The 56,979-nt window shown below is 73.4% G+C and carries 45 protein-coding genes, 2 tRNA genes and 2 rRNA genes; 15 read left to right on the top strand and 34 right to left on the bottom strand.

Features of this window, described 5'->3' with window-relative positions:
• Positions 1-109 precede the first annotated feature (109 nt).
• The 3 genes from ACIPYS_RS00245 to ACIPYS_RS00235 all read left to right on the top strand — a co-directional run bounded on the left by ACIPYS_RS00245 (position 110) and on the right by ACIPYS_RS00235 (position 4,444).
• The gene (locus ACIPYS_RS00245) at positions 110-1,453 is read left to right on the top strand and encodes a glycosyltransferase (protein WP_093865128.1); all 1,344 of its coding nucleotides are present in this window, start codon (positions 110-112) and stop codon (positions 1,451-1,453) included.
• A 107-nt stretch (positions 1,454-1,560) separates the two neighbouring features.
• Complete coding sequence (gene wecB / locus ACIPYS_RS00240) at positions 1,561-2,727, top strand: non-hydrolyzing UDP-N-acetylglucosamine 2-epimerase (protein WP_400741355.1); 1,167 nt, start codon at positions 1,561-1,563, stop codon at positions 2,725-2,727.
• A gap of 184 nt (positions 2,728-2,911) precedes the next feature.
• Positions 2,912-4,444 carry a chitinase gene (locus tag ACIPYS_RS00235; protein WP_400741352.1) on the top strand — a complete coding sequence of 511 codons (1,533 nt, stop codon included), beginning with the start codon at positions 2,912-2,914 and terminating at the stop codon, positions 4,442-4,444.
• A gap of 45 nt (positions 4,445-4,489) precedes the next feature.
• Here ACIPYS_RS00235 and ACIPYS_RS00230 read toward each other — a convergent pair whose 3' ends face one another.
• The 7 genes from ACIPYS_RS00230 to ACIPYS_RS00200 form a co-directional block, all read right to left on the bottom strand.
• A complete protein-coding gene (locus ACIPYS_RS00230; RefSeq protein ID WP_159424995.1) occupies positions 4,490-5,065 on the bottom strand; it encodes a hypothetical protein in 576 nt (191 codons plus the stop codon).
• Positions 5,066-5,302: 237 nt separating this feature from the next.
• Positions 5,303-7,942, bottom strand: coding sequence for a valine--tRNA ligase (locus ACIPYS_RS00225; protein WP_093862058.1), 2,640 nt, complete (start codon positions 7,940-7,942; stop codon positions 5,303-5,305).
• A gap of 172 nt (positions 7,943-8,114) precedes the next feature.
• On the bottom strand, positions 8,115-9,404 hold the full coding sequence (gene clpX / locus ACIPYS_RS00220) for an ATP-dependent Clp protease ATP-binding subunit ClpX (protein ID WP_030397392.1): 1,290 nt from the start codon (positions 9,402-9,404) through the stop codon (positions 8,115-8,117).
• Between the two features lie 366 nt (positions 9,405-9,770).
• On the bottom strand, positions 9,771-10,433 hold the full coding sequence (locus ACIPYS_RS00215) for an ATP-dependent Clp protease proteolytic subunit (RefSeq protein WP_045941984.1): 663 nt from the start codon (positions 10,431-10,433) through the stop codon (positions 9,771-9,773).
• A gap of 57 nt (positions 10,434-10,490) precedes the next feature.
• Complete coding sequence (locus ACIPYS_RS00210; protein ID WP_376096046.1) at positions 10,491-11,108, bottom strand: ATP-dependent Clp protease proteolytic subunit; 618 nt, start codon at positions 11,106-11,108, stop codon at positions 10,491-10,493.
• A gap of 268 nt (positions 11,109-11,376) precedes the next feature.
• The gene (tig, locus tag ACIPYS_RS00205; protein ID WP_093862057.1) at positions 11,377-12,774 is read right to left on the bottom strand and encodes a trigger factor; all 1,398 of its coding nucleotides are present in this window, start codon (positions 12,772-12,774) and stop codon (positions 11,377-11,379) included.
• Positions 12,775-13,251: 477 nt separating this feature from the next.
• Positions 13,252-13,325, bottom strand: a tRNA-Pro gene (locus ACIPYS_RS00200).
• Between the two features lie 144 nt (positions 13,326-13,469).
• On the opposite strand from ACIPYS_RS00200, the gene ACIPYS_RS00195 reads away from it, so the two are divergent.
• Positions 13,470-13,543: transfer RNA gene (locus tag ACIPYS_RS00195), tRNA-Gly, on the top strand.
• Positions 13,544-13,707: 164 nt separating this feature from the next.
• On the opposite strand, the gene ACIPYS_RS00190 is transcribed toward ACIPYS_RS00195, so the two are convergent.
• Entirely contained in the window at positions 13,708-14,271 is a 564-nt protein-coding gene (locus ACIPYS_RS00190) for a hypothetical protein (protein WP_093862056.1), read from the bottom strand.
• A 244-nt stretch (positions 14,272-14,515) separates the two neighbouring features.
• On the opposite strand from ACIPYS_RS00190, the gene ACIPYS_RS00185 reads away from it, so the two are divergent.
• A complete protein-coding gene (locus ACIPYS_RS00185) occupies positions 14,516-15,310 on the top strand; it encodes a DUF6348 family protein (protein ID WP_400741343.1) in 795 nt (264 codons plus the stop codon).
• A gap of 36 nt (positions 15,311-15,346) precedes the next feature.
• On the opposite strand, the gene ACIPYS_RS00180 is transcribed toward ACIPYS_RS00185, so the two are convergent.
• The 4 genes from ACIPYS_RS00180 to ACIPYS_RS00165 all read right to left on the bottom strand — a co-directional run bounded on the left by ACIPYS_RS00180 (position 15,347) and on the right by ACIPYS_RS00165 (position 18,850).
• On the bottom strand, positions 15,347-15,541 hold the full coding sequence (locus ACIPYS_RS00180) for a hypothetical protein (RefSeq protein ID WP_030397386.1): 195 nt from the start codon (positions 15,539-15,541) through the stop codon (positions 15,347-15,349).
• A gap of 520 nt (positions 15,542-16,061) precedes the next feature.
• Entirely contained in the window at positions 16,062-17,204 is a 1,143-nt protein-coding gene (locus tag ACIPYS_RS00175; protein WP_093865126.1) for a PP2C family protein-serine/threonine phosphatase, read from the bottom strand.
• 490 nt (positions 17,205-17,694) lie between these two features.
• Positions 17,695-18,186 carry a ribose-5-phosphate isomerase gene (locus ACIPYS_RS00170; protein WP_093865125.1) on the bottom strand — a complete coding sequence of 164 codons (492 nt, stop codon included), beginning with the start codon at positions 18,184-18,186 and terminating at the stop codon, positions 17,695-17,697.
• Positions 18,187-18,244: 58 nt separating this feature from the next.
• Positions 18,245-18,850, bottom strand: a complete 606-nt coding sequence (locus ACIPYS_RS00165) for a biotin transporter BioY (RefSeq protein ID WP_400741338.1) — start codon at positions 18,848-18,850, stop codon at positions 18,245-18,247.
• Positions 18,851-19,186: 336 nt separating this feature from the next.
• Between ACIPYS_RS00165 and ACIPYS_RS00160 the strand changes: the two genes are divergently transcribed.
• The gene (locus ACIPYS_RS00160) at positions 19,187-20,608 is read left to right on the top strand and encodes an amino acid permease (protein WP_400741335.1); all 1,422 of its coding nucleotides are present in this window, start codon (positions 19,187-19,189) and stop codon (positions 20,606-20,608) included.
• A gap of 150 nt (positions 20,609-20,758) precedes the next feature.
• Here the strand turns inward: ACIPYS_RS00160 and ACIPYS_RS00155 are convergent, their stop codons facing one another.
• Positions 20,759-21,418, bottom strand: coding sequence for a disulfide bond formation protein DsbA (locus ACIPYS_RS00155; protein ID WP_400741333.1), 660 nt, complete (start codon positions 21,416-21,418; stop codon positions 20,759-20,761).
• A gap of 267 nt (positions 21,419-21,685) precedes the next feature.
• Here ACIPYS_RS00155 and pepN point away from each other — a divergent pair, with 267 nt between their 5' ends.
• Complete coding sequence (gene pepN, locus ACIPYS_RS00150) at positions 21,686-24,250, top strand: aminopeptidase N (protein ID WP_400741330.1); 2,565 nt, start codon at positions 21,686-21,688, stop codon at positions 24,248-24,250.
• A gap of 107 nt (positions 24,251-24,357) precedes the next feature.
• On the opposite strand, the gene ACIPYS_RS00145 is transcribed toward pepN, so the two are convergent.
• Complete coding sequence (locus ACIPYS_RS00145) at positions 24,358-25,668, bottom strand: glycoside hydrolase family 18 protein (RefSeq protein WP_400741327.1); 1,311 nt, start codon at positions 25,666-25,668, stop codon at positions 24,358-24,360.
• Positions 25,669-25,874: 206 nt separating this feature from the next.
• Positions 25,875-28,523, bottom strand: coding sequence for an aconitate hydratase AcnA (acnA, locus tag ACIPYS_RS00140; RefSeq protein WP_400741324.1), 2,649 nt, complete (start codon positions 28,521-28,523; stop codon positions 25,875-25,877).
• Positions 28,524-28,977: 454 nt separating this feature from the next.
• On the opposite strand from acnA, the gene ACIPYS_RS00135 reads away from it, so the two are divergent.
• Together ACIPYS_RS00135 and ACIPYS_RS00130 are read left to right on the top strand one after the other, a co-directional pair.
• Positions 28,978-29,385: a type II toxin-antitoxin system VapC family toxin gene (locus ACIPYS_RS00135; RefSeq protein WP_400741321.1), complete on the top strand. Its 408-nt coding sequence runs from the start codon at positions 28,978-28,980 to the stop codon at positions 29,383-29,385.
• A gap of 162 nt (positions 29,386-29,547) precedes the next feature.
• A complete protein-coding gene (locus ACIPYS_RS00130; RefSeq protein WP_400741318.1) occupies positions 29,548-30,099 on the top strand; it encodes a superoxide dismutase family protein in 552 nt (183 codons plus the stop codon).
• Between the two features lie 95 nt (positions 30,100-30,194).
• Here ACIPYS_RS00130 and argF read toward each other — a convergent pair whose 3' ends face one another.
• From argF to ACIPYS_RS00115, 3 genes are all read right to left on the bottom strand, one after another.
• Positions 30,195-31,196, bottom strand: coding sequence for an ornithine carbamoyltransferase (gene argF / locus ACIPYS_RS00125; protein ID WP_093862046.1), 1,002 nt, complete (start codon positions 31,194-31,196; stop codon positions 30,195-30,197).
• A gap of 123 nt (positions 31,197-31,319) precedes the next feature.
• A complete protein-coding gene (locus ACIPYS_RS00120; RefSeq protein WP_400741314.1) occupies positions 31,320-34,085 on the bottom strand; it encodes a polynucleotide kinase-phosphatase in 2,766 nt (921 codons plus the stop codon).
• A complete protein-coding gene (locus ACIPYS_RS00115) occupies positions 34,082-35,581 on the bottom strand; it encodes a hypothetical protein (protein ID WP_400741312.1) in 1,500 nt (499 codons plus the stop codon). Before ACIPYS_RS00115 ends, ACIPYS_RS00120 begins: the two co-directional genes overlap by 4 nt.
• Positions 35,582-35,715: 134 nt before the next feature.
• Here ACIPYS_RS00115 and dapD point away from each other — a divergent pair, with 134 nt between their 5' ends.
• Both dapD and ACIPYS_RS00105 read left to right on the top strand, forming a co-directional pair.
• Positions 35,716-36,705: a 2,3,4,5-tetrahydropyridine-2,6-dicarboxylate N-succinyltransferase gene (gene dapD, locus ACIPYS_RS00110; RefSeq protein ID WP_093862043.1), complete on the top strand. Its 990-nt coding sequence runs from the start codon at positions 35,716-35,718 to the stop codon at positions 36,703-36,705.
• Between the two features lie 856 nt (positions 36,706-37,561).
• Positions 37,562-37,786 (top strand): hypothetical protein, encoded by a 225-nt coding sequence (locus ACIPYS_RS00105; protein WP_159424994.1) that lies wholly within the window; start codon positions 37,562-37,564, stop codon positions 37,784-37,786.
• On the opposite strand, the gene ACIPYS_RS00100 is transcribed toward ACIPYS_RS00105, so the two are convergent.
• The 6 genes from ACIPYS_RS00100 to ACIPYS_RS00075 all read right to left on the bottom strand — a co-directional run bounded on the left by ACIPYS_RS00100 (position 37,702) and on the right by ACIPYS_RS00075 (position 43,514).
• On the bottom strand, positions 37,702-38,400 hold the full coding sequence (locus ACIPYS_RS00100; protein ID WP_400741307.1) for a DUF6099 family protein: 699 nt from the start codon (positions 38,398-38,400) through the stop codon (positions 37,702-37,704). The two genes, ACIPYS_RS00105 and ACIPYS_RS00100, sit on opposite strands and share 85 nt — an antisense overlap.
• Positions 38,401-38,559: 159 nt before the next feature.
• Entirely contained in the window at positions 38,560-38,937 is a 378-nt protein-coding gene (locus tag ACIPYS_RS00095) for a nucleotide pyrophosphohydrolase (protein ID WP_173862117.1), read from the bottom strand.
• The gene (locus tag ACIPYS_RS00090; RefSeq protein WP_400741303.1) at positions 38,934-40,424 is read right to left on the bottom strand and encodes an AAA family ATPase; all 1,491 of its coding nucleotides are present in this window, start codon (positions 40,422-40,424) and stop codon (positions 38,934-38,936) included. The genes ACIPYS_RS00095 and ACIPYS_RS00090 overlap by 4 nt, the downstream gene beginning before the upstream one ends.
• Positions 40,425-40,568: 144 nt before the next feature.
• Complete coding sequence (locus ACIPYS_RS00085) at positions 40,569-41,465, bottom strand: putative RNA methyltransferase (protein WP_400741300.1); 897 nt, start codon at positions 41,463-41,465, stop codon at positions 40,569-40,571.
• A 64-nt stretch (positions 41,466-41,529) separates the two neighbouring features.
• Positions 41,530-42,450, bottom strand: a complete 921-nt coding sequence (locus ACIPYS_RS00080; protein WP_400741297.1) for a RimK family alpha-L-glutamate ligase — start codon at positions 42,448-42,450, stop codon at positions 41,530-41,532.
• Positions 42,447-43,514 (bottom strand): RimK family alpha-L-glutamate ligase, encoded by a 1,068-nt coding sequence (locus tag ACIPYS_RS00075; RefSeq protein ID WP_093862038.1) that lies wholly within the window; start codon positions 43,512-43,514, stop codon positions 42,447-42,449. The genes ACIPYS_RS00080 and ACIPYS_RS00075 overlap by 4 nt, the downstream gene beginning before the upstream one ends.
• A 324-nt stretch (positions 43,515-43,838) precedes the next feature.
• On the opposite strand from ACIPYS_RS00075, the gene ACIPYS_RS00070 reads away from it, so the two are divergent.
• Complete coding sequence (locus ACIPYS_RS00070; protein WP_400741293.1) at positions 43,839-44,855, top strand: GNAT family N-acetyltransferase; 1,017 nt, start codon at positions 43,839-43,841, stop codon at positions 44,853-44,855.
• Between the two features lie 40 nt (positions 44,856-44,895).
• Here the strand turns inward: ACIPYS_RS00070 and ACIPYS_RS00065 are convergent, their stop codons facing one another.
• Both ACIPYS_RS00065 and ACIPYS_RS00060 read right to left on the bottom strand, forming a co-directional pair.
• Positions 44,896-45,318, bottom strand: a complete 423-nt coding sequence (locus ACIPYS_RS00065; protein WP_093862036.1) for a fic family toxin-antitoxin system, toxin component — start codon at positions 45,316-45,318, stop codon at positions 44,896-44,898.
• Positions 45,315-45,560 carry a toxin-antitoxin system HicB family antitoxin gene (locus ACIPYS_RS00060; protein ID WP_030397363.1) on the bottom strand — a complete coding sequence of 82 codons (246 nt, stop codon included), beginning with the start codon at positions 45,558-45,560 and terminating at the stop codon, positions 45,315-45,317. The genes ACIPYS_RS00065 and ACIPYS_RS00060 overlap by 4 nt, the downstream gene beginning before the upstream one ends.
• Positions 45,561-45,806: 246 nt before the next feature.
• On the opposite strand from ACIPYS_RS00060, the gene ACIPYS_RS00055 reads away from it, so the two are divergent.
• A complete protein-coding gene (locus ACIPYS_RS00055; RefSeq protein WP_149030414.1) occupies positions 45,807-46,004 on the top strand; it encodes a hypothetical protein in 198 nt (65 codons plus the stop codon).
• Positions 46,005-46,137: 133 nt separating this feature from the next.
• Here ACIPYS_RS00055 and ACIPYS_RS00050 read toward each other — a convergent pair whose 3' ends face one another.
• Positions 46,138-47,436 (bottom strand): class I SAM-dependent RNA methyltransferase, encoded by a 1,299-nt coding sequence (locus ACIPYS_RS00050; RefSeq protein WP_231978843.1) that lies wholly within the window; start codon positions 47,434-47,436, stop codon positions 46,138-46,140.
• 485 nt (positions 47,437-47,921) lie between these two features.
• Entirely contained in the window at positions 47,922-49,994 is a 2,073-nt protein-coding gene (locus tag ACIPYS_RS00045; protein ID WP_093862035.1) for an APC family permease, read from the bottom strand.
• A gap of 251 nt (positions 49,995-50,245) precedes the next feature.
• Between ACIPYS_RS00045 and ACIPYS_RS00040 the strand changes: the two genes are divergently transcribed.
• Both ACIPYS_RS00040 and ACIPYS_RS00035 read left to right on the top strand, forming a co-directional pair.
• On the top strand, positions 50,246-50,914 hold the full coding sequence (locus ACIPYS_RS00040; protein ID WP_093862034.1) for a TrkA family potassium uptake protein: 669 nt from the start codon (positions 50,246-50,248) through the stop codon (positions 50,912-50,914).
• Positions 50,914-51,585 (top strand): TrkA family potassium uptake protein, encoded by a 672-nt coding sequence (locus tag ACIPYS_RS00035; RefSeq protein ID WP_093862033.1) that lies wholly within the window; start codon positions 50,914-50,916, stop codon positions 51,583-51,585. The genes ACIPYS_RS00040 and ACIPYS_RS00035 overlap by 1 nt, the downstream gene beginning before the upstream one ends.
• A gap of 77 nt (positions 51,586-51,662) precedes the next feature.
• On the opposite strand, the gene ACIPYS_RS00030 is transcribed toward ACIPYS_RS00035, so the two are convergent.
• From ACIPYS_RS00030 to ACIPYS_RS00005, 6 genes are all read right to left on the bottom strand, one after another.
• Complete coding sequence (locus tag ACIPYS_RS00030) at positions 51,663-52,436, bottom strand: DUF3159 domain-containing protein (protein WP_231977782.1); 774 nt, start codon at positions 52,434-52,436, stop codon at positions 51,663-51,665.
• A 2-nt stretch (positions 52,437-52,438) separates the two neighbouring features.
• The gene (locus ACIPYS_RS00025; protein WP_030397356.1) at positions 52,439-52,846 is read right to left on the bottom strand and encodes an OB-fold nucleic acid binding domain-containing protein; all 408 of its coding nucleotides are present in this window, start codon (positions 52,844-52,846) and stop codon (positions 52,439-52,441) included.
• Between the two features lie 120 nt (positions 52,847-52,966).
• Positions 52,967-53,647: a response regulator gene (locus ACIPYS_RS00020; protein WP_030397355.1), complete on the bottom strand. Its 681-nt coding sequence runs from the start codon at positions 53,645-53,647 to the stop codon at positions 52,967-52,969.
• A gap of 178 nt (positions 53,648-53,825) precedes the next feature.
• Positions 53,826-56,411 carry an ATP-binding protein gene (locus tag ACIPYS_RS00015; protein ID WP_400741283.1) on the bottom strand — a complete coding sequence of 862 codons (2,586 nt, stop codon included), beginning with the start codon at positions 56,409-56,411 and terminating at the stop codon, positions 53,826-53,828.
• A gap of 272 nt (positions 56,412-56,683) precedes the next feature.
• Positions 56,684-56,800: ribosomal RNA gene (rrf, locus tag ACIPYS_RS00010) — 5S ribosomal RNA — on the bottom strand.
• A gap of 86 nt (positions 56,801-56,886) precedes the next feature.
• Positions 56,887-56,979, bottom strand: a 23S ribosomal RNA gene (locus ACIPYS_RS00005); the annotation flags it as partial.

Genomic DNA, 56,979 nt, shown 5'->3' with positions numbered 1-56,979 from the left:
TCATGAGGAGCACCGCGCCATGCCCGACGCCCTGCGCCAATTCTTCGAGCTGCGCCGGGACGGCTTCGTCCAGCTTGCCGGGCTGATCTCGCTGGCCCTCGTGCTCTACATGGCCCTGGTGTTCGGCCGCTTCCTGGTCTACTGGGCCGGCTCCCGGCACGCCTTCCGGCGCAACCGCCCGGCCCGCCCCGGCGACCCCGCCGCGTTCCAGTGGCACCTGATGGTCCCCTGCCGGGACGAGGAGGCGGTGATCGCCCAGACCCTGGCCGGACTGCGCGCCGTCGCCCCCGCCGCCCACCTCTGGGTGATCGACGACGACAGCGAGGACGCCACCCGCGACCTGGTGCTCGCCGCCGCCGGGCACGACCCCCGGATCCACCTCGTCCAGCGCCGCCGCCCGCACGCCCGGATCGGCAAGGGCGCCGCCCTGAACGCCGCCTACCGGGAGATCTCCGCCTCGCTGCCGCCCGGCACCGACCGCTCCCGGGTCGTCCTCGGCGTCGTCGACGCCGACGGGCAGCTCGACCCCGGCACCCTCGAACAGGTCGGCAACGAGCACGCGATGGGCCGCCCCGACACCGGCGCCGTGCAGATCGGCGTGCGGATGCGCAACGCCGAGGACCCGCGCCCGCTGGCCGGCCGGGGCCGGCTCGCCAACGCCCTCGCCCGCGCCCTGGTCCGGATGCAGGACGTCGAGTTCCAGGCCAACAACGCCGGCATGCAGCTGCTGCGCCGCCGCACCGGCAGCGTCGGCCTCGGCGGCAACGGCCAGTTCGTCCGGCTCACCGCCCTCGACTCGCTCACCGCCGAGGAGGGCCGCGACGGCCGCCCCTGGCCCGAGCGCGCCCTGCTGGAGGACTACGAGTCCGGGCTCGACCTGCGGCTGGCCGGCTGGCGGCTCACCCACGTCACCGAGACCAACGTCTCCCAGGAGGCCCTGGTCTCCTGGCGCCGCTTCCTCACCCAGCGCACCCGCTGGGCCCAGGGCAACATGCAGTGCCTGCGCTACACCGGCCGGGTGCTGCGCTCGCCGCACTACCGGCCCGCCGGCAAGGCCGAGGTGCTGTACACCTTCCTCCAGCCGGTGGTCTGCGTCCTGCTCGTCGTCCTCACCCCGCTGTCGCTCGCCATCACCGGGGCCGGGCTGGTGCTCTTCCCCGAGGAGACCGCCGAGTTCCAGCTGACCTACGGCCCCTGGATGGCGGTCGCCTTCGTGCTCGCCACCCTGCCGATGGTCTTCTGGGGCCCCACCTACCGCCGGCTCGTCCGCCCCGACCGGAGCCGGCTCACCGGCCTGCTCTGGGGCCTGCTGGTCTGGCTCTACGCCTACCACCTGTTCGTGGTCGCCACCCGGGCCGCCGTCCGGATGCTGCTCGGCCGCAACGGCTGGGCCAAGACCCGGCGCAACGCCGAGAAGGTCGCCGTCGGCGCCCCCACCGCCCTGGAGTCCTGACCGGGGGCGCCGCCGACGCCCTCCCTCCCCCGCCGCCCGGCAGCCAGGCAGCCCGCTGCCCCGCACCCAGCCCCGCACCCGCACCCAGCCCCCGGAGCCGTACCGCCATGAGCCTGTGCCCCGCCCCCCGGTCCGCCGCCCGCCCGCTCGCCCCCGGCAGCGTCGCCGTCGTCCTCGGCACCCGCCCGGAGCTGGTCAAGCTCGCCCCGCTGATCCACGAACTCGGCCCCGCCACCCGACTGGTCCACACCGGCCAGCACTGGGACGAGGCGATGTCCGGCCGCTTCCTGCGCGACCTCGGCCTGCCCCGCCCCGAACTGCTCACCGGTGTCGGCGGCCGCCCCCGGGCCGGCCAGATCGCGCAGTCCCTCGGCCAGCTCGACGCCGCGTTCGCCGAGGACCGCCCGGCCGCCGTGGTCGTCCAGGGCGACACCAACGCCACCCTGGCCGGCGCCCTCGCCGCCAACGCCCGGGAGATCCCGCTCGTCCACGTCGAGGCCGGACTGCGCAGCTTCGACCGGGCGATGCCCGAGGAGCACAACCGGGTGATGGTCGACCACGTCTCCGACCTGCTGTGCGCGGCCACCCCCGACAACGCCGCCAACCTGCGCGCCGAGGCCCTCGACGAGGAGCGGATCGCGCTCACCGGCAACACCGTCGTCGAGGTGGTCCGCCGCTCGCTGCCCGACGCCGGGGAGCGGGCCGGCCTGCTCGCCCGGCACGGCCTCGCCGAGGACGGCTACGTCCTCGCCACCGTGCACCGGCCGGAGAACACCGACACCGCCGAGGCGCTCGGCGCCGTCCTCGCCGAACTCGACCGGATCGCCCGGGCCGGCACACCGGTGCTGTTCCCGATGCACCCCCGCACCCGGGCCGCCGTCGAGCGCTTCGCCCTGGACGGCCTGCTGGCCCGGCTCACGGTGACCGGACCGGTCGGCTACGCCGACTTCCTGGGCCTCGCCCGGCACGCCGCGCTGCTGGTCTCCGACTCCGGCGGGGTGCAGGAGGAGTGCACCGTGCTCGGCCGCCCGCTGCTGGTCGTGCGCCGCTCCACCGAACGGCCCGAGGCCGTCGAGACCGGCTTCGCCGCGCTGGTGGAGCCCGGGGCCGAACTCGGCGCACTCGCCCGCGCCTGGCTCGCCGACGCCCCGGAGCGGCTCGCCCGGCTCGCCGGCACCCCCAGCCCTTACGGGGACGGCCTGGCCTCCGCCCGGATCGCCGACCTGACCGCCCGGCTCGCCCACGGGCCCGCAGCACTGCCGCAGGCCGCCTGACCCGGCGGGGCCGCCCGGCCGGAGGCCCTCTTGACAGCGGAATTGGTCTACTCCACCTTGTGAAGGCAAGTCTCCTCCCCCGACAGGGACTTGTGTTGTCGGTAGCTCCCGCACACAGATCCGTCGACACCCGGACGGCCCTCCCCCACGAGGACCGCCGGCCTCCCCCACCGGAGATGGAGCCATGCCACCTGCCTCACACCGGCGCCCGCGCGCCGTCCACTCGCTGCTCGCCGGCGCCACCGCCGTCGCCCTCGGCCTCGGCGGCCTGGTCCTCGCCGGCGGCGCCGGCGCCCAGGCCGCCCCCAGCGACGTCGAACTCGTCACCAACGGCGGCTTCGAGGACGCGAACCGCCTCAACGGCTGGACCTGCGCGGCCGGCGCGCCGGAGACCGCCACCGTCCACTCCGGCACCGGCGCGCTGCGCTCCACCCCGAGCGGCAGCGCCACCGGCGAGTGCACCCAGACCGTCACCGTCAGACCCTCCTCGACGTACACGCTGAGCAGCTGGGTCCAGGGCTCGTACGTCTACCTCGGCGCCCGCGGCACCGGCGGCACCGACCCGAGCACCTGGACCCCCGGCGGCACCGGCTGGTCCAGGCTCAGCACCACGTTCACCACCGGGGCCTCGACCACCAGCGTCACCGTCTACCTGCACGGCTGGTACGGGCAGCCGGCCTTCCTGGCCGACGACGTGTCCCTGCTCGGCCCGGGCGACCCCAAGCCCTCCCCGACCGCGACCAGCCCCACCCCGACCGGCACGGCCAGCCCGACGCCGACCGGCACCACCACCCCCTCCCCCACCGCCACCACGCCCCGGCCGCCGACGAAGCACCTGCTCACCGGCTACTGGCAGAACTTCGACAACGGCGCCACCGTGCAGCGGATCAGCGACGTCCCGGCCGCGTACGACATCATCGCGGTCTCCTTCGCCGAGGCCACCGGCACGCCCGGGGGTCTGGGCTTCGCCCTGGACCCGACGCTCTCCTCCCGGCTCGGCGGCTACACCGAGGCGCAGTTCAAGGCCGACATCGCGGCCAAGAAGGCGGCCGGCAAGAAGGTGATCCTGTCGGTCGGCGGCGAGAAGGGCACGGTGTCCGTCAACAGCTCCGCCTCCGCCACCAACTTCGCCAACAGCGCCTGGTCGCTGATGCAGACCTACGGCTTCGACGGCGTCGACATCGATCTGGAGAACGGCGTCAGCTCCACCTGGATGGGCCAGGCCCTGCACACCCTGGCGGCGAAGGCCGGCTCCGGCTTCACGCTCACCATGGCGCCGCAGACCATCGACATGCAGTCGACCGGCGCGGAGTACTTCAAGCTGGCGCTGAACGTGAAGGACATCCTCACCATCGTCAATATGCAGTACTACAACTCCGGCGCGATGCTGGGCTGCGACGGGCAGGTCTACTCCCAGGGCACCGTCAACTTCCTGACCGGCCTGGCCTGCATCCAGCTCAAGGGCGGGCTGCGGCCCGACCAGGTCGGACTCGGCGTGCCGGCCTCCACCAGCGCGGCCGGCGGCGGCTACGTCAGCCCGAGCGTGGTCAACAACGCGCTGGACTGCCTGGCCGCCGGCACCAACTGCGGCAGCTTCAAGCCCGACACCAAGTGGCCCGGCATCGGCGGGGCCATGACCTGGTCGACCAACTGGGACGCCAAGGCCGGCGGCGGCATCGCCTCGACCGTCGGCTCGCACCTGCACGCGATGCCGTAACCCGCGCGCGGACCCGCCCCCGACGGGGCCGGAGGCCCGAGCCGGTCAGACCCCGGCCCGGGCCTCCGGCACGCCCGCGGGCACTCCGCCGTGGCGGCGGCGCAGCTCGGCGGTGATCTCGGCCAGCTCGCCGTCCGGCAGCAGCGGCAGCATCATCGCCACGCCCTGGAGCAGCCCGCCGAGCAGGAAGGTGGTGTCGGGGGTGGCCGCGACCAGGTCCCGGACCTCCGTCACCTCGCCGGCCGCGACCGCCTCGATCAGCCGGGCCGCGTCCACGCCGTCCTCGTCGACGAGGACGGCGCCGGTGTCGCGCGGGGCCCGCCGGGCCATCGACCGCAGCACCCGGTCGCCCACCTCGGGCGCGTAGGCCTTGCGGACCGCCTCGGCGGCGATCCAGGTGAGCAGCGTGGTCACCTCGCGCTCGACGTGCTCGTCCAGCAGCCGGTCCAGCGCGTGGTCGAACGCGAGCTGGTTGCCGTGCCGGAAGGCGAGCAGCAGGGTCGCCGCGCGCGCCTTGGCCTCCTCGACCGCCTCGGCAGGCAGCTCGTCGGCCGACACCTCGGTCACCACCACCACGCCCATGCCCTCCCGTCGTCCCTCACTGTCCGGAACTCGAAGCACACCGTACACATCCGACCTGCGAAATTCCGCGAAACCGCGCGGGCAAGACAGGAATCGATTCGGGCGGAATAGGGCCTCACCCGGTCCAGGATGAATATTCGCCGGAAGGGAGCAACGAATTGGGCTATTGGGACTCCCGATCAGCCGACATCCGGAAAAGCGGAGGAGCCGCACCCCGCGTCGGCGGGGTGCGGCTCCTGGTGGACCGGGCGACGGCTCCGGGGAGCCGTCGGCGCGTCAGCCCTGCGGCAGTGCCGCGAGCTGGGCGGTGATCCGGGCGATGTCGGCCTCGGCGGCCTCCTGGCGGGTCCGGATCTTGGCGACCACGTCGTCCGGCGCCTTGGCGAGGAACGCCTCGTTGCCGAGCTTGCCGGCGGTCTGGGCCTTCTCCTTCTCGGCCGCCGCGAGGTCCTTGGCGAGGCGCTTGCGCTCCGCCGCGACGTCGATGGTGCCGGACAGGTCCAGCGCCACCGTGGCACCGGCGACCGGCAGCGAGGCGGTGGCCGCGAAGCCGTCCTCCGGCACGGTCAGGCGCAGCAGCGAGCGGATCGCGTCCTCGTGGACGGCCAGCACGGTGCCGTCCAGGTCCAGCCGGGCCGGGACCCGCTGGCCCGGCTTGAGGCCCTGGTCGGTGCGGAACCGGCGCACCTCGGTGACCACCCGCTGCAGGGTGGCGATCTCCGCCTCGGCGCCGGCGTCGCGGAACCCGCTGTCCTGCGGCCAGTCGGCGACGACCAGCGACTCGGCCCCGGTGAGCGTGGTCCACAGCGTCTCGGTGACGAAGGGCACGATCGGGTGGAGCAGCCGCAGCGTGATGTCGAGGACCTCGCCGAGGACCCGGCGCGCGGCGTCGGCCTGCGGGCCGCCCTTGGCCAGGGTGGTCTTGGAGAGCTCCACGTACCAGTCGAAGACCTCGTCCCAGGCGAAGTGGTACAGCGCCTCGGAGAGCTTCGAGAACTGGTAGTCGTCGTACAGCGCGTCCACCTCGGCGACGGTGCTGTTCAGCCGCGACAGGATCCACCGGTCCGCCGCCGTCAGCTCCTCCGCCGCGGGCAGCGGGCCCTCGACGGTGGCGCCGTTCATCAGCGCGAACCGGGTCGCGTTCCAGATCTTGTTGGCGAAGTTGCGGGCCGCCTGGACCCAGTCCTCGCCGATCGGGACGTCAACACCCGGGTTGGCGCCGCGGGCCAGCGTGAACCGCAGCGCGTCCGAGCCGTACTTGTCCATCCAGTCCAGCGGGTTGACCACGTTGCCGAAGGACTTCGACATCTTCTTGCCGTTCTGGTCACGGACCATGCCGTGCAGCGCGATGGTGTGGAACGGCGGGGTGCCGTCCATCGCGTAGAGCCCGAACATCATCATCCGGGCGACCCAGAAGAACAGGATGTCGTAGCCGGTGACCAGGACGGAGTTCGGGTAGAACTTCGCCAGGCTCTCGGTCCGCTCCGGCCAGCCGAGCGTGGAGAACGGCCACAGGCCCGAGGAGAACCAGGTGTCGAGGACGTCGGTGTCCTGGTGCCAGCCCTCGCCGGTCGGCGGCTGCTCGTCCGGGCCGACGCAGACGATCTCGCCGTTCGGGCCGTACCAGACCGGGATCCGGTGGCCCCACCACAGCTGGCGCGAGATGCACCAGTCGTGCAGGTTGTCCACCCAGTCGAAGTAGCGCTTCTCCATCTCCTGCGGGTGGATCTTGACCCGGCCGTCCCGGACCGCGTCGCCGGCCGCCTGGGCCAGCGGGCCGACCTTGACCCACCACTGCATCGACAGCCGCGGCTCGATGGTGGTCTTGCAGCGCGAGCAGTGGCCCACCGAGTGGACGTACGGGCGCTTCTCGGCGACGATCCGGCCCTCGGCCCGCAGCGCGGCGACGATCGCCGAGCGGGCCTCCAGCCGGTCCAGGCCCAGGAACGGGCCGTGCGCGGTGATCACCGCGTGCTCGTCCATCACCGCGATGTTCGGCAGGCCGTGGCGCTGGCCGATCTCGAAGTCGTTCGGGTCGTGGGCCGGGGTCACCTTGACGGCGCCGGTGCCGAACTCCGGGTCGACGTGCTCGTCGGCGACGATCGGGATCCGGCGGCCGGTGAGCGGCAGCTCGATCTCGGTGCCGACCAGGTGCCGGTAGCGCTCGTCCTCCGGGTGGACGGCGACCGCGGTGTCACCGAGCATCGTCTCGGCCCGGGTGGTGGCGACGACGATGGAGTCCTCGCCCTCGCCGTAGCGGATCGAGACCAGCTCGCCGTCGTCGTCCTGGTACTCCACCTCGATGTCCGAGATGGCGGTCAGACAGCGCGGGCACCAGTTGATGATGCGCTCGGCCCGGTAGATCAGCTCGTCGTCGAAGAGCTTCTTGAAGATGGTCTGGACGGCCTGCGACAGGCCCTCGTCCATGGTGAAGCGCTCGCGCGACCAGTCGACGCCGTCGCCGAGCCGGCGCATCTGGCCGGAGATCTGGCCGCCGGACTCCGCCTTCCACTTCCAGACCCGCTCGACGAACTCCTCGCGGCCCAGGTCGTGGCGGGACTTGCCCTCCTTGGCCAGCTCGCGCTCGACCACGTTCTGGGTGGCGATGCCGGCGTGGTCCATACCGGGCTGCCACAGCGCCTCGAACCCCTGCATCCGCTTGCGGCGGACCAGGGCGTCGATCAGCGTGTGCTCGAAGGCGTGGCCCAGGTGCAGCGAGCCGGTGACGTTCGGCGGGGGGATGACGATGGTGAACGGGGGCTTGTCGCTCGTGGCGTCGGCGGTGAAGTAACCGCGCTCTACCCAGCGCTCGTACAGCTCGCCCTCTACGTCCGCCGGAGCGTAGGTCGTCGGGAGGGTGGCTGCGTCGTCCCCTGCGGGCGTGCTCGCGGGGCGCTGGTTCGTGGTGTCGGTCACGACGGACAGTTTACGTAACCCGGGAACCCGGTTACGAACGCCTTTCACTCCCCGGACTCCCGGACCGGCCCGGAAGGGCGCGCACGCCAGGGCCCCGGCGCCGCCGCGGGGCGGCACCGGGGCCCTGGTCCCGGCCCGGGTCCGCAGGACGGACCGGCGGGCCGGAGAGGTCTCAGGCGCTCTTGTCGCGCCGTTCCCGCTTGATCATGTCGCGCGGCACCAGGGTCGGGATGGCGTGCTTGGAGACGACGTCCCCGGTCACCACCACCCGGGCGACGTCCTGACGCGAGGGGACCTCGTACATCACGGACATCAGCACCTCCTCCATGATGGCCCGCAGACCGCGCGCGCCGGTGCCGCGCAGGATCGCCTGGTCCGCGATGGCCTCCAGCGCGTCCCGGGAGAACTCCAGCTCCACACCGTCGAGTTCGAAGAGCTTGCGGTACTGCTTGACCAGCGCGTTCTTCGGCTCGGTGAGGATCTGCAGCAGCGCCTCGCGGTCGAGGTTGTGCACGCTGGTGATCACCGGGAGACGGCCGATGAACTCGGGGATCATGCCGAACTTGACCAGGTCCTCCGGCATCACCTGACGGAAGTGGTCGCTGGCGTCCTGCTCCCGCTTCGAGCGGATGTTCGCCCCGAAGCCGATGCCCTTGGCGCCCGCGCGGCCCTCGATGATCCGCTCCAGGCCCGCGAACGCGCCACCCACGATGAACAGCACGTTGGTGGTGTCGATCTGGATGAACTCCTGGTGCGGGTGCTTGCGCCCGCCCTGCGGCGGCACCGAGGCGGTGGTGCCCTCCAGGATCTTCAGCAGCGCCTGCTGCACGCCCTCGCCGGAGACGTCCCGGGTGATCGACGGGTTCTCGCTCTTCCGGGCGACCTTGTCGATCTCGTCGATGTAGATGATCCCGGTCTCGGCCTTCTTGACGTCGTAGTCCGCCGCCTGGATCAGCTTGAGCAGGATGTTCTCGACGTCCTCGCCGACGTAGCCGGCCTCCGTCAGCGCGGTGGCGTCCGCGATCGCGAACGGCACGTTCAGCATCCGGGCCAGGGTCTGCGCCAGCAGCGTCTTGCCGGAACCGGTCGGACCGAGCAGCAGGATGTTGGACTTCGCCAGCTCGATGGCGTCCTCGCGGCCGTTCCCGCCGCTGCGCCCGGCCTCACCGGCCTGGACCCGCTTGTAGTGGTTGTAGACCGCCACCGACAGCGCCTTCTTGGCGAGGTCCTGGCCGACCACGTACTGGTCGAGGAACTCGTAGATCTCGCGGGGCTTCGGCAGCTCCTCGAAGCGCACCTCGGAGGTCTCGGCGAGCTCCTCCTCGATGATCTCGTTGCACAGGTCGATGCACTCGTCGCAGATGTACACGCCTGGGCCGGCGATCAGCTTCTTCACCTGCTTCTGCGACTTGCCGCAGAACGAGCACTTGAGCAGGTCGCCACCGTCTCCGATGCGTGCCACGAGGTGCTTCCCCTTCGCCAGGGGCCCCGCGGGGTTTCCGGGGCCTGGTGCTGTGGACCGACGACGCCGACGGCGATCGGTCTCGCTGTCCGACGGTACTCTGCCGAGCCGTCGATTCCGCCCTCTTCGCCGGGTCTGCCCTACGCCCTGGGCGAATTGATACCGAACAGATGCCGTCGGAGCAGTCACCGGTGTGCCGGGGGGGGGGGGGGGGGCGGGCCCCGCCCCCCCCCCCCCCCCCCCCCCCCCCCCCCCCCCCCCCCCCCCCCCCCCCGGGGGGGGGGGGGGGGGGGGCCCCCCCCCGGGCCCCCCCCCCCCCCCCCCGGCCCCCGCGGCCCGGGAACGGCGCCGCGGGGGGTGCTGGCCTCAGGAGGTCAGCGAGGCCTTGCGGGTCGAGATGACCAGGTCCACCAGACCGTACTCGACGGCCTCCTCGGCGGTGAGGATCTTGTCGCGCTCGATGTCGTCGCGAACCTCCTCGACCGACTTGTTGGAGTGCTTCGACAGCATCTCCTCCAGCTGCTCGCGCATCCGGAAGATCTCCCGGGCCTGGATCTCCAGGTCCGAGACCTGGCCGCGGCCGGTCTCGGTGTAGGGCTGGTGGATCAGGATGCGGGCGTTCGGCAGCGCCATCCGCTTGCCGGGGGTGCCCGCCGCCAGCAGCACGGCCGCCGCCGAGGCCGCCTGGCCCATGCAGACGGTGGTGATGTCGGGCTTGACGTACTGCATGGTGTCGTAGATGGCCGTCAGGGCCGTGAACGAGCCGCCGGGCGAGTTGATGTACATCTGGATCTCGCGGTCCGGGTCCATCGACTCCAGGCACAGCAGCTGCGCCATGATGTCGTTGGCCGAGACGTCGTCCACCTGGGAGCCGAGGAAGATGATGCGCTCCTCGAACAGCTTGGCGTACGGGTCGTACTCGCGGATGCCCTGGGAGGTGCGCTCGACGAAGCGGGGGACGATGTAGCGGCCCTCCGCTCGCATGTCCTCGACGCGGGCCTTGGCGGCCGACAGGCTGGGGATGTTCATGGGTGTTCTGGTCCTCCGGAGCGTTGTGGCTGTGGTCTCGTGGGCCCGGGGCGGGGCTCAGGCGCCGGTGCCGCCGCCGCCGGGGACGTCCGCGGCACTGTGCATGATCGCGTCGATCAGGCCGTACTCCAGGGCCTCCTCCGGGGTGAACCAGCGGTCACGGTCGGAGTCCTGGGTGATCTGCTCGAAGGACTGGCCGCTGTGGAAGGCGATCAGCTCGGACATCCGCTTCTTGGTGCGCAGCAGCTGCTCGGCCTGGATCCGGATGTCCGTGGCCGAACCGCCGAGACCGGCCGACGGCTGGTGCATCAGGATGTTGGCGTTCGGCAGCGAGAAGCGCTTGCCCTTGGCACCCGCGGTCAGCAGGAACTGACCCATCGAGGCCGCCATGCCCATCGCGATCGTGACGACGTCGTTCTTGATGTACTGCATGGTGTCGTAGATCGCCATGCCGGCCGAGATCGAGCCGCCCGGGGAGTTGATGTAGAGGAAGATGTCCTTGTCCGGGTCCGCGGCCAGCAGCAGCAGCTGAGCGGTGATCTTGTTGGCGATGTCGTCGTCGACCTGCTGACCGAGGAAGATGATCCGCTCGTTGAGCAGCCGGTTGTAGACCTGGTCGCCGAGGCCGCCGAGCACGTCACCAGCGGCGGCGTGCGGCGCCATCGGGCCGGGCATCTGCATCTGCGGGTACGTCACTTAGCCACCTGCTCAGTCGATTTGGACGGTCGCTCCACGGCCGTCACGGTGTCGCACAGCTTCCGGGTATCACGTCGTGATTGTTGCTGTCCATGGACCCTAACGCGCAGGCCGGGCCGCAGAATCCCTCACGCAGAACTGTTCGCTGTGAGCGCAGGGTTCGCGGCCGCAACGCAGCGGGCCCGGACGCCGTGCGGCGTCCGGGCCCGCTGTCGCGGCTCGGGTCGAGCGGGGACTACCGGGGCGATCAGGCCTCGGTCTTCTCCTCGGCCTCGGCCTCGGCGGCCGGGGCCTCGACGGTCTCGGCCGACTCGTCGGCCTCGTCGTCGTCGAAGTTGACCTCGTTGCCCTCGGTGTCGACGACCTTGGCGGCCTCGACCACGGTGGCCAGCGCCTTGCCGCGGGCGACCTCGCCGACCAGCAGCGGAACCTGGCCGCCCTGGACGACCTGCTGCGCGAACTGGTCCGGGGTGAGGCCCGAGCCGGCGGCACGACGGATGAGGTGCTCGGTCAGCTCCTCCTGGGAGACGTTGAGCTCCTCGTCGGCGACGATCTGGTCCAGGACGAACTGGGTCTTGATGCCCTTCTTCGCCTGCTCCTCGGTCTCCGCCAGGAACTCCTCCTCCGACTTGCCCTGGGTCTCCAGGTAGCTCGCCAGGGTGAGGCCCATCGGCTCCAGCTGGTGGTGCTCGAGGTTGTGCTTGCGGGTCTCGATCTCGTCCTTGAGGAGCTTCTCCGGGAACTCGATCTCGACCAGGCCGAGCAGCGCGTCCAGCACCTTCTCCTGGGCCTGGGTGGCCTGGTCGTACTCCTTCATGCGCTCGAGGCGCTTGCGGGAGTCGGCCTTCAGGTCCTCCAGGGTGTCGAACTCGCTCGCCAGCTGGGCGAACTCGTCGTCCAGCTCCGGCAGCTCCTTCTCCTGGACCGCGGTGACCTTGACGGTGACCTCGGAGGTCTGGCCGGCCTGGGTGCCGCCCTTGAGCTCGGTGGTGAAGGTCGCGGTGCCACCGGCCTCCAGGCCGACGACGGCCTCGTCGATGCCGTCGATCAGACGGCCCGAGCCGATCTCGTAGCTGACGCCGGACGCGGTGCCGTCCTCCGGCACCTCGCCGTCGACCTTGGCCTCGAGGTCGAGGACCACGGTGTCACCGGCGGCCGCGGCGCGCTCGACGTCCTTGACCGAGGAGAAGCGCTCGCGCAGCTGCTCCAGGGACTTGTCGATGTCCTCGTCCGAGACCACGATCGGGTCGACGGTGACCTCGATGGCCGAGAAGTCCGGGAGGGTGATCTCCGGACGGATGTCCACCTCGGCGGTGAACTTCAGGTCGCCGCCATCGGCGAGCTTCTCGACACCCTCGATGTTGGTGATGTCGGGCTGTCCGAGGACCTCGATCTTGCCCTCGTCGACGGCCTGCGTGTAGAAGCGCGGCAGGGCGTCGTTGACGGCCTCCTCCAGCACGGCACCACGGCCGAAGCGCTGGTCGATGACCCGGTTCGGGATCTTGCCCTTGCGGAAGCCCGGGACCGAGACCTGCTGGTTGATCTTCTTGTACGCCGCGTCGAGGCTGGGCTTGAGCTCCTCGAAGGGCACCTCGACGGTGAGTCGAACCCGGGTCGGGTTCAGAGTCTCGACGGCGCTCTTCACGGTTGGGTCTCCTATGGGGCTTGCGGTCGGGTTGCCTGCGCCCTCCCCGGACGGCCGGCCGGGGCCGGTTCGGTCGAGTCGGGCGAGACGGGCGATGGGCGGTTGGAGCTGCATCTCCCGTGGGGGGTGGACGGTGAGCGTGACTCCTCGCCCTCGTGCGGTCGGCCTGGGTTGACGCCACAGGGACTACCGCCAGCGCCCCATCCTACCGGTACCACGAAAGGCGGACGCCAGGGCGCCGCCGTCACCGCCCCCTCGGGGCCGTTCCGGGGCCTTTCCGGCCTGTTCGCGGGCGATCGGGGAGGCGGCGGCGCCCGGGAGCGGACGCCCGGAGTGTGGCGTGCGGCACTCTTTCCGGCGAACGCCGCGGAACAGCGCGGAACGCCGCGCCGCGGGAGGAGCGGGAGGACGGGAAGGGGCCGGCCCGGGCGCCAACGACAACAGGGCCCCGCCGTGGGCGAGACCCTGCGCACTCAGTCGGGGTGGCCGGATTCGAACCGACGGCCTTCCGCTCCCAAAGCGGACGCGCTACCAAACTGCGCCACACCCCGTGGTGCCGAGAGGAAGCGTACACGCCGGGCCCTGCCCGGTCGGCGAGATATTCCGGGGCTCTCACGGGAATGGGGTGTGCGCGCAGCCGACCGGACCAGGTACGCTGTTCCCGACCTTCCGTCCGGTGACGGCCGGGGGATCGCGCGGGCGTAGCTCAATGGTAGAGCCCTAGTCTTCCAAACTAGTCACGCGAGTTCGATTCTCGTCGCCCGCTCCACAGAACGGCCCCGAGGGATGCTGAGCATCCGTCGGGGCCGTTCGCGTGCCCGGGGCCGTGCGCCGGCGCTCCGGCTCCGTGCGGTGCGGGACCGGGCGGTGCGGGACCGGGCGCGACCGCACGGTGCGGTGCGGTGCGGTCCGGTGGGGGACGGCGCGGGACGCTCAGAGGCCGAGCCGGGCGGCGCGGGCGGCGGCCCGCTCCAGCAGCCGGTGCACGTCGGACTGGCGGGTGGAGGGCCGGTCGTTGAACTCGTCCGGGGAGCCGACCCGGCGGCCGGTGGCGTGCAGCACCTCCATCAGCTGGACCCGGGCGGTGCGGACGGTGGCCGGGGTGCCGTAGCCGTGCGCGAGCACCGCGGCCTGGGCGCCGAGCAGGCAGACCCGGCCGGCCCCGTCCCACATCGCGCCCTGCAGCCATCCGTGTGCCGTGATGTAGCGGGAGGCGAGGGCGAGGTGCTCGGCGGCGGTCACCGGTACGGGTCGGGCCGGGCGGCGCAGCACCCGGTCGAGCAGGGTGGCGCGGGGCGGGGCGTGGTCGGCGTACCAGGGCCGGAGCACCGAGCCGAACGGGCAGACGTACGACCCGCCGCGCGGCGGGAGGTAGGGCGCCGGGGTGCGCGCCGGGGCGGGCAGCGAGGCCAGGTACGCCTCGATCTCGGCGACCAGGCCGGAGGCGTCCGGGGTGAGCAGCGGCGCCGGCGGGGGTTTCGGGGCGGTGCGGGGCATGCGGCGTTCTCCAGGCGGTGCCAGTGGTGTCCGCTACCCAAAGTGGGGCATCAGTGACATTCCCGCGACCGGAGCGAGCGGTCCCCCGCCGCGGGCACCGCCGGGCCGGTCCGGCCCCGGCCGCGGCGTGCCCGGGCGGTTTCCCGGGGGGCCTCCGGGCCGATAGCCTCGGCGGCGTTCGAGAGCAGTTCGACGGGCAGACGACAGTTCGAGACGATTCGAAGCCCCGAGCCTAGGAGTCCCCGTGCGCCCGCAGGACCGACTGGCCGTCATACAGCGCTGCGTCGTCCGGGAGATGGCACGGCTCGGGCAGGTGTTCACCGCCGACGGGGAGGTGGTGCGCGGTCCCGGCACCACGGCGGTGGCGGTGCGCGAGCACCAGGACGGCGAGGGCCCCGGTCACGTCGACCTCGGCTGGGTGCTGGAGCTGGGCCGTGCGGACGCGCCGGTGGTGTGGGACTGCACGGCGGGCCTCGGCAAGACCGAGGAGGAGAAGCTCGTCAACGCGGTGCGGATGTGGGCGACCACCACGGCGAGCGCGCTGGTCGAGCTGCGGGAGGGCCGCGGCGCGCACGGCGACCACGCGGACCACCCCGAACTGCCGGGCTGGCACGCCGTCCAGGGCCCGGCGGCGGTGTTCGGGTTCGGGAACGAGCGGCTGGCCGCCTGGCTGGCCGGGAACCGGGTGGTGCCGGCGCTGGCGCCCGCGCTGCTGGCGGAGCTGTCCGGGCCGGGCGGGCGGCGGCCGCACGGGGTGAAGCTGTTCCTCGGCGGCCGCGCGGGGGACGACGTGGCCGAGGTCCGGGTCGACGGCGAGGTCAGCGAGGCGGCCTCGGCGGCGCTGCGCGCGCTGGACTGGCCGCGCGGCGAACGGCTCTGCTGGGCGCGGCTGTTCGTGCTGCTGACGGCCCACGCGGAGCCGTCGGCCCCGTCGGCGGCCGCCGGTGGGGCCGACCCGGCCCGGCCGGCGGCCGTGGCGGCGGCACGCCCGCAGGGCCTGTTCGCCCGGTGGCGGCAGGCGAGACGCGCGGACCGGTGAACGGTTCGCCGGCCGCGGAGGGCCGGCGGCCGCGGATCAGCTGGCGATGCCGGAGATGGACTTGGCGACCTGGCTCAGGAAGTCCTGGATCGGCTTGGCGGCCGTGCTCTGGTTGAGCATGAAGCCGAACAGGGCGGCCAGGATGAAGTGCCCGGTCTTGAGCTGCTTCTGGCGGATGAAGATGAAGCAGACGATGCCGAACAGGACCAGCGCGGAGACGGAGAGTGCCACCCGGACTCACTTCCTCGTTTCATAGCGGGGCGCCACCGGCTGACGACCCCTGTGAAGCCGGACCCCGGCCTGTCCGACGGTCCCGAGGCGGAACAGCAGTTCGTCCGGCACGTCGAAGCCGGAGGGAGGGCCGCCCGACACGGCCGCACGGTGTCCGTCGTGCCGCATGTGACGCCCCCCATCCCCCGAATCCTGAACAGTCCCGCCCGGACTCAGTGTGGTCGACCATGCCGATTGCGTAAAGGTCTGACTGTCTGTCGAACGCCGACATCCTGCGATGCGAGACGAGTTTCCGCCGACCGGGACGATAGTCGAGACATCCTGACGATTCGTCGGCGGGGTGCCGCTGAGCGGCCGGGAAACGTTCGGCGGACCTGACCGGAACCGGCAGGTCCGCTCCGCCTCCGGAGCGGAGGAATTGGCCGAAGATCAGCTCCGGGGCTTGACAGCAGCTGCCCTTGGCACGTGCCACCGGCCGGGGGTCCGGGGCCGCCGGTCCGGGCCGGGTCCGGTGCGCCGCTCAGTCGCGCCAGAGCAGCAGCACGGCGCGGTCGTCGTTGATGTCCCGGGCCACCGTCTCGATCAGCCGGGACGCCGAGCCACCGCCGGCTCCCGGCCCGCCGCCCGGCACCAGCCGGTCCGCCTCGCCCATCAGCCGGTCCATGCCCTCGGAGAGGTCCCGGCCGGGCGCCTCCACCATGCCGTCGGTGCACAGCATCAGGACGTCGCCGCGGTTCAGCCGGCCCCGCACGCCCTCGAACTTGGCGCCGTCGTAGATGCCCAGCGCCGGGCCCTCCAGGGCCTCCTTGGTCTCCCAGCGGCCCGCGCCCGCCAGCCGCTGCATCCCGGGCAGGTGCCCGGCCGAGAGCAGTTCGTACTCGCCGGTGTCCAGGTCCAGCACCAGGTGCACGGCCGTCGCGAAGCCCTCCTCCCAGGACTGCCGCAGCAGATAGCCGTTGGCGGCCGGGAGGAAGTCGTGCGCGGGCAGCGAGCCGAGCAGGCCGCCGAACGCGCCGGAGAGCAGCAGCGCCCGGGAGCCCGCGTCCATGCCCTTGCCGGACACGTCCGCGAGGACCACCTCCAGCACCCGCCGGCCCGGGCCGGTGCGGTCGGCGACCACGAAGTCGCCGGAGAAGGACTGCCCGCCGGCCGGGCGCAGCGCCATGTCGGCGTGCCATCCCTCCGGCAGCCGGGGCACCCGGCTCTGCACCCGCAGCCGCTCACGCAGGTCGAAGAGCATCGTCGAACCGCCCCACCAGGGCACGCCGACCCGGCTGCGGAACTGGGCCAGCAGCAGGCCGCCGACCCCGGCCGCGCCGACCACCAGGGCGGCGCCGGGGGTGACCCCGTAGGTGTAGGCCTCGGGATGGTCGCTGGCGACCCGCTGGCCGGTGTGGATGACCGACTCGGCGGACAGTCCGAGCGCGGCGAGCGCGTACAGCACCACCAGTGAGCCGGGGCGCAGCAGCAGGGCGGCCGCCAGGATCGGCAGGACCAGCGCGGTGGGCGGGGCCCAGGCGGGCCAGCGGACGTTGAGCACGATCAGCAGCGGCACCAGCAGGGACAGCGCGCAGAGCACCGGCCAGTCGGCGGCGCCGCCGCGGAACCAGTCGACGGCGGCGGTGCGCAGCCTTCGGCGGACCCGGCGGAGCCTCTTGCGCAACCGGGCCGTCACGGGGTCGGACGCCGGTGCGGCGCCGGGCCTCGTCGCAGTCGTCTGGGGCGGTGTGCCCGGCGGTCTGCCAGCCATGGGGACCGACCATATCCAGCGCTCCCGGTCGGCGTCGACGGCCGGGGCGGTGGCGGTGTCCGACCGGCGCGGGCCTGTCAGCGGGTTTCGGCCGATTGCGGCGGGCGCCGTCCGGAGCGTCAGGATGCGTACGGGCGCAGGGCGTACGAACCGCCCGGGCGGCGCACGCGGCCCGCGCGCGGGCGGTCGGACGGGGCGCGCGCCGCGGTACGCGCTGTGGCCGATCACACAGCGATCACACGGTGATCACACAGCTGCCGTCCAGCCGGCGTCCGGCCGGTTCCGGGCGCTCCGCGGGCCCCGCGAGTCCCCGCGGGCGGCCGGTACCGGGCCCCGGGAACGCGACGACCGGCCGCGCCGTCGGGGCGCGGCCGGTCGTGGGAGGCCGGTGCGGGCGGGAGGGTCAGCCCTCCTGCTGCGGGTGGTGGGCCGGGATCGGCGGGAGCTCGCCGGTGCTCTCGTACACGCTCAGCATGTCGATCCGGCGGGTGTGCCGCTCGTCGCCGCTGTACGGGGTGTTGAGGAAGATCTCGACGAACTTGGTCGCCTCCTCCTCGGTGTGCATCCGGCCGCCGATGGAGATCACGTTGGCGTTGTTGTGCTCGCGGCCGAGGGCGGCGGTCTGCTCGCTCCAGGCCAGCGCCGCACGAACGCCCTTGACCTTGTTGGCGGCGATCGCCTCGCCGTTGCCCGAGCCGCCGATCACGATGCCCAGCGACTGCGGGTCCGAGGCGGTGCGCTCGGCGGCCCGCAGGCAGAACGGCGGATAGTCGTCGAGGGCGTCGTAGATGTGCGGCCCGCAGTCGACCGGCTCGTGGCCGGCCTCCTTCAGCCACTCCACGAGGTGGTTCTTCAGTTCGTATCCGGCATGGTCGGAGCCCAGGTACACGCGCATGCCCATGAGTGTGGCATGCGCCCGGACCCGGGCTCCGCAGGGGGCCGGTGAGCCCCGGTCACGAGTCCCGGCGGCCGAGCAGCTTCCAGGCGAGCGGCAGGGCGCCGGCCGCGAGCGCGGCCTTCAGGGCGTCGCCGACCAGGTACGGGTAGAGGCCGAGCTCGGCGGCGCGGGACAGCGGCACGTCGAGCGCGAACGCCAGGTAGGGCACCCCCACCGCGTAGATGGCGAGGCTGCCGAGGACCACGGCGGCGGCGGTGCGCAGCGGCGAACGGTCGGCGCCGCGCCGGGCCAGGGCGCCGACCAGGCCGGCCGCCAGCACGAAGCCGATCACATAGCCGAACGAGGCCATCGCCCAGCCGGAGGCGGCCTCGGCGAACCACGGCAGGCCGGCCGCGCCGGCCAGCAGGTAGAGGCCGAGCGAGGCGACGCCGCGCCGGGCACCGAGCGCGGTGCCGACCAGCAGGGCGGCGAAGGTCTGGCCGGTCACCGGCACCGGCGAGCCGGGCACGTTCACCGACAGCTGGGCGGCGAGGCCGGTGAGCGCGGCGCCCCCGGCGACCAGGGCGAGGTCCCGGGCCTGGGCGCCGAGCCGGGTGCCGGCGGCGGGCAGCAGGTCGGCCAGGACGGCGCGACTGGGGACGGGGGTGCTGGCGGTGGCCATCGGGCTGCTCCTCGGCACGGTGCGGATCCGGACGGCCGCGGGGGCCGGCGAACGGAGTGAGTGATCACTCCGAACCTACGCGTCGATCACCCGGGGGACCGCCATGGATCCGGACAAACCCCCGGGGCCCGTCCTTGTCGGGTCCCGCCCCCGCCCGCCGCCCGCTCCAGGCCCGCCCGTGCCCACCTTTCGCCACCGAGTGCGACCGGGCGGGCGAGTAGAGTCATTGCAGGGTCCGCATTCTGGGCCCGAACCGGACATTCTTGGCACCGAAGGCCTCGTCCCCGGATATTGGGCAACTCGCACCGCATGTCGAACAGTCTGGATCCCACCCCCATGGCCCCCACCTCCGCGCCCCCGGCGCCCGGGACCACCACGCCCGCTCCCCCGGGCGGCGGCCAGCAGCTCTCCCACGGGCTCAAGCAGCGCCACCTCTCGATGATCGCGCTCGGCGGCGTCATCGGCGCCGGCCTCTTCGTCGGCTCCGGCGCGGGCATCGCGGCGGCCGGACCCGCCATCATCCTGGCCTTCGTGCTCTCCGGCCTGCTGGTCATGCTGATCATGCGGATGCTCGGCGAGATGTCTGCGGCCCGCCCCGCCTCCGGCTCCTTCTCCGTGCACGCCGAGAAGGAGATCGGCCCCTGGGCCGGCATCACCGCCGGCTGGATGTACTGGGTGATGCTCTGCTGCGGCGTCGCCGCCGAGGCCACCGCCGCCGGGAAGATCGTCAACGGCTGGGTCCCCGGGGTCTCCGCCTGGGTCTGGGTCGCCCTGTTCATGGTGTTCTTCTGCGCCAGCAACCTCACCGCGGTGAAGAACTTCGGCGAGTTCGAGTTCTGGTTCGCCACCGTCAAGGTCGCCGCGATCGTCGCCTTCCTGGTGCTCGGCGGACTCGGCCTGGCCGGGGTGCTCGGCCCCGGCGCCCCCGGCACCGCCAACCTCACCGGCCAGGGCGGCTTCCTGCCCAACGGCACCAGCGGACTGATCGTCGGCCTGCTCGCCTCCGTGTTCGCCTACGGCGGCCTGGAGACCGTGACCATCGCCGCCGCCGAGTCCGACGACCCCAAGCGCAACGTCGCCAACGCCGTGCGCACCGCGGTCTGGCGGATCGCGATCTTCTACATCGGCTCGATGGCGCTGGTCGTCACGCTGGTCTCCTGGAAGGACCCGGCGGTCGTCTCCGACGGCCCCTACGTCACCGTGCTGCGCCACCTCGGGGTGCCCGGCTCCGGGACGATCATGCAGGTGGTGGTGCTGATCGCGCTGCTGTCCGCGATGAACGCCAACATCTACGGCGCCTCCCGGATGGCGTACTCGCTGGTCGGCCGGGGCCAGGGCCCGCGCTCGCTCGCCAAGGTGAGCTCCGGCGTCCCCCGGCGGGCCGTGCTGGCCTCCTGCCTGTTCGGCTTCGCCGCCGTGCTGGCCTCCAAGTTCTGGCCCGACACCGTCTTCACCTGGCTGATGAACACCACCGGCGTCGCCATCCTGGTGGTCTGGCTGTTCATCTGCGTCGTCCAGCTGCGGATGCGCCGCCGGCTGGAGCGCGAGGCGCCCGAGCTGCTCACCGTGCGGATGTGGGGCTACCCGTACCTGACCTGGGTCGCGATGGCCGCCGTCGTCGGCATCCTGGCGCTGATGACCACCACCGAGGGCAACCGCGAGCAGCTGTACGCCGCCGGCGTGCTGGTCGCGCTGCTGGTCACCGCCGGGCTGGTGAAGCAGCGCCGCGACGCCGCCGCGGCCACCACCACCGGCTGACGGACCGGACGCCGCACGCGGGAGGGGCCCGGAACCAGCTGGTTCCGGGCCCCTCCCGCGTGTGCGACGGCCGTGCGCGACGGCCGCGGCCGTGTGCTGCGTCCGGCGGCCGTGTGCTGCCGCCGTGTGCGGCGGCCGCCCGGGCGGGTCCTACTCGAAGGACGGGCTCGCGGTGCGGGTCCGCTTGAGCTCGTAGAAGCCCGGGGTGGAGGCCACCAGCAGCGTGCCGTCCCACAGCCGGGCCGCGGCCTCGCCGCGCGGGGTCGGGGTCACCACCGGGCCGAAGAACGCGACCCGGTCGCCGTCCGCGCCCTCGACCGCGATCACCGGGGTGCCGACGTCCTCGCCGACCAGGGTGATGCCCTCCTTGTGCGAGAGCCGCAGGGCCTCGTCGTGGGCGTCGGTACCGGCCGCGTCGGCCAGCTCCACCGGCAGACCGGCCGCGGCCAGCGCCGCCTCGATCGTCTCCCGGTTCTGCGGCAGACCCTGGTTGTGGAAGCGGGTGCCCAGCTCGGTGTACAGCCGACCCAGCACCTCGTCGCCGTGCTTCTCCGCCGCGGCGATGCACACCCGCACCGCGCCCCAGGCGTTGTCCAGCAGCTCCCGGTAGTTCGCCGGCAGGTCGCGGTGCTCGTTCAGCACCGACAGGCTCATGACGTGCCAGTTCACGTCCACCGGACGGAGCTGCTGGACCTCGATCAGCCAGCGGGAGCTCATCCACGCCCAGGGACAGGCCGGGTCGAACCAGAAGTCGGCGGTCCTGCGCCCGGTGGCGGTGGAACCGGCAGTGGAATCAGCGGCAGTCGTCACGGCTGTCGTCCTTCGAGAGTCGTCCGGGAGTCGTCCGGGAAAGAGCGGCGGGAAAGAGCGGCGGGGCCGGGCCGCGCGGACCCGCGCGACCGCCCCGTCACCCCCCAACACCCGGACCCGGCCGGTGATTCCGGACCGCCCCGACGCGATGTGCAATGGTACCGGCGCGGGGGGCGTGAAAGGATGCTCCCGCAGCGTCACAGAGCGCCGCGCCAGTGCACCAGCGAAGACCGCACCACCGTGCGAGCCGGACAAAGGAGTACAGCCGTGCCGGGCAAGAACCTGAGCCGCGACGAAGCCCAGCAGCGGGCCAGCATCCTCACCGTGGACAGCTACCGGGTCCGGCTCGACCTGACCTCGGCCCCCGATCCGGCGGCCGCGACCTTCCGGTCCACCACCACCGTCGCCTTCCGCTGCGCCGAGCCGGGCGCCTCGACCTTCGTCGACCTGCTCGCCCCCGCGGTCCGCGCCGTCACCCTGAACGGCCGCGCCCTCGACCCGGCCACCGCCTACGACGGAGCCCGGGTGCACCTCGACGGCCTGGCCGGCGAGAACGTGCTCACGGTCGAGGCCGACTGCGCCTACAGCCGCACCGGCGAGGGCCTGCACCGCTTCACCGACCCGGTCGACGGCGAGACCTACCTCTACACCCACTACGAGCCGGCCGACGCCCGCCGGGTCTTCGCCACCTTCGAACAGCCCGACCTGAAGGCGCCCTTCACCTTCACCGTCACCGCGCCGGCCGCCTGGGACGTCCGCTCCAACGCCGCGCACGAGGCCGTCGCCGAGGACGGCGACGCCCGCACCTGGGAGTTCGCGCCGACGAAGCCGATCTCCACCTACCTCACCGCCGTCGTGGCCGGCCCGTACCACGTGGTGCGCGACCACTACAGCCGCACCCTCGCCGACGGCACCGTGCTCGACATCCCGCTCGCCGCGCTCTGCCGCAGGTCGCTCGCCCCGTACTTCGACGCCGACGAGATCCTCGGCGTCACCAAGCTCGGACTCGACTTCTTCCACGAGAAGTTCGACTACCCGTACCCCTTCGGCAAGTACGACCAGGCCTTTGTGCCCGAGTACAACATCGGCGCGATGGAGAACCCCGGCTGCGTCACCTTCCGCGAGGAGTTCGTCTTCCGCTCGAAGGTCACCGACGCCGCCTACGAGGCCCGCGCCAACGTCGTCCTGCACGAGATGGCGCACATGTGGTTCGGCGACCTGGTCACCATGCGCTGGTGGGACGACCTGTGGCTGAAGGAGTCCTTCGCCGACTTCATGGGCTCCTACGGGCTGGTCGGCGCCGGCACCCGCTACCAGGCCGCCTGGGTCACCTTCGCCAACCAGCGCAAGGCCTGGGCCTACCGGCAGGACCAGTTCCCCACCACCCACCCGATCACGGCGGACATCCGGGACCTCGAGGACGCCAAGCTCAACTTCGACGGCATCACCTACGCCAAGGGCGCCTCGGTGCTCAAGCAGCTCGTGGCGTACGCCGGCGCCGACGCCTTCTTCGAGGGCGCCCGCCGCTACTTCCGGCGGCACGCCTTCGGCAACACCGAACTCGCCGACCTGCTGGACATCCTGGAGGAGACCAGCGGCCGCGACCTCAAGTCCTGGGCCGCCGCCTGGCTGCAGACCGCAGGCGTCAACACCCTCACCCCCCAGCTCACCGTCGACGCCGAGGGCCGGATCACCGAACTCGCCGTGCTCCAGGACGGCGACGTCCAGCGCCCGCACCGGATCGCCGTCGGCCTCTACGACCGCGACGCCGACGGCGCGCTGGTGCGCACCGAGCGCTTCGAGCTGGACGTCACCGGCGCCCGCACCGTCGTCGACGGCGCCGCCGGCCGGACCCGGCCCGCGCTCGTCCTGCTCAACGACGACGACCTGACGTACTGCAAGATCCGCTTCGACGAGGAGTCGCTGGAGACCCTGCGTGCGGGGCTCGGCGACATCAAGGACGACCTGGCCCGCGCACTCGCCTGGTCCGCCGTCTGGAACCTCACCCGGGACGCCCTGATGCCGGCCCGCGACTACGTCGCGCTGGTCCTGCGGTTCGGCGGCCAGGAGGCCAACATCGGCGTCCTGCAGTCGCTGCACGCCCAGGCCAGGACCGCCGTCGACCTCTACGCCGACCCCGCCTGGCGCGGCGAGGGCGGCCGGCTGCTCGCCGACAGCGCGCTGCGCGAACTGCGCGCCGCCGCGCCCGGCAGCGACCACCAGCTGGCCTGGGCGCGGTTCCTCGCCCAGACCGCCAACGGCTCCGAGCACCTCAGCCTGGTCCGCGGCCTGCTGGCCGGCACCGCCCGGATCGACGGCCTGGAGGTCGACCAGGAGCTGCGCTGGGCGCTGTGGCTGACCCTGGCCGCGGCCGGGCAGGCCGGCGAGGAGGAGCTGGCCGCGGAGTTCGCCGCCGACAACACCGCGAGCGGCCGCCGCCAGCACACCCAGTGCCTGGCCGCCCGGCCGACCCCGGAGGCCAAGGCCGCCGCCTGGTCCGCCGTGATCGACTCCGACGAACTGCCCAACGCGCTGGTCGAGGCCAACATCGCCGGCTTCGCGGTGCCCGCCCACCGCGACCTGACCACCCTCTACGCGGCCCCCTACTTCAAGCTGCTGGAGCGGGTCTGGGCCGAGCGGACCATCGAGATCGCGATGCGGATCGTCGGCGGCTTCTTCCCGCAGGCGCAGGTCGACGAGGCCACGCTGGCCGAGACCGACGTCTGGCTGACCGGCCACCCGGACGCGGCGCCCGCGCTGCGCCGGCTGGTGCTGGAGCGCCGGGACGACCTGGCCCGGGCGCTGCGGGCGCAGGCCTGCGACCGGGGCTGAGAGACCGGCCCGGGGCCGAGAAACGGGACCGGGGCCTAGAAACGGGACCGGGGCCCGCCGCGAGCTGTCGCGGCGGGCCCCGGTCGTACCGGCGCACCGGCGCCGGATCACTTGCCGCGCAGCCCCTTGTCCAGGGCGGCGATCCCGCTGCCCCGCGCGTCGTCGCCGTCCAGCGACCAGACCATCACGCCGCCCAGGTCGTTCCAGCGGGCGTAGCGGGCCTTCTCGGTGAGCACCGCGGCCGAGTCGAAGCTGTAGAAGGTGGTGCCGTCGTACTTCCAGGACGCGCCGTGGTCGCGGTCCACGTAGGTCCGGCCGGGCAGCGCGTTGATCTCCTTGTAGGAGAGGTCCGGCACCGTACCGGTGGCCTTCTGGTACAGGCCGCCCCGGTTCCCGGCCGGCACACCGGTCCAGCCGTGGCCGTAGAACGGCGCGCCGAGCACGGTCTGCCGCGAAGGCAGGCCGCGCTCGGCGTAGTGGACGACGGCCTTGTCCGCGCTGCGCTGCCGCGCGTCCGGGTCGGTCGGGTCGGAGTAGAGGTTGGCCTGGTGGTTGGCCGGGCCCTTGCCCTCCCACGGACCGTGCAGGTCGTAGGTCATCAGGTTGAGCCAGTCGACCGACTTCGCGACCTCGGGCAGCTCCAGCCGGTCGGCGACGGTCTCGTTGGCGGCGACGGCGGCGGTCAGCAGGTAGTGCTTGCCCTTGCGGCCGCCCAGGGCGTCCAGCTGCCGTCGGAACTCGGCCACCAGCAGGGTGAAGTTGTGCCCGTCCTCGGGGCGGACCACGTTGCCCGCGTCACCGCCGCCGCCCGGGTACTCCCAGTCGAGGTCGATGCCGTCGAAGACCCCGGCGGCCGCGCCGGGGCCGCCCTCCGGGGAGCCGGCGAGCTGTGGCAGGTCGCCCCTGAGGTAGAGGTCGAGGCAGGAGGAGACGAACTTCCTGCGGGCCTCGTCGGTGGCGGCGGCGTCCGAGAAGTACTTGGACCAGCTCCAGCCGCCCAGCGAGATCACCGTCCTGAGCCGGGGGTTCTTCGCCTTCAGCTTGCGCAGTTGGTTGAAATGGCCCTTGAGCCGCTGGCCGGGGGCGTCGGCGACGCCGTCCACCGAGTCGGCGGCGGAGAACGCCCGCTGGTAGTCGTTGTGGGCGTCGCCCTGGCCTGCGTCGTCGGTCTCGAAGCAGGTGCCGTCGGCGGAGACGTTGCCGAAGGCGTAGTTGATCACGGTGAGTCGGCCGGCCTGCCCCGTCTCCTGGACGCGCTTCGCGGAGCTGTCCGCGCCCCACTGGGTGAAGTAGCCGACCCGCTGGCCCTCCAGCTTCGGGCCGTGGAGGGCCTCGGCGGCGGTCGCGGTGGCGGTGGTGGTGGTCAGCAGTGCGGCGACGGTGGCGGCGGCGAGCATGGCGGAGGCACGTGTGGGCATACCTGACCTGTCCTCTGAGGCATCGTCAAATGGTCTGGACCAGAATGACAAAGAGGTTTAGTCCATTGCGCCCGGGCCGCACAAGGGGACGGATCCGGACGGTGCAGCATGCAAAAAGACGCGCGCGAAAAGGGCGCACGCAAGAGGGGCCGGGCCGCGCGAACGCGGTCCGGCCCCTCTCAGGGTGTGCGGGTGCTGCCGGGTGGTCAGCCGTTGATCAGGCTGCGCAGCACGTACTGCAGGATGCCGCCGTTGCGGTAGTAGTCCGCCTCACCGGGGGTGTCGATGCGGACGACCGCGTCGAACTCCTTGTCACCGGCGACGACCCGGACGGTCTTCGGGGTGCGGCCCTCGTTGAGCTCGGTCACGCCGGTGAAGGAGAAGGTCTCCTCGCCGGTCAGGCCGAGGGAGTCGGCGTTCTCGCCCTCCGGGAACTGCAGCGGGAGGACGCCCATGCCGATCAGGTTCGAGCGGTGGATGCGCTCGTAGGACTCGGCGATGACGGCCTTGACGCCGAGCAGCGCGGTGCCCTTGGCGGCCCAGTCGCGGGACGAGCCGGAGCCGTACTCCTTGCCGGCCAGGACGACCAGCGGGGTGCCGGCGGCCTGGTAGTTCTGCGAGGCGTCGTAGATGAACGACACCGGCGCGTCGGCCTGGGTGAAGTCGCGGGTGTAGCCGCCCTCGGTGCCCGGCGCGATCTGGTTGCGCAGGCGGATGTTGGCGAAGGTGCCGCGGATCATGACCTCGTGGTTCCCGCGGCGCGAGCCGTAGGAGTTGAAGTCGCGCTTCTCGACACCGTTGGCGGTCAGGTACTGCGCCGCCGGGGTGCCCGGCTTGATGTTGCCGGCCGGGGAGATGTGGTCGGTGGTGACCGAGTCGCCCAGCTTGGCCAGGACGCGGGCGCCGGCGATGTCGTTCACCGGGCTCGGGGTCTTGGCCATGCCCTCGAAGTACGGGGGCTTGCGGACGTAGGTGGACTCGGCGTCCCACTCGAAGGTGTTGCCGGTCGGGACCGGGAGCGACTGCCAGCGGTGGTCGCCGGCGAAGACGTCCTGGTAGCCCTTGTCGAACATGGCCTCGTCGATGGAGCCGGCGACGGTGTCGGCGACCTCCTGCTCGGACGGCCAGATGTCGGCGAGGAAGACGTCGTTGCCGTCGGCGTCCTGGCCCAGGGCGTCACGGGTGATGTCGATGTTCATGTTGCCGGCGAGGGCGTAGGCGACCACCAGCGGCGGGGAGGCCAGGTAGTTCATCTTGACGTCCGGGTTGATCCGGCCCTCGAAGTTGCGGTTGCCGGAGAGCACCGAGACGACCGCGAGGTCGGACTCGTTGACGGCGGCCGAGACCTCCTCGGGCAGCGGGCCCGAGTTGCCGATGCAGGTGACGCAGCCGTAGCCGACCAGGTTGAAGCCCAGCTTCTCCATGTACGGGAGCAGGCCGGCCTTCTCGTAGTAGTCCATGACGACCTTGGAGCCCGGCGCCAGGGTGGTCTTGACCCAGGGCTTGACCGTCAGGCCCTTCTCCACGGCCTTCTTCGCCAGCAGGGCGGCGCCCAGCATGACGGAGGGGTTGGAGGTGTTGGTGCAGGAGGTGATCGAGGCGATCACGACCGCGCCGTTGTCGATCTCGTAGGTCGAGCCGTCGGGGGCGGTGACGGCGGTCGGCTTCGAGGCCTCGGCGGAGTAGGTCGGCAGCGCCTCGGCGAACTTCGCGGCGGCCTCGGCCAGGACCACGCGGTCCTGCGGGCGCTTCGGGCCGGAGATCGACGGGACGACGGTGGAGACGTCCAGCTCGAGGTACTCGGAGTAGACCGGCTCGACCGACGGGTCGTGCCAGAGGCCCTGCTCCTTGGCGTACGCCTCGACCAGGGCGAGCTGCTGCGCGTCGCGGCCGGTGAGCTTCAGGTAGTTGATGGTCTCGGCGTCGATCGGGAAGATCGCGCAGGTCGAACCGAACTCCGGCGACATGTTGCCGATGGTGGCGCGGTTGGCCAGCGGGATCGAGCCGATGCCGTCGCCGTAGAACTCGACGAACTTGCCGACCACACCGTGCTTGCGCAGCATCTCGGTGATGGTGAGCACCAGGTCGGTGGCGGTGGTGCCGGCCGGCAGCTCGCCGGTCAGCTTGAAGCCGACGACGCGCGGGATCAGCATGGAGACCGGCTGGCCGAGCATCGCGGCCTCGGCCTCGATGCCGCCGACGCCCCAGCCCAGCACGCCCAGGCCGTTGACCATGGTGGTGTGCGAGTCGGTGCCGACGCAGGTGTCCGGGTAGGCCTGGCCGCCGCGGACCATGACGGTGCGGGCCAGGTGCTCGATGTTCACCTGGTGGACGATGCCGGTGCCCGGCGGGACGACCTTGAACTCGTCGAAGGCGGTCTGGCCCCAGCGCAGGAACTGGTAGCGCTCCTTGTTGCGGCCGTACTCGATCTCGACGTTCTGGACGAAGGCGTCCGGGGTGCCGAACTTGTCCGCGATGACGGAGTGGTCGATGACCAGCTCGGCCGGGGCCAGCGGGTTGATCTTGGCCGGGTCGCCGCCCAGCTCCTTGACGGCCTCACGCATGGTGGCGAGGTCGACCACGCACGGCACGCCGGTGAAGTCCTGCATGATCACGCGGGCCGGCGTGAACTGGATCTCCTGGCTCGGCTGGGCGTCGGCGTCCCAGTTGCCGAGGGCCCGGATGTGGCCGGCGGTGATGTTGGCGCCGTCCTCGGTGCGGAGCAGGTTCTCCAGCAGCACCTTGAGGCTGTAGGGCAGCCGCTCGGACCCCTCGACGGCGGAGAGCTTGAAGATCTCGTACGACTCGTCGCCCACCTGCAGCGAGCTGCGGGCGTCGAAGCTGTTCGCGGACACGACTGACTCCTTCTAGGTGCTTCGTGCGGTATCCGGCCGCCACGGTGGTAAGGTCAGCCTTACTTAGGCTTACCTTGCCCGCACCGCCGGTGAGCGCCTCTCGGCAAGTATCTTGATGTCGAGATATATCTTAAGGCGGAGTTATCTCGATGTCGAGATAAACCATAGTGCATGGCGCCGCGTCCGCCACGTCGGCACCACGTCCAGCCTGCCCCCTCCGCCCGGACGCACGCCACGCGCCCCCGGGTACCACGGGCACGGGAGGCGTGGACCCGCGCCGTGCGCGGTGGTGCGGGTGGCGGCGCGTCCGGCGGTGCGGCGGTGGTGTGCGCGGTGGTGCGGGTGGCGGTGCGAGTACCACCGGGCCTGCCACGGCGCCCGGGCCGCGACCCGTCCCGAACGCCCCGGTAGCGTGGCCGGTGACCGACACGCCGAACGGGCCGGGGGCCGACAGATGATCGTGGTGGACGCGTCCGCGCTGGTGCTCGCGCTGGCCGACGAGGGAGAGCGCGGCACCGCCGCCCGCGCCGAACTGGCCGCGGACGGGGAGTGGGTCGCGCCCGAGCACGTCGTCGTCGAGGTGATGCAGTCCCTGCGCGGCCTCTACCTGGCCCGCGAACTCGACGCCGAACGGGTCGGCGAACTCGCCGCCGAACTGCCCCGACTGGCGATCCGCAAGGTCCCGGTCGAGCCGCTGCTCGGGCGGATCTGGGAGCTCAAGGACAACCTCACCCCCGACGACGCCGCGTACGTGGCGGTGGCGGAGCTGTTCGGCGCACCACTGGTCACGGCCGACCTGCGGCTGATGCGGGCCAGCGGGCCCCGGTGCGCGATCCGGGGGATCGGCCGGTCCGGCGACTAGCGCGGGCAGGCCGTTCGCGCGAGGCGGGCGCGGTCGGCTGTTCGCGCGGGGCAGGTGGGGCGGGCGGGCGTGTCCGGGGTGCCCGCCGGGCCGTTGAACGGGATGTCAGGTCCGCCGCACCCCGACCAGGGTGTGCGCGCCCCCACCCGAAGAGGTCCGCCGATGTCCGCTCCGCTCGCCGCCGCCCTGCTCCCGCTCGCCCTTCTGGCCCCCGCCGCCTCGCCGGTCGCGGTCACCGAGGCCGACTTCGACCCGGCCACCGCCTTCCTCCCGCCGACCGCGATCAGCCACGCGCCGGACCTGGTGCCGTTCGGCTCGCACGTGCGGGTGATCGTCGACCGCTCGGTGCCCGGCCGCACGATCCTCACCATGAGCGTGTCCGGGGTCGCCGCCGACCACGAGTTCCCGGTGCACCTGCACACCGGCCGCTGCGGGGCCGACCCGGCCGCGTCCGGCCCGCACTACCAGGACGTGGTGGACCCGGTCAGTCCGTCCACCGACCCCGCCTACGCCAACGACCGCAACGAGCTGCGGCTCGCCCTGCACACCGACGAGCGGGGCGACGGCACCGCCGCCACCTCGGTGGCCTGGCGGCCCCGGGCGGGCGAGGCCCGCTCCCTGGTCCTGCACGCGGGCACTCCGGCCGGCGCCCACACCGCCGCCGAGCGGGCCGCCTGCGTGAACCTCGAGGGCCTGGACGGCGAGGCGCTGTAGCCGGGGCGCCGGGACCGGGGGCTGCAGCCGGGGCCGTAGCCGGGGCCCGCCCTCGGCAGTCCGGGAGCGGCCCTCGGCCGTCCGGAGGGGATGCGTCAGCTGCCGAGGGTCGCGACGAGCACGGCCTTGATGGTGTGCAACCGGTTCTCGGCCTGGTCGAAGACCACGGAGTGCGCCGACTCGAACAGTTCGTCGGTGCACTCCAGCTCGGCCATGCCGGTCTCCTCGAACAGCTGCCGGCCGAGCACCGTGCCGAGGTCGTGGAAGGCCGGCAGGCAGTGCAGGAACTTCACCTGCGGATTGCCGGTCGCCCGCACCGTCTCCATCGACACCTGGTACGGCCGGAGCAGCGCGATCCGCTCGGCCCAGACCTCCTTGGGCTCGCCCATGGAGACCCATACGTCCGTGTAGAGGAAGTCGGCGCCGGCGACGCCCTCCGCGACGTCCTCGGTGAGGGTGATCCGGGCCCCGGTGTCCCCGGCCAGCGACTCCGCGGCCTTGCGCACCTCCTCGTCCGGCCACAGCGCGCGCGGCGCGACGATCCGGATGTCCATGCCGAGCAGCGCGCCGGTCACCAGCAGCGAGTTGCCCATGTTCGAACGGGCGTCGCCGAGGTAGGCGAGCGTCACCTCGGTGAGCGGCTTGGCGGTGTGCTCGGTGACCGTGAGCACGTCGGCCAGCATCTGGGTCGGGTGCCACTCGTCGGTGAGGCCGTTCCAGACCGGTACCCCCGCATTCGCGGCCAGCTCCTCGACCACCTCCTGCCCGTGCCCCCGGTACTCGATGCCGTCGAACATCCGGCCGAGCACCCGGGCGGTGTCCTTGATCGACTCCTTGTGCCCGATCTGCGAACCGGCCGGGTCCAGGTAGGTGGTGGTGGCGCCCTGGTCGTGCGCGGCCACCTCGAAGGCGCAGCGGGTCCGGGTGGAGGTCTTCTCGAAGATCAGCGCGATGTTCTTGCCGCGCAGCCGGGGCTGCTCGGTGCCCGCGTACTTCGCCGCCTTGAGGGTGGCTGCGAGGTCCACCAGGAAGCGGAACTCCTGGGGGCTGAAGTCGAGCTCCTTGAGGAAGTGTCTGTTCCGGAGGTTGTACGCCATGCCGGGCTCCTGTGATGACGGTGACGGTGACGGGCGGGCGAGTGGGAAGCGACAAGTCTATACGATGCTCAGAATTTGTATGCACTTGGTGCTTCTCCCCGCAGCCGCCCGCCGGACGCCTCCTCACGGTCGCGCTCGCGGGTCCACCGGCTCCGACTCCAGGGCGAGGACCGCGAACACCGCCTGGTGCACCCGCCACAGCGGCTCCCCGGCGGCCAGCCGGTCCAGGGCCTCCACACCCAGGGCGTACTCGCGCAGCGCCAGCGAGCGCCGCAGGCCGAGCGCGCCGGCGGAGGACCTGACCGGGCGGTCCGGGTGGCCGGAGCGGTCCGGGTGGCCAGGGCCCTGGATCAGCCTCAGCCACTCGCGGCCCCGGACCCGCACCGCCGGCTGCACCAGCCCGCGCGGACGGCCCTCCCCCGACGCCGTCCGCGTCGGCGGCACCGGCGGACGGACCACGATGCCCGCGCCGCCCGCCGCCGTCAGCTCCTCCCACCAGGCGACGGCGGCGGCCGTGGACGCCTCGTCCCCGGTGTCCACCCAGCGGTGCGCCGCCCGGTGGAGGGCGGGAGCCGGGGCGGTGCCGCCGGTGGCGGTGGTGCGGTCGGCGGGCGCGGTGCGGTCGGTGACGGTGGTGCGGTCGACGGCGGTGGTGCGGTCGACGGCCGGATCGGCGGGGGCCGTCCGGTCGGCGTCGACCAGGCGGCCGATCCGGGCCAGCTGCTCGTGCTCGGGACCGGTCGCGAGATTCGCCCCCTCGGCGGCCAGCAGCCGGAACGGAGCGAGCAGCGGCCGCCCCGGCGCCGCGGCCGGCCGGGGCACCGCGGCGAAGTCCCGCAGGTCCGCCACCCGGCCACGCTGCCGGTCGAGCAGCCCGGCGACGTCCAGCCCCCGGGCGGCGGCCCGCTCCAGCGCGGCCAGCACCGGCGGCAGAAACGCCCCCGCCGACGCCACGACCTCCGCGTTCCGCGTCCGCCGGTCCTCCGCCGAGGACACCGCGGAGGCCGGGCCGGCATCGGCGGCAGATGCCGGCAGCCCCGTCAGGGCGGCCTCCAACAGCAGCCAGCCGCTCCCCAACTCCTCGAAGAGCCCGGCCCGTTCCGCCGCCGCCCGGAGCCGGGCCAGCAGCTCAGCCTCCTCCACCGGGCCCAACAGCGCCCGCCCGGTCCGCGACCAGACCGCCCCCGGCCCCGCCGGGCCGAACCGCCGCGCCAGCGCCGCGTCGTCCCGCGCCACCAGCACCACCGCGCGCGGCCCCGGCATCAGCTCCGCGCACAGCACCCGCCCGACCCCGTCCGCCCGGTACCCGGCGAACGCCTCGTCCGGATGCTCCGCGAAACCCGGCCGGTCCCCGGCCGCCACCGGCGGCACCGACGGAGGCAGGTACACGAGCAGCCGGGGATCGACCGCGGACCGCCCCAGCGTCTCCAGCGCCGCCGCCGCGTTCTCCGGCCGTACCGCCACCGTCCCGTGCAGCGCCGTTTCCACCGTCTGCCGCCCCGCCACGTCCGCCACGTCCAGCGGACGCCCCTCCCGACCGCCCGGCGCACCGCTCAGCAGCGGCCGGACCGGCTCGTACCACCGGCGCTCCGCCTCCACCCGCACCAGCTCGCGCTCCGGGTACCGCAACGCCGTCAGCGCGCCGCCGAACACACAACCGGTGTCCAGGCACACCGTGTTGTGCAGAAAACTCGCCACCGGCAGCGGCGTGTGCCCGTACACCACCAGCGGCCGCCCCCGGTACTCCTCGGCCCAGGCCTGACGCACCGGGAGACCGTAGTCGTCGGTCTCCCCCGTCGTGCCGCCGTACAGCGCGTGCGACCGCACCCGGCCCGAGGAACGGCCGTGGTACCGCTCCGGCAACCCCGCGTGGCACACCACCAGCGCGCCGCCGTCCAGCAGGTAGTGGTCGGCCAGGCCCCGCACGAACTCCCGCACCTCGGCCCGGAACTCCGCCGGTTCCGCCCCCAGCTGCTCCATCGACTCCCGCAGCCCGTAGGAGAGGGTCACCCGGTCGCCGTCCAGCGCGCGGGCCACCTTCAGCTCGTGGTTGCCGGACACGCAGAGCGCGTGACCCGCCGCCACCATGCCCATCACCAGGCGCAGCACGCCCGGGGTGTCCGGGCCCCGGTCGACCAGGTCGCCGACGAACACCGCCGTCCGGCCGACCGGCGGCACCGCGTCCACCGGACGGCCCGCCGCGTCCCGCACCAGCCGGTAGCCGAGCCGGCCCAGCAGCGTCTCCAGTTCGGACCGGCACCCGTGCACATCGCCGACCAGGTCGAACGGGCCGGTCAGGTGGCGCAGATCGACGCGCCGACGCTCCAGCACCACCTCGGCGGCCGCCACCTCGGCCGCCCCCCGCAGCACGTGCACCCGGCGGAAGCCCTCCTTGGCCAGACCCGGGAGGGAGGCGCGCAGCTCCCGGTGCTGGCGCGGGATCACGAAGGCCGGCAGCTCCCGGTCCGGACGGGTGCGGTTGCGCTCGGCGCACACGCCCAGCGGGACGTCGAGCACGATCGCCTCCGCCCGCGCGTCGTGCTCCCGGGCGACGGCGAGCAGCTGCTTGCGGGCGCCCGCCTGCACATTGGTGGCGTCCACGACGGTCAGCCGGCCGGCCGCCAGGCGCTTGCCGACCAGGAAGTGCAGCAGCTCGAAGGCGTCCGCGGTGACCGACTGGTCGTTCTCGTCGTCGCCCACCAGGGCGCGGCAGGTGTCGGAGGAGACCACCTCGGTCGGGCGGAAGTGGCGACGGGCGAAGGTCGACTTGCCCGCGGCACTGGTGCCGACCAGGAGGACGAGGGAGCCCTCGGTCAGGGGGAGGACGGGGTGGGGGTCGGGTGCGGGTGCGGGCGTGGGTGTGCTGGGTGCGTCGTCGGGCCGGGTCATCGGGGCCCACCTCCTCCGGGGGCCGGGATACCGCGTTCGAACAGGGCGAGCAGGGGCGGTCGGGGGACCACCGGGAGGGTGACGGTGTAGCCGTACCCGGCGGCCGTCCGCCGCGCCCAGGCGGCGAAGGCCGCGCCGTCGGCACCGGGCGGCGCGGTCGCCACCACGGCCGGGGGACGGGCGGCACCGAACACGGCGTGCTCCAGGTACGCCGGGTGCGCGGCGGGCGTCACCCGGTCCGTCGCCCGGTCCGTCGCCCCGGGCAGGGGCAGGACGGCGGGCGCGGACGTGGACCCGGGCCCGGGATCGGGCTCGGGCTCGGGCCCCGACGCGGGCCCGGACAGCGCTTCGGCCGGGGCTTCGAACACCGTCGCGTCGAACCCCGTCCGACGGGCGTCCCCGTAAACCGGCGCGCCCTGCACCAGCCGGACCCGGGCGCGGCCCGCTCCGCTCCGCAGCTCCCACTCCGGCGCGGGGTCCTCCGTACGCGCCAGCCCCAGCCGGTGGGCGGCCGCAGCCAGGGCCGCCGGCGAGACGTCCACGCCGAGCAGTTCGGTGAAACCGCCGTCCGCGAGCAGCCCCGCGAGCAGATCTCCCTGCCCGCACCCGAGGTGCACCACCCGGCTCGCCCCGACCGCGGCCAGCGCGGCCCGCACGGCCGCCCCGTCGTCCCGGCCGTCGCCGTCCCGGGTCACGGCGTGGCCGTGCCGGGCCAGGCGACGGGCGATCACGGCCCGCTCGGGATGAGCGGCGAGCAGCCCGTCGACATCCGCCCGCTCCGGCGGCACCCAGTGGTGCGCGGCGCCGTCCAGCACCGGCAGCAGCGCCGCCAGCTGCCGCAACGCCTCGGCCGGCCGGACCGCCGGCGCTGCCAGCCGGAGCCGCAGGTACGGCGAACCGCCGGGGACCGCCGGAGCGTCGTCCAGTGGCAGTTCCGCCGCCTCGACCCGCCAGCCCAGCGGCTCGAACAGCCGTCGCGCCAGCGCGACACCGTCGGCACCGCCCGGGGCGGGCCCCGGCTCCCGGTCGGCGCGGACGACCGGCAGCTCGATCTCCAGCGGCAGCCCCTCGTCCCCGGAGAACTCGGACGCCTCGGAGGGCTCGGAGGGCTCGGAGGGCTCGGAGGGCTCGGATCGCGCGGACGCATCGGACGACTGCTCGAGCGGCTGCCGGAACACCGTCCGCAGGACCGCCGCGAACAGCGAGGAGGCCGCGTAGGGGCGGTCTCCGACACGCGCATCGGGCACGGCGGGCGGGCGCTCCTTGCCCCGGCGGCCGCGGGCCGGTGTCTCCGGGCCGGGTTCCACCAGCAGCACGGCGGTGCAGCGCTCCGCGTCGGCCTCGGGGAAGAAGAGGTGCGCCTCACCGAACGCGGTCGCGACCCGGTGCACCGCGTCCGGCCGCCGGTGCAGCAGGCGCGCCAGATCGGTGGCCGGGCGTCCGGCGGGACCGGCGGGACCGGTCGCTCCAGCGGCTCCGGTGGTAGAGATCGACATGAACACCCGTCCGAGTATCGCCCAGCCGCGCCCGCCCGACCGCCGGATTTTCCCCGGTGCGTCGCGTCCCGCCGATCTGTCCGGACGGTGAGCGCGTTCGGCAACGGCCGCCCTGATTCGTTAACGTGCACGATGTGACTGCTGAATCCACCTCCCCCGTGAGCGGCGCCGTTGCCGCAGGTCTGGCCACCATCGCCGCGGACGGCACCGTCCTCGACACCTGGTACCCGGCCCCCGCGCTGACCGCCGCGCCCGGCCCGGCCGGGACCGTCCTCCTGACCGCCGAGCAGGCCGAGGCCGAGCTGGGCTCGGGTGCCGCCGAGGCACTGCGCGCCGACGCCCGCCGCGGTGTCGAGGTGGTCGCCGTGCGCACCGCCATCGCCTCGCTGGACGAGAAGCCGCTCGACGCGCACGACGCCTACCTGCGTCTGCACCTGCTCAGCCACCGCCTGGTCCAGCCGCACGGTCTGAGCCTGGACGGTGTCTTCGGGCTGCTCGCCAACGTGGCGTGGACCAGCATCGGCCCGGTCCCGGTGGACAAGGTCGAGCAGGCCCGGCTGGCCGTGCGCGCCCAGGGCGGGCAGCTCGCCGTCTACGGGATCGACAAGTTCCCGCGGATGACCGACTACGTCGCCCCCTCCGGTGTGCGCATCGCCCACGCGGACCGCGTCCGCCTCGGCGCGCACCTGGCTGTCGGCACCACCGTGATGCACGAGGGCTTCGTCAACTTCAACGCGGGCACGCTGGGCACCTCGATGGTCGAGGGCCGGATCAGTGCCGGCGTCGTGGTCGGCGACCACAGCGACATCGGCGGCGGTGCCTCGATCATGGGCACGCTGTCGGGTGGCGGCAAGCAGGTCGTCTCCGTCGGCGAGCGCTGCCTGCTCGGCGCCAACGCGGGCATCGGCATCTCGCTCGGCAACGACTGCGTCGTCGAGGCCGGCCTCTACGTCACCGCCGGCACCCGGGTGACCACCCCGGACGGCACCGTGGCCAAGGCCGTCGAACTGTCCGGCCAGGACAACCTCCTGTTCCGCCGCAACTCCCAGACCGGCGCCGTCGAGGTCATCGCCCGCTCCGGCTCCTGGGGCGGCCTCAACGCCGACCTCCACGCCCACAACTGACCCCACGCCCCTGAGGGTCCGGCTCCTGGTGCCGGGGCTCCGAGCCATCGCCTCGGAGCCCCGGCACCAGCTGTTCCGGCAGGTATCGCCCGCCGGCGGCCCCGGAGTGGGAAGTCGGCGTGGTCGACTTCCCACTCCGCGCCGCCGGTCGGCCTTCCGGCCGTGACGTCGACCGGGTGCTCGGAGCGCCCGGTCGACGAGGTCAGAGGAGTCGAAGGTTGGTCCTGGGGTGGCCCCCCCGCGCCCCGCGGGGGGCCCCCCCCCCCCCCCCCCCCCCCCCCCCCCCCCCCCCCCCCCGCCCCCCCCCCCCCCCCCCCCCCCCCCCCCCCCCCCCCCCCCCCCCCCCCCCCCCCCGCCCCGGGGGGGGGGGGGGGGGGGGGGGGGGGGGGGGGGGGGCGCGGGGGGGGGTGTTGTTCTTTGTTGTTGTTGTTGGGGGGGGGGGCCCCCCGGGGGCGCCGGGGGGGCCCCACCCCTCCCCCTCCCCTCCCCCTCCCTCCCGATCCCCTGCCCTTTCCCTCGCCCGTCCGCCCGCCACCCGCCGCCCGCCACCCGCCACCCGCCACCCGCCACCGTCCGCCTGCCCCGTTCCTCGGTGGCCCGCCACGGTGGGGCGGGCCACCCGGAGGACGGACGTCCCTCGGCAGCCCCTCCGTGCACCCGGGTGGCCGTAGCCCAGCCGGGTTGGTGGCGGCAAGCCCGGGGTCACCCGGTCGGCTTACCCGTACCGGCGGTTGGACCGCATCGAGTGGTGCCCGGTGACCGCGTGGCGGGGTGTTCGTTGGTTGCAGCGGCGGGGCCGCGTCCGGTCTCCCGCCAACCGCTCCACACCGCACCACCGATCCGAAGAGGTCCGCTCATGTCCGAGCCCTGGTCCGAGGTGTCCGCCGCCTCGCAGTACCCCACCGCCGACGGGGCGGCGGCGCCGGCCGCCCCGAAGAGCCTGTTGGAGCAGATGCAGGAGTTGCTCGCCTCGGTGACCGCGGACCTCGCCGACCTTCAGGCCATCGGTGCCCGTACCACCTCCCCCGTCGCGACCGCTTCCGCCGACGGCGAGGACGGCGGGCTCTCCGCCGCCCGCTGACCCGGCGGGTCGAGCCGGAGCACCAGTAACCGCTCCTCGTGCTCCGTCGCCGGCTCGGGGAGCCGTCGGGCACCGTCCGGCCCGAGCGGCTCCCCGGGCCCGCCCTCCGCCGCCCCGCACCGCTCCGCCTCGTACTCCTCGGACCGCTCCCCCGCCATCCGCCCTACGGCGTCGAGCAGTTGGTCGACCAGCTGGGTGCACTCCGCGCCGGCGTCGACCCCGTCGATGCAGGCCCAGTAGAGGCTCTCGGTGTCGGCCCCGCAGGCCAGCACGACCAGCGTCTCCCCCATGTCCCTCAGCAGGCGCCCGAGTTCGTCGAGCATCGGCCCGAACTCCCCGAGCTCGGTGAGCCTCCGGGCCCGGCCGCCCGGGCCGAAGGCGGACGCGGAGGAGGCGCCCTCCTCCGGATGCTCCAGGCAACAGGCCGCGTGGGTGGCGGCCTCGGCCAACAGCTGCCCGAGGCCGGAGAGTCCCTCCTCGCCGGACCTGGCGAGCCGGGTGGCCACCGCCTCGGTGAGCAGCGCGGCCTGCCGGGCCTCGGCCAGCACGTCGGACACGTTCCTGGTCTCCGCCAGGGCGTGCCGGGCGGTCTTGATCAGTCGCAGCGCTTCCACGGCCGGACACCCCTTCCGTCGCCCGCGCGGCGCCCTGCCGTGCGGTCACGGTGAGAGGGTGCGACGGGGCGCGGGGGTGGCGCATCGGGACTTCGGAAACCTGTGGACAAGCCCGTGGCTGTGGACAACTTTCGTCGCCCGCGGGGGTTATGAACGACGCTACGGGTTGACTTCCTCGCCCTCGGCGGGGGTGTCGGGGACCGGGAAGCGCAACTCGTTCCGCTCGATCTTGGCCGCCAGGGCCGTCAGCGGATCGACCCCGACTGCCGTGCAGAACTGGAGCAGGTAGGCGAGCACGTCGGCCACCTCGTCGCGCACCCGGTGGGCGCGGTCCGGGTCGGCCATCACGGCGGACGCCTGCTCGGGGGTGAGCCACTGGAAGATCTCCAGCAGTTCGCCGGCCTCCACGGTCAGGGCCGAGGCGAGGTTCTTGGGGGTGTGGAAGGGCTCCCAGCGGCGGGCCGCGGCGAAGTCGGCGAGCCGTTGCCGCAGCTCCTCCAGGGCGGGCCCGGCGGGTTCCGTGTGTCGTTCGTTCACCTGTCCAGGTCTACCGCATCGCCCGCCGTCCGGTGCGCCCCGGGGCCCGACGCCCCGCCCTCCGGCGACCCCGAACCCGAACCCGAACCCGCTACGGAAACCGAACCCGAACCCGCTACCGACCCCGACCCCGGCTCCGCCACCGGTCCCGAGGCCGCCGGCGCCCCGTCCCGCACCGCCTGGACCGGCACCCGCGCGGTCTCCGTCCGCAGCACCGTGAGCCCCGAGCCCGGATCACGCCGGCACTCCACCACCGCCACCCCGGCCGGAAGTTCGCCCGCCCCGCCCAGCGCGTCCCGGGCCGCCGCCGGCTCCTGGAGCGTGGCGAGCACCCGCAGCTGGTTGCGCCCCGACATGTCGCGGGCGAGCCGCAGCAGCGAGGCGGCCTGGTCGGTGGAGAGCCCGGCCCCGAGGTCCTCGGCCAGCACGGTGAGCTGCCGCTGCGCCCACGGCACCTCGGCGGCCACGTCGAGGTCCAGCACGCCGGCGCCGGTGAGCAGCACCGCGGCGAAAGCGAGGTGGCGGAGCATGCCGTCGGAGGCCTGGTCGGCGCCGGTGCGGCCGAGCACGCCCTCGTCGAACACGGCGAGCACCCGCCGGTCGGCTCCGGTGCCGCGGTGGGCGAGGTCGAGGCCGAGCAGCGGGTGCGGGGCGGCGGACTGGACGACGCGCAGCAGCTGGCCGAACCGGCGGCCGCACTCACTGCCGAGCCGGGCGACGACGGCGGAGATGTTGGCGGCCGAGCTGAGCAGCCTGGCCTCCGGGTGGGGGCGGGCCCAGCCCCGCATCAGGGCGGGCACGGGGCAGACGGGGAAGACCTCGCGCAGCGCGGTCAGCAGTTGTTCGGCGGCCGCGAGGACCTTGCGCTCGCCGGGCGAGGAACCGGCGACGCGCAGCGGGATCTGGGCGGTGACCAGGGTGCCGCTGGGGAAGGGGGCGCGGATGTCGCCCTGCCGGGTGTCGTTGTGCCAGCTGACGTTGACACGGCGGTGGCGCAGGTCCTGTTCGCCGGTCTCGACGAGGGTCCGGCCGTCGAGGGTGAGCTGTTCCCTGGCGATCCGGACGGGGCCGTCGGTGCGGATGACGACCTCCAGCGCGATCGGTCCGTCCGGGGAGCGGACGGTGCAGCCGAGGATGACGGCGTTGCGGCCGTGCGGCACGCATCCGGCGAGGCCGCCGCGGACGGGGGCGGCGAGCGGCCCGGTGGTGCCGGGCCTGCCGTCGAGGGAGTCGCCGATCTCCTCGCCGAGGGCGAGCCGGGAGAGGACGGCGAGCGCGTCGAGCGCGTTGGACTTGCCGACGCCGGCCGGGCCGTGCAGCACGGTGAGGGGGGCGAGCGGGAGTGCCGCGCGCCGGTAGGACTTGAAGGAGGTGAGCCGGAGTTCCTCGACGATCGGGCGCCGGGCGGTCGCCGCCGCCGGTCCTGGTTCCGGGGCGCGCTGCTGCGGGTGGGCCGGCCGGGCGGGGCGGGTGGCGTCGCGATTCACCCGTCGGACGTTAGCCGCAGGTCACGCGGCAGAAACGTGCCTGCCCGGCAGATTCATCCCATCGGGGTGACTCCGGCGCAGGGCTGCGGCACGGGGCCGCGGCGCCGGGCGGCCGGCCCCCGCGCCGGGGGCCGGTCCGCCGGTTCAGCGCCGGTAGGCGGCGACGGTGACGGAGGCCGTCACCTCGACCGGGTCGGGCAGGGCTGCGAGCCGCTCCGCGAGCCGGGCCGGGTCGGTGTGCCAGGCGCTCGGCCCCATGCCCACCACGGTCCGCACGTCCTCGGCGGACAGCCGCACGGTGAACTCGACCTCGCGCCGCCCGGCGGGCGTCAGGTAGGGCCCGAGCTTCTCGTCGATGCGTCGCTGCTTTTCCTCGTCGACGGACAACAGGCCCAGGGTGTTGACGAGTTCGCGCAGGTGCCGGGCGGTGGGCGAGACCAGCAGCAGGGTGCCGCCGGGCCGCAGCACGCGGCGGATCTCGGGTCCGTTGCGCGGGGCGAACACATTGAGGACGAGGTCGGCGGAGGCGTCCAGCAGGGGCAGCGGCCGCCAGGCGTCGCAGACCACGGCGCCGATCCGGGGGTGGGCCCTGGCGGCGCGGCGCAGCGCGTACTTGGAGATGTCGAGGGCGGCACCGGGCCGGCCGGGCAGGGCGTCCAGGACGTGGGCGAGGTAGTGGCCGGTGCCCGCGCCGAGGTCGGCGACCAGCCCACGGGCACCGGCACCGGCACCGGCACCACCGTCACCGGTGGCGTCACCACCGGCTTCGGCTTCGGCTCCGGCGACGGCCGCGACGGCTGCCTCCGTGAGCGCGTCGGCGATCGGCCGGTAGTGGCCGGCGGCGAGGAAGTCGCCCCGGGCGGCGACCATCTCGGCGGTGTCCCCGGTGCCGGTGTGGGCGTCACCGGCGAGCAGGCTGACGTAGCCCTGCTTGGCGAGGTCGTGGCTGTGCCCGCCGGGGCAGCGCAGGGTGCGCCCGTCGAGGGTGAGCGGCCGCGCGCAGTGCGGGCACGCCAGGTAGGGCTCGATGTCCTGCAGCAAGGGTCCGTCTTCTCTCGCGGCCCGGTCGTGTGCTCGGTCGTCTGCTCGGGCCGGGAGTGCCAGCCTAACCAGCGGCGGCGCCCGGCCCCGCATCCGCCGGTGCCGGCGTCGCGGTGCCGGTGCCGTCCGCCCGCTGGCGGGGGACCCCGGCCGCCGAGCCGGTCGCCGACCCCGCCCGGCCGACCCGCAGCGCGAGCGCGGCGAGCGCCTCGGGCGCCCCGGCCTGTCCCCGGATGCCCGGGAAGGCGTTGACGTCGACGACCACCGGTTCGCCCGGCCCGTCCAGCAGGTCGACGCCGTAGACGTCGAGGCCGAACACCTCGCCCGCCCGCAGGGCCACCGCGGCCCGCTCGGCGGACAGCTCGGCGAGCCCGAACCCGCCTTCACCGCCGGGCAGTTCGGCGTGTTCGGGACCGGCGAGCTCGGAGCGGCGGCGGGCGCAGAACAGCTGCCCGGCGACGACCCACAGTTTCTGGTCCCAGCCGGTGCTGGGCAGGTAGGGCTGGGCGACAACGGGTTCGTCCGGCCATTCCTCGGTGAGGGAGCGCAGCCGGGCGCTGTCGTCGACGCGGGCGACGAGGTCGTGGCGGCGGCTGTGCCGGCTCTTGACGACGATCGGCAGGAGGAGCTCCCCCGCCTCGACCGCCGCGAGCAGTTCGGCGGGGTCGGCGGCGGCGCGGGTGGCCGCGAAGGGCAGCCCGGCCTCCCGGGCGAGTTCGGCCATGGCCAGCCGGTCCTGGCAGAGTTCGGTGGCGGCGACCGGGTTGACGACGGGCACGCCGCGCTCCTCCAGCCCCCGGGCGAGGGCGAGTGCCGCCGGGGTGTGCGCCTTGAGCAGGTACACGTCGGCGGGCGGGTGCACCGGCCCGTCCGGACCGGACGTCGGGTCGAGGACCTCGACGCGGTGGCCGCCCGCGGTCAGCAGCGCGGCGGTCGCGGCGAGCACCGGGTGGTCCGGGGCGGAGGTGATCAGTCCGATCCTCATATCGCGCCGCCGACCGGCGCGGCCCCGATGCCACCGACACCGACACCACTCACACCGACACCACCCACACCCACACCACCCATGCCGACGCCGACACCGCCGACCGCGACGCCACCGCCCCCGAGTCCGCCCGCGACGCCGGCCCCGACCGCCGCGCCGCCGCCCTGCGCGGGCATCAGGACCGCTCCGGCCCCCAGCCCGACCGCCTCCAGCCCCGAGGCGTCGAGCGCCACCGCAGGGGCCGTGACCGCCGTGCCGGTGCGGGCCAGCCGCAGCACCGCCCGCGCGACTCGCGCGACCGCGTCCGGCACCTGCCGGAAGCTCGGGAAGTCGTTGATGTCGACGACCACCGGACCGTCCGGCCCGAGCAGCACGTCGACGCCGTAGAGGTCGAGCCCGAACACCTCGCCGACCTGCGCGGCGATCCGCGCGACCTCGGCGGGCAGCGGCACCTGCCGCTCCCGCACCCCCTGGTCGGGGTTGAGCGGCGAGCACCGCTCGGTCGCGTACAGCTCGCCGTCGACGCAGTACACCTTGAGGTCGGTGCCGGAGTTGGGCACGTAGGGCTGGGCGATCAGCAGGCCCTCGCCGGCCAGCAGGGGACCGAGTTCGGCGAGGTGCCCGGGGTCGCGGACGAGCCGCACGGCGCGCCCGGAGCTGCCGTCGGCGGGCTTGACGACCAGCGGGTACTCGGCCGCGGGGATCTCGGCGAGCCGTTCCCACCGGGCGGCCGCGTAGGTGACGGGGACGGGCAGCCCCCGGGTGCGGGCGATCACGGAGGCGAGGGCCTTGTCGCGGACGCCGCGGATGGACCGGACGTCGTTGACGGTGGTGAGGCCGACGGCGGCGGCGGCCTCCAGCAGGGTGAGGCCCGGTCCGCCGGAGACGGTCTTGAGCACCCAGGCGTCGTGGCTGCCGGCCCGGACCGCCTCGGAGATCGCCATCAGCGAGTCGCCGGGGCGCACCACGTCCACCCGGTGCCCCCACGCGGTGAGTTGGCGTACGACGTCGAGCGGCATGCCGTCGTGCCGGTAGTGCTCCTCCACCAGAAAGCAGAGCCTCATGAGCCAGTCATCCCCCTCGCTTCGCCCAGCGCGGACGTCCGCCGTTCACGTCCGGCAGAGCTGTAAAAGCCCCAGGATGCCACGCGGCTCCCACACAAGATCGCCCGGCCTGTAAGCGTTCGGCAACAATCGCGGTGAAATGCCCGGGCCGAACGGCCGCCGGGCCGCTCCGCAGGTCACGCCGGCGCGGGGCGGGAGCGGACCCGGCCGGACGGAGCCGGACGGAGGCGAACCCAGGCGGACCCAGGCGGGCGAAGCCGGAGCCGGACGGGACCGGGCGGGCCGTCCGGAAATTCCCGGCGGGAACGCGGCGGGCCTGCTTTGATGCACCGCGTGACCTCCCACGATCCCGCAGCCACCGCCCCGGACGCCACCACCGCCACCACCGACCCGAGCGCCCCGAACGCCGGCGCCGAACCGACGCAGCCCGCCCCGGCCCTCCTCGAAGCGATCGAGCGCTACTACGACGCCGTTCCGCGCAGCTCCGCCCGGGTCGAGGACTTCGGCCCGCTCAGCCTGTTCGTCGCGGAAGGCACCGGCTGGCCGTACTACGCCCGGCCGGCGCTGGGCCACGCGGGCCCGGCCGTCACCGCGGAGGACGTCCGCCGGGTACGGGCCCGCCAGCGCGAGCTGGGACTGCCGGAGGCCTTCGAGTGGGTCGCGGAGCACGACCCGCTGCTGCGCGCCGCCGTGGAGGAGGCGGGACTGACCGTGCACGAGCATCCGCTGCTGGTACTCGGCCCGCGGGACGGACATCCGGACGAGCACGGGAGCGGGCGTCCGGAGACCCACGGGGACGGGCCCGGGGACGTCGCCCGACCGGACGGCGTGTCGGTACGGGTGCTGGCCGCCGACGATCCGGCCCTCGCCGAGGCACTGGCCGTTCCGCACCTGGCCTTCGGCGAGCCGGGCACCGGCGTCGGCAGCGCCGGTCCGGCCGAACTCGCCGTACGGGCCGAGGCGTTGAAGGCGGACGGAAGCGCGGAGCGGCTCGCCGGGCGGATCACCGCCGGGATGACGGCGCTCGCGGCGGCCTTCGGTGACGGCACGGCGCTCTGCGCGGGCCAGCACAACCCGGTCGGCGAGGTCACCGAGGTGGCCGGGGTGGGCACCCTCCCCTCGGCCCGGCGGCGGGGCCTCGCGCAGGCGGTCACCGCGGCCCTGGTCGCGCACGCCCGGGCCGGCGGGGTGCGGACGGTGTTCCTGTCCGCCGCGGACGAGGACGTGGCCCGGATCTACCGCCGGGCGGGTTTCCGCTCCTTCGCGACCGCACTGATCGCCGAACCGGCAGCCGAACGGGCAGCCGCCCCGACAGCCGAACCGGAGACCGGGTCCCACTGATCCCCCCGGCCTCCCCGGCCGCCGCTCCCGCCCCCGCCGCTCACTCCGCCTCGTCGTCGTCCTCGCCGCTGACCTCCTCGTCCTCGGCCTCGTCCACCACCCAGACGGCCAGCCGGTCCGCCACCCCGGAGACGGTCAGCCGCCCCTCACGGATGGCCCGGGCGAGGCTGCGCACCTCGCGGGCGGTGGTGGCCACCGTGCAGCCGCTGGCCACCAGGTAGGCGTACGCGACGGCGGTGGCGAACAGCTCGTTGGTCTTCTCGAGCGCCGGCACCCGGATCAGCTGGTGCATGAGGGCGGCGGCGCGGTCCTGCGGCTCGGGGTAGACGGCGATGTCGAAGATCTCGGCCTGGTGCCGGGCGACGGCGGCGAGCAGCGATCCGTAGTCGGTGACCTGCGGGTCACCGGGCGTGTACTGCTCGGCGGTCATGAGCAGCCACGAGAGGTCGACCTCCAGTTTCAACGGCGCACGTCCTGGAGGTCGGCCTCGCCCCGCTGCTCGCCGAACTCGGCCAGGAAGGCCGTCTCGTACTCCTTCATGAACTGCGCGGCCGCGTCGACGAAGACCCGGCCCGCCTCGCCCATGTCCTGCTGGACCAGGCGTTCGATGTACTGGTTCATGCTGATCCCCTGCTGCTCCGCCCGCTCCCGGGCCATCTCCGCGGTGGTGGCGTCCACCCGGACGTTCAGCTGCTTCTTACCCATGACTTCAAGCTAGCGCCGAAGTGCTAGCACAACAAGGGCTCGCACATCCGCCGCGCGCCCCACCGGCGCACACCCGCACGCCCCACCGGCACGCCCGCCGTACGCCCCTACCGACTACCCGCTCCCCCGTCGTCCGACGCGCCCGGGCCCGCCGGGAGTGAGACTTGAAGAGTTCTTCACCTTCGGAGACTCTGAAGTGCCCTGAGCATTCCCTGGAGCGGCACCGACCGGTTGTGGAGGCCGGCAATGACAGCCATGTTCGACCAGGAGCTGCGCGAGCAGCTCGACCAGGCCCGCAAGGAACTCGCGGCCGCCCGGGCCGAGGGGGACGCCGACGGCGTCCAGGCGTACGAGGGCCGGATCGCCGGGCTGCTGCGGCTCGCCGCCCAGCACGGCGTCGACCTGCCGCACGACGCCCGGGAAGAGGAGCACAACCTGCCCTGAGCCGCCGCACCGGCCCACGAGACGACGGAGGCGGTACCCGCGCGAACGCCGGGTACCGCCTCCGTCCTGTGCAGTCCGGTGCAGTCCTGTGCCGGACCGCCCTGCCCTTCCTTGCCCGTGCCTCCCGCGGCGCCTACGCGCCCGCGATCGGCTCCAGGATCGCCACGCACTCGAAGTGGTGCGTCATCGGGAACAGGTCGAACGCCCGCAGCGACACCGGACGGTAACCGCCCTCGCGGAAGAACCCGAGGTCCCGGGCCAGCGCCGCCGGGTCGCACGCCACGTACGCGATCCGGCGGGCGCCGAGACCGGCCAGGTGCGCGACGGTCTCCCGCCCGGCCCCCGCGCGCGGCGGGTCGAGTACGACGAGGTCGGTGGCGGTGATACCGGTGCGCGGCAGCAGCGTCTCCACCCGGTCGCACTCGATCCGGACGTTCTCCAGCGCGGCCAGGTTGTGCCGGGCGTCGGCCACCGCCTGCTTGCCGGACTCGATGCCGAGCACCGCGCCGTCCTCGCCGACCCGGTCGGCCAGCGCGCCCGCGAACAGGCCCACCCCGCAGTACAGGTCCAGCGCGTTCTCGCCCCACTGCGGGTCCAGACCGTCCATGACGGCGTCGACCAGCGTGTCCGGGGCCTCGGGGTGGATCTGCCAGAAGCCGCCGTCGCTGACCCGCCAGGTCCGCCCGGCGGCCCGCTCCCGGACGAAGTTCCGGCCGTGCACCCGGTGGTAGTCGCCCTGCTCGTCGATCCGGCTGATGGAGACCGGCCGGTCCAGCTCGACCAGCGGCAGCTGGGCGCCCGGGGCCGGGGTGAGCACCACCTGGCGGTCGGAGGAGCCGGCGGCGGCGATGACCTCGACCGAGGCGACGCCCGGCCAGTCGTGCGCCTCCACGCCCAGCTCGGTGACGCCCTCGGCCGCGATCAGGCAGCGGTCGATCGGCTGGATGTCGTGCGAGCGGTGCTTGCGCAGCCCCACCTTGCCGGTGCCCGGGTCGACCGCGTACTGGATCCGGGTGCGCCAGGCCGGCACCTGCCCGGCCGGCAGCTTGTCGCCGACCGGCTCGACACTGCCGTCCCAGCCGGCCTCGGCCGGGGTCAGGCCGGCGAGCTTGGCCAGCTGCTCGGTCAGCACCTGCACCTTGAGCTTGCGCTGGCCACCGGGCGTCACGTGCTGCCAGTCGCAGCCGCCGCACTTGCCGGGCCCGGCGAACGGGCACGGCGGAGCGATCCGCTCCTTGGCGGGCTCCAGCACCTCGACCGCGTCGGCGCGCAGGAACCGCGAGGAGGAGGTGCCCTCGGTGACCTGGGCGATCACCCTCTCGCCCGGCAGCGCGTGCCGGACGAACAGCACCCGGCCCTCGTGCCGCGCCACGCAGTGCCCGCCGCCGTGGGCGACCGGGCCGACCTCGACCTCGTAGCGCTCGCCGACCAGCGGGTCACCGGCGGGCGCCTTGGGCGCGGACTCGGCCCGGGGCGCGCGGACGGTGGAGCGCAGCGCGCGGGGCGGGCGCACGGCCTGCTTGCGCGGGCGCGCGCCGTCCTTCGACCGGTCGCCCGGCTGACCCTGCTGACCCGAACGGTCGGAGCGGTCGGAACGGCCCTCGCGCTCGCCGCGCGGCGCACGCTCGGCCCGCCCGGACTTCGCCGGCCGCCCCGCACCCCCGGACCGCTCGGAGCGTCCGGACTTCTCCGGCCGGTCGGTGCGCTCGGTGCGCTCGGAACGCTCGGCCCGCTCCGGAGCGCGCTCCTCCGGCGCGAGCGGCGCCGTCCGCGCGGTGAATCCGTCGCGGTCGGTCGCCTCCGGCCGCTGCGGCTTGCCCCAGCGGGGCCGGGCCACCTGCCCGGGCCGGCCGGACGAACCGCCCTTGCGGGCACCCTTGCCGGAGGAGCCGTTGGAACGAGACGGGGTGTTGCGGGTCACTGGGAGGAGTCCTTCTTGCCGCTGTCAGCCGACCCGGCGGGCTTCGCCGAGACTTCCGACTTTACGGCCTTCGGCGCCCGGGGCTCACCTCGTCGCACCGCACCCGGCGCCGACCAGGCCTTCTGCGGCTTGCGCCGCTCGGACGACTCCAGCTGCCACGGCACCGAGGTCACCATCACCCCCGGCTTGAACAGCAGCCGGCCCTTCAGCCGCAGCGCGCTCTGGTTGTGCAGCAGGTGCTCGTACCAGTGGCCGACCACGTACTCCGGGATGTAGACCGAGACCACGTCGCGCGGACTGCTGCGGCGCAGGTTCTTCACGTAGTCCAGCACCGGCGCGGTGATCTCCCGGTACGGCGAGTCCAGGACCTTCAGCGGCACCTCGATGCCGCGCTCGTCCCACTCCGCGCGCAGCGCCGCGGTGTCCGCCGGATCGACGTTCACCGTCACCGCCTCCAGGGTGTGCGCCCGGGCGAGCCGCGCGTACGCCAGCGCGCGCAGCGCCGGCTTGTGCAGCTTGGAGACCAGGACGATGGCGTGCACCCGGGTCGGCAGCACCACGTCGTCCGGCTCCTCGGCGGCGACCAGCTCCGCCGAGACCCGGTCGTAGTGCCGGCGGATCGCCTTCATCATCACGAACAGCACGACCATCGCCGCGATCGCGATCCAGGCGTGGCTGATCTTGGTGGCGAGCACGACGATCAGCACGGCCATGGTCATCACCAGGCCGAAGGTGTTGATCGCCCGGCTGCGCTGCATGTGGCGGCGCTTGGCCGGGTCGGTCTCGGTGCGCAGGTGCCGGGTCCAGTGCCGGATCATGCCGGACTGGCTCATGTTGAACGACACGAAGACGCCGACGATGTAGAGCTGGATCAGCCGGGTCGGGTCCGCGTCGAAGGCGATGATGAACAGGATCGCGGCCAGCGCCAGCAGGATGATGCCGTTGGAGAAGGCCAGCCGGTCACCGCGGGTGTGCAGCTGGCGCGGCAGGTAGCGGTCCTGGGCCAGGATCGAGCCCAGCACCGGGAAGCCGTTGAACGCGGTGTTCGCGGCCAGCACCAGGATCAGGCCGGTCACGGCCGCGACGAAGTAGAAGCCCGGCGTGAAGTTGGAGAACACGGCCTCGCTGATCTGCGCCAGCGCGGTCTTCTGGTGGTAGTCGCCGGGCACGCCGACCAGCTGCTCCGCGGGCTGCTCGGCCATCTGGACGCCGGTCAGCCGGGCCAGCCAGATGATGCCCATGAACATCACGACCGCGATGCTGGCCATCATCAGCAGGGTGGTCGCCGCGTTCTTGCTCTTCGGCTTGCGGAACGCGGGCACGCCGTTGGAGATCGCCTCGACGCCGGTCAGCGCCGCACAGCCCGAGGAGAACGCCTTGAGCAGCAGGAACACCATGGCGAAGCCCGCCAGGGACTCGTTCCCCGGCGTCGCCTGCAGATGGAAGCCGGAGCTCTCGGCGGGCATGTCCTGCCCCAGGCCGAAGTGCCGGACCACCCCGTACACCACCATGCCCAGCACGCCGACCATGAAGGCGTAGGTCGGGACGGCGAAGGCCGAACCGGACTCCCGCACACCGCGCAGGTTCATGCCCATCAGCACGATGACCACGACCACCGACAGGGTCAGCTCGTGACCGCGCAGCGCCGGCACCGCCGACACCACGTTGGCCACGCCCGAGGTCGTGGAGACCGCGACGGTGAGGATGTAGTCGACCATCAGCGCGCTCGCGACCACCAGGCCGGAGTTGGGGCCGTGGTTCACGGTGGCGACCTCGTAGTCGCCGCCGCCGCTCGGGTAGGCATGCACGTTCTGCCGGTAGGAGGCCACCACGGCGAGCATGACGATGGCGACGACGACGCCGATCTGCCACGAGAAGTGGATGGCCGAGGCACCCGCCAGGGAGAGTGTCAGCAGGATCTCCTCGGGCGCGTACGCGACCGAGGAGAGCGCGTCCGAGGCGAAGACGGGCAGCGCGATGCGCTTGGGGAGCAGAGTCTCCCCCAGCTTGTCGCTGCGCAACGCACGCCCGATCAGGATGCGTTTCGGTAGGTCAGTCGGCATAGGCACGTTAAGGAATCGTAGGGGTAGTCGACGCCGGGGTCCGCAGGGCCACCCCCGTCCCGCCCGTCGGGGTGCCCCTTCGTCGCGACTGTGTTCGGTGGACCGGCTAGCGTGTCGGATACGAGCAGGGCGGCAACACTCAGGTTGTCGTACCGAGCCCCACGAGGACGCCCGCCCCGGACACCGGGGCGGGGAAACGGAGATTCAGCGGTGTTTGCGCAGGTCATGGCCCCAACGCGACGGGTGAGGTAGCGCCGGTGCACATCGTCATCATGGGCTGCGGCCGGGTGGGCTCCGCGCTCGCCCGCGCACTGGAGAAACAGGGCCACTCGGTGGCCGTGGTCGACCAGGACCCGACGTCGTTCCGCCGGCTGGGTGCCGGGTTCAACGGGCGCCGGGTGACCGGGGTCGGCTTCGACCAGGACACCCTGAAGGAGGCGGGCATCGAGGAGGCCGGCGCCTTCGCCGCCGTCTCCAGCGGCGACAACTCCAACATCATCGCCGCCCGGGTGGCCCGCGAGAACTTCGGTGTGGAGAACGTCGCGGCCCGGATCTACGACCCCCGTCGCGCCGAGGTCTACCAGCGCCTGGGCATCCCGACCGTCGCCACCGTCCGCTGGACGGCCGACCAGATGCTGCGCCGGCTGCTGCCGAGCGGCGCCGAGCCGCTCTGGCAGGACCCGAGCGGCGCCGTCCAGCTCGCCGAGGTCGCCTACGCCCCGGAGTGGGTCGGCCGCCGGGTGAGCGAGCTGGAGGAGTCCTCCGGCACCCGGGTCGCGTTCCTCACCCGGCTCGGCGAGGGCGTGCTGCCCTCGCCCCAGATGGTGGTCCAGGAGGGCGACCTGGTGCACGTGATGCTGCGCCGCGCCGACCTGACGACGGTCGAGGCCGCGTTCGCGCGGGGCCCGGAGAAGGAGGGCCACTGATGCGAGTCGCCATTGCCGGAGCCGGCGCCGTCGGCCGCTCGATCGCGGGCGAGCTGCTGGAGAACGGCCACGAGGTCCTGCTGATCGACAAGAACCCGAACTCCATCTCGGTGGAGCGGGTCCCCATGGCGGAGTGGCTGCTGGCCGACGCCTGCGAGATCACCTCGCTCGACGAGGCGGCACTGCAGCGCTGCCACGTGGTGATCGCCGCGACCGGCGACGACAAGGTCAACCTGGTCGTCTCGCTGCTCGCGAAGACCGAGTACGGGGTGCCCCGGGTGGTCGCCCGGGTGAACAACCCGAAGAACGAGTGGCTCTTCAACGAGTCCTGGGGCGTGGACGTCGCCGTCTCCACCCCGCGCCTGATGTCCGCCCTGGTCGAGGAGGCCGTCAGCGTCGGCGACCTGGTCCGGCTGATGCGCTTCAGCCAGGGCAACGCCAACCTCGTCGAACTGACCCTCGCCTCCGACACCGAGCTGGTCGGCACCCGGGTCGGCGACGTGGCCTGGCCGCAGGACACCGCCCTGGTGACGATCATCCGCGAGGGCCGGGTCCTGGTGCCGGGCAAGGACGACACCCTGGAGGGCGGCGACGAGCTGCTCTTCGTGGCGGCCCAGGAACGCGAGGAGGAGCTGGAGGACCTGCTCTCCAGCGCCCCGGGCACCCAGTAGCGGCAACGCCGCACAGCACGCGGGGCCCGCACTCGTGAAGAGTGCGGGCCCCGCGTGCCGTACCGGTACCGGTCCGGTCAGTTCCCCCGGGCCGGACCGCCGGCGGAGTGCTCGTGGTCGGACCGCGCCTGCCCCTCCTCCGGCTCCTCGTCCAGCTGCGCCTTGATCGGCGGCGGCGCCTTCAGCAGGATCTGCCAGGTCACGTACATCGCCAGCAGCAGCGGCGGAATGCCCAGGGCGACCTTGAGCCAGCCCAGCAGGTTGACGTTGTGGGTGAAGTACAGCGGGAAGAGGATCAGCGGCTTGATGCCCATGATCACCACCCAGGCCCAGGTGGCCTTGGTGTAGGCGGCCAGCCGGCCCGGGTTCTCCTTGCGCCAGGTGAACATCTCGCCGGTCACCGGGCCCAGCATGATGCCGATCAGCGGCCACCGGACCAGCGCCGACACGGCCAGGCCCACGCAGTAGCCGACGTTCCAGAGCAGGCCGGGCAGGTAGAAGTTCTCCGCCTTGCCGGTCTTCATCGAGATCCAGGCACCGATCGCGACGCCGAACACCCCGCTGAAGGCGTGCTGGACGGTCTCCCGCTTCAGCAGCCGCGCGACCACGAACAGCGCGCTCAGGGCCAGCGCCGCCCAGGCGGCCGCCGGCACCTTGTGGGTGATGTTGTACGTGACGATGAAGACCAGACCGGGCAGGGTCATGTCGATCATGCCCCGGACCCCGCCGAACGCCTTCATCACGGTGTCGGCGGCCTCCCGCGAGGCCTGCGCCTGCCGGGCGGCCTCCTCGGCGTCGGCCTCCACCAGACCGAGCTGGGCGGCGGAATCCCCGCCGGACTGCTTGCTCACGCTCATTCGCTCCCGTGTCCGACCGGACGCAGCTCGTAGCGGGGGTTGAACAGCACCCGCCGACCGCGCGCATGACTGATCCGGCCGCTGGCGACCAGACGGCGCCCCGGCTCGATGCCCATGATGGAGCGGCGACCGAGCCAGACCACGTCCAGCGCCTCGGTACCGTCGAAGAGCTCCGCCTCCAGGGCCGGCACACCGGCCCTCGGGCGCAGCGTCACGGTGCGCAGGGTGCCCGCGACGGTGACCAGTTCCCGGTCCCCGCAGCTGGCGATCGGGGTACAGCCCGACTCCGCCGCGATCTCCTGCCGCAGCTCCTCGGCCTGGAGCTCCTCCGCGGAGGAGGTCAGCCGGCTGAGCATGCGGCGGAAGCGCCCCTGTGGCTGGCCGCTGCTGTTGTCACCACTCATGCCGGAAGGGTACCGGTTCCGGGGCCCCGGGCGGCAGGCCGCGCAGGACGCCCGGGAGCCTCCCGGGCCTCCTCCTGACGTCCCGCGGCGGCCGTCGCGCGCTCCCGGACGCCCGCCCGCTCACGCCTCGAAGCGGTAGCCCATCCCCGGCTCGGTGATGAAGTGGCGCGGGTGGGAGGGGTCCCGTTCGAGCTTGCGCCGCAGCTGGGCGAGGTACACCCGCAGATAGTTCGTCTCGGTGCGGTAGGCCGGTCCCCACACCTCCTGGAGCAGCTGGGTCTGGCTGACCAGCCGGCCCGCGTTGCGGACCAGGACCTCCAGCAGATGCCACTCGGTCGGGGTAAGGCGGATGTCGCCGCCGTCCCGGTTCACCTTCTTCGCCGCCAGGTCGACGGTGAAGCTCTCGGTGACCACCACCGAGTCGTCCTCACCCGCGACCGGCTCGGCCCGGCGGACGGCGGCGCGCATCCGGGCGAGCAGTTCGTCCATGCCGAAGGGCTTGGTGACGTAGTCGTCGGCGCCCGCGTCCAGGGCCTCGACCTTCTCGTCGGAGGCGTGCCGGGCCGAGAGCACGATGATCGGCACCCGGGTCCAGCCGCGCAGGCCCCTGATCACCTCGACCCCGTCCATGTCGGGCAGGCCGAGGTCGAGGACGACGACGTCGGGGTGGCGGGCGGCGGCGAGCTCCAGGGCGCTCGCGCCGTCGTGCGCCGCGTCGACCTCGTACTTGCGGGCCTTGAGGTTGATCACCAGCGCGCGGACGATCTGCGGTTCGTCGTCCACGACGAGGACCCGGGTCATGCGGGCTCCGCCTTTCGGGGCTGTCGGATCGGGAGGTGGTCGTCGGGCGACCGGTCGTGCGGGGCCCGGCCTTCGGGCGGCCGTGCGGCCGCGGCCCGGCTCTCGGGCGAACGGTGGCCGGGCGAACGGTCGTACGGGGGGAGCCGTCCGGCCCCGGGCGCTCCCGGGGCGGCGCCGGTCATGCGGGAGCCGCGGGAAGCCCGGACCCCGGGGGGTCCCCCGGTCCGGGCACCCGCTCGGCGGCCGGCAGGGTGACCACCATGGTCAGCCCGCCGCCCGGGGTGTCCTCGGCCGTCACGGAGCCGTCCATCGCCTCGACGAAGCCCCGCGCCACCGCGAGCCCGAGCCCCACCCCGGCCCCGCGCGGCGCGTCGCCGTAGCGCTGGAAGGGCGCGAAGATCCGCTCCTTGGCGTCCTCCGGTACCCCCGGGCCCCGGTCCACGATCCGCAGCTCGACCCGGCCCGGCTCCCCCGGCGGCCGCAGCGCACCGGCCTTGACCAGCACCTTCACCCCCTCCGGGCTGTACTTCACGGCGTTCTCGATCAGATTGGCGAGCGAGCGTTCCAGCAGCCCGCCGTCCGCCCGGATCATCGGCAGGGACTCCGGCACGTCCAGCCGGACGGCTCCCGGCGGGACACCGCCCAGTGCGAACGGCACCACCTCGTCCAGATCGGTCTCCTGGATCAGCGGGGTGACCGTACCGGTCTGCAGCCGGCTCATGTCGAGCAGATTGTTGATCAGGTGGTCGAGCCGGTCCGCGCCCTCCTCGATCCCGGCCAGCAGCTCCGCCTCGTCCGCCTCGTCCCACTCCACGTCCGCCGAGCGGAGCGAACTCACCGAGGCCTTGATCCCGGCCAGCGGGGTCCGCAGATCGTGCGAGACCGCCGCCAGCAGCGCGGTCCGGATCCGGTTGCCCTCCGCCTCGCGGCGCGCGGCCGCCGCCTCCCCCGCCAGCCGCCGGCGCTCCAGCACCACGGCGGCCTGGGCCGCGAACGCGCCGAGCAGCCGCCGGTCCTCGCCCGGCAGCACCCGGCCCCGCAGCGCCAGGGCCAGGTTCTCCCCGACCGGCACGTCGACGTCGGCCGTCTCCGGCCGCTGCGGCGGGCGCGGGCCCGCCGTCGCCACCGGGTGCCACGCCCCGAGCGGGTCGGGCCGCTCCAGCAACGCCGCCGATTCCTGCTGGAAGGTCTCCCGGACCTGCTCCATCAGCGCGGTCAGCACCCCGTCCCCGCTGGGCGCCCCGCGCAGCACCGTGCCCGCCAGCGCGCTGAGCGTCTGCGCCTCGGCCTGGCTGCGGGCCGCCTGATGGGTCCGCCGGGCCGCCAGGTCGACCACCGAGGCCACGGCGATGCCGACGGCGGTGAATATCGCCACCGCCAGGATGTTCTGCGGCTCGTCGATCGTGAAGGTGTGTATCGGTGGAGCGAAGTAGTAGTTCAGCGCCGAGGAACTGACCAGCGCCGAGGCCATCGCCGGGTAAAGGCCGCCCACCAGCGCCGCGCACACCGTCAGCGACAGGAACAGCAGCATGTCCGTGGTCAGGCCGAGACCGTCCACGTTGATCAGCAGCAGCGCCAGCAGCGGCGGCCCCGCCACCCCGATCAGCCAGCCCGCGACCGTCCGCGTCCGGCCGAGGTCGGTCACCCGGCGGACCGGGATCCGCCCCCGGCCCTTCGCCTCGTGCTCGTGCGTGACGATGTGCACGTCGATGTCGCCCGACTCCCGGGTCACCGTGCCGCTCACACCGGGGCCGTAGACGTACTGCCAGGCCGGGCGGCGGCTGGTGCCCAGCACGATCTGGGTCGCGTTCACCCCGCGGGCGAACTCCAGCAGTCCGGCGGCCGGATCGTCCCCCAGCACCGCGTGGTACGAACCGCCCAGGCTCTCCACCAGCGCCCGCTGCTCGATCAGCGCCTGCGAGGACCCCGAGCCGGAACCGGCGAGCCCGTCCGAGCGGGAGATGTGCACGGCCAGCAGCTCACCGCCCGATCCGCGGGCCGCGATCCGGGCCGCCCGGCGGATCAGCGTGGCACCCTCCGGACCGCCCGTCAGACCGACCACGATCCGCTCGCGCGCCTGCCAGGTGCCCTTGATCCCCTGTTCGGCCCGGTACTTCTGCAGGTACTCGTCGACCCGGTCGGCCGTCCACAGCAGCGCCAGCTCCCGCAGCGCCGTCAGGTTCCCCGGCCGGAAGTAGTTGGCGAGCGCCGCGTCGACCTTCTCCGGCGCGTACACGTTGCCGTGCGCGAGCCGGCGCCGGAGCGCCTGCGGCGACATGTCGACCAGCTCGATCTGGTCCGCCCGGCGCACCGCCTCGTCCGGCACGGTCTCCCGCTGCCGCACTCCGGTGATGCCCTCGACCACGTCCCCGAGCGACTCCAGGTGCTGGATGTTCACCGTCGAGATGACATCGATCCCGGCCGCGAGCAGTTCCTCGACGTCCTGCCAGCGCTTCTCGTTCCGGCACCCCGGCACATTGGTGTGTGCCAGCTCGTCCACCAGAGCCACCTGCGGCCGGCGCGCCAGCAGCGCGTCCAGGTCCAGCTCCGTGAAGACGGCCCCGCGGTGCGTCAGCTCCCGCCGCGGCACCAGCTCGAGCCCCTCCACCTGGGCCGCCGTGTGCCGGCGCCCGTGGTCCTCGACGAACGCGGCCACGACGTCCGTGCCGCGCTCCAGCCGCCGGTGCGCCTCCGCGAGCATGGCGTACGTCTTGCCGACCCCGGGGGCCGCCCCGAGGTAGATCCGTAGCCTGCCGCGTCCCATGTGCACCATTCTTGATCCGACCGAAGCTGGCTGCCATCCCGGACACCAGTTCCCTTCGCCTTCGAGACTACGGCGAAGACGTCGCTTTGCCAGCGATCCGGGCCTTGAGCTGGGAGTTTTAGCGCCATTTTGATGGGCTGCGGAGGGTGCCGCGCCCGGCCGGGGCGGCTCGGGGCCTGCCGTGCCGGCGAATTCACGGCTTTCTCCGCAGAATTCGGGCGGAACGCAAAGAACCCCCGCCGGTTTCCCGACGGGGGTTCTTCACAATGATTGTTCGGCGGCGTCCTACTCTCCCACAGGGTCCCCCCTGCAGTACCATCGGCGCTGTGAGGCTTAGCTTCCGGGTTCGGAATGTAACCGGGCGTTTCCCTCACGCTATGACCACCGAAACACTATGAAACTGTCAACCGCACCCGGTTCCTGGCCAGGAACCGGGGGTCGTTGTTTCAGAACAACACAGTGGACGCGAGCAACTGAGGACAAGCCCTCGGCCTATTAGTACCGGTCAACTCCACCCCTCACAGGGCTTCCATATCCGGCCTATCAACCCAGTCGTCTACTGGGAGCC

It is taken from the genome of Kitasatospora sp. NPDC089913, assembly GCF_044748625.1.
In the GTDB taxonomy this organism is placed as follows: domain Bacteria; phylum Actinomycetota; class Actinomycetes; order Streptomycetales; family Streptomycetaceae; genus Kitasatospora.
The sequence above is the reverse complement of the archived record's forward strand: the minus strand, read 5'-3'. Positions and strand labels throughout refer to the sequence as shown.

What these genes read in the sequence shown, in the direction of transcription:
- ACIPYS_RS00015 (WP_400741283.1), bottom strand. Translation starts at nt 56,411, where the DNA reads ATGGGACGCGGCAGGCTACGGATCTACCTCGGGGCGGCCCCCGGGGTC.
- ACIPYS_RS00130 (WP_400741318.1), top strand. Translation starts at nt 29,548, where the DNA reads ATGTCCGCTCCGCTCGCCGCCGCCCTGCTCCCGCTCGCCCTTCTGGCC.
- ACIPYS_RS00070 (WP_400741293.1), top strand. Translation starts at nt 43,839, where the DNA reads ATGCACCGCGTGACCTCCCACGATCCCGCAGCCACCGCCCCGGACGCC.
- ACIPYS_RS00080 (WP_400741297.1), bottom strand. Translation starts at nt 42,450, where the DNA reads ATGAGGATCGGACTGATCACCTCCGCCCCGGACCACCCGGTGCTCGCC.
- ACIPYS_RS00160 (WP_400741335.1), top strand. Translation starts at nt 19,187, where the DNA reads ATGGCCCCCACCTCCGCGCCCCCGGCGCCCGGGACCACCACGCCCGCT.
- ACIPYS_RS00190 (WP_093862056.1), bottom strand. Translation starts at nt 14,271, where the DNA reads ATGCCCCGCACCGCCCCGAAACCCCCGCCGGCGCCGCTGCTCACCCCG.
- ACIPYS_RS00020 (WP_030397355.1), bottom strand. Translation starts at nt 53,647, where the DNA reads ATGACCCGGGTCCTCGTCGTGGACGACGAACCGCAGATCGTCCGCGCG.
- ACIPYS_RS00165 (WP_400741338.1), bottom strand. Translation starts at nt 18,850, where the DNA reads ATGGCCACCGCCAGCACCCCCGTCCCCAGTCGCGCCGTCCTGGCCGAC.
- ACIPYS_RS00170 (WP_093865125.1), bottom strand. Translation starts at nt 18,186, where the DNA reads ATGCGCGTGTACCTGGGCTCCGACCATGCCGGATACGAACTGAAGAAC.
- ACIPYS_RS00235 (WP_400741352.1), top strand. Translation starts at nt 2,912, where the DNA reads ATGCCACCTGCCTCACACCGGCGCCCGCGCGCCGTCCACTCGCTGCTC.
- ACIPYS_RS00055 (WP_149030414.1), top strand. Translation starts at nt 45,807, where the DNA reads ATGACAGCCATGTTCGACCAGGAGCTGCGCGAGCAGCTCGACCAGGCC.
- ACIPYS_RS00035 (WP_093862033.1), top strand. Translation starts at nt 50,914, where the DNA reads ATGCGAGTCGCCATTGCCGGAGCCGGCGCCGTCGGCCGCTCGATCGCG.
- argF (WP_093862046.1), bottom strand. Translation starts at nt 31,196, where the DNA reads ATGGCGTACAACCTCCGGAACAGACACTTCCTCAAGGAGCTCGACTTC.
- ACIPYS_RS00025 (WP_030397356.1), bottom strand. Translation starts at nt 52,846, where the DNA reads ATGAGTGGTGACAACAGCAGCGGCCAGCCACAGGGGCGCTTCCGCCGC.
- ACIPYS_RS00075 (WP_093862038.1), bottom strand. Translation starts at nt 43,514, where the DNA reads ATGAGGCTCTGCTTTCTGGTGGAGGAGCACTACCGGCACGACGGCATG.
- ACIPYS_RS00120 (WP_400741314.1), bottom strand. Translation starts at nt 34,085, where the DNA reads ATGACCCGGCCCGACGACGCACCCAGCACACCCACGCCCGCACCCGCA.
- ACIPYS_RS00115 (WP_400741312.1), bottom strand. Translation starts at nt 35,581, where the DNA reads ATGTCGATCTCTACCACCGGAGCCGCTGGAGCGACCGGTCCCGCCGGT.
- wecB (WP_400741355.1), top strand. Translation starts at nt 1,561, where the DNA reads ATGAGCCTGTGCCCCGCCCCCCGGTCCGCCGCCCGCCCGCTCGCCCCC.
- ACIPYS_RS00215 (WP_045941984.1), bottom strand. Translation starts at nt 10,433, where the DNA reads ATGAACATCCCCAGCCTGTCGGCCGCCAAGGCCCGCGTCGAGGACATG.
- ACIPYS_RS00060 (WP_030397363.1), bottom strand. Translation starts at nt 45,560, where the DNA reads ATGGGTAAGAAGCAGCTGAACGTCCGGGTGGACGCCACCACCGCGGAG.
- ACIPYS_RS00245 (WP_093865128.1), top strand. Translation starts at nt 110, where the DNA reads ATGGCCCTGGTGTTCGGCCGCTTCCTGGTCTACTGGGCCGGCTCCCGG.
- ACIPYS_RS00105 (WP_159424994.1), top strand. Translation starts at nt 37,562, where the DNA reads ATGTCCGAGCCCTGGTCCGAGGTGTCCGCCGCCTCGCAGTACCCCACC.
- ACIPYS_RS00135 (WP_400741321.1), top strand. Translation starts at nt 28,978, where the DNA reads ATGATCGTGGTGGACGCGTCCGCGCTGGTGCTCGCGCTGGCCGACGAG.
- ACIPYS_RS00210 (WP_376096046.1), bottom strand. Translation starts at nt 11,108, where the DNA reads ATGCCCGGCCCGATGGCGCCGCACGCCGCCGCTGGTGACGTGCTCGGC.
- ACIPYS_RS00145 (WP_400741327.1), bottom strand. Translation starts at nt 25,668, where the DNA reads ATGCCCACACGTGCCTCCGCCATGCTCGCCGCCGCCACCGTCGCCGCA.